The following is a 56769-nucleotide window of genomic DNA, read 5'->3' on the forward strand; positions in this document are numbered from 1 at the left end:
TAGACCAGACCTGCACGCCCAGCAATGGGTTTAGGGAACTGGCACTAACCGGCCGAAAACTTACACACACCCAAAAAGAACCAATTGTGTGTAAAACAAGAATTCAGCACATTTGCCCGCAACCACACCACAGTCGAACAGACCACACCCCACCACCAAACAACCAACACCCGTTGGTACACCAAAACCGGTAGGGGATTAAAAAAAATAGAGTTACGGCGGCAACAGCGGCAGGGAAACGCCCGGTCCCATCCCGAACCCGGAAGCTAAGCCTACCAGCGCCGATGATACTACCCAACAGGGTGGAAAAGTAGGACACCGCCGAACACAAATTAAGCCCTCGGCCCCCGATTTCGATCGGGGGCCGAGGCATTTGTATTTAATGGCCGGCGCATTTCGAATTAATCGAAAAGCGTCGGCTCATTCGTTTCTGCGCGACTCTGTTCGAGCTCGAGGAGCGCTTTTTTACGGTGGAGCCCGCCGCCATATCCGGTGAGGCTGCCGTTGGCGCCGATGACCCGGTGGCAGGGCACGATGATGCCGACGGGATTATGTCCGTTGGCCAATCCGACTGCTCGAGATGCACCAGGCGATCCGATCTGTAGCGCTATCTCGCCGTACGAGCGGGTCTCGCCATACGGAATAGTGAGCAGCGCATTCCACACGCGGCGCTGAAATTCCGTTCCGAGCAATTCGAGTTCGAGGTCGAATTCCTGAAGCTCGCCGGCGAAATATGCCGTCAGCTGCTCCACGGCTTCAGGAAACGCATCGGCGTCGGGCTCCCATCCTTCGTGGCTGGGTTCGTAAGTCTGATCGTCCATGCGTAGGTGCCGGAGTTTTCCATCACGTCCCGCCAGGGTGATGGTGCCCACCGGGCTTTGCATGGTCCGGGTTTGCATGCTTTCGGTCATGCTTTAGCTCCTATCGATTCGGTCTGGGCGGCCGGCGGCCAGTGATTTACTGCATGATCGAGCGCGGTCCATAGATGCTGGGTCGCGTAGGCGCGCCAGGGCCGCCAGCGCGTGCTGTGTTCGGACAGCTGTTTGGGGTTACTTGGCAGTCCTAGCTGCTTGGCGGCCGTTTTCACTCCGAGATCGGTTGACGGAAATGCGTCCGGGTCTCCGAGAGCACGCATAGCGATGAGCTCCGCGGTCCATGGTCCGACCCCTGGAACCTCGCTGAGTTGCGACCGCGCACGCAACCAGTCACATCCCGCATCCAACTGGATGGTGCCAGCGGCGAGTGCGGTGATCAACGCGGTCAATGTCGTGCGGCGGGCTTGCGGGAAGGCAAGTTCATCGGGGGAGATCCCGACCAGCGCCTCGACCGGTGGGAAGACGTGGGTCAGTTCGCCCGAAGGGTCGTTGATCGAGGCACCGTAAGAGGTGACGATTCGCCGGGTGTGGGTGCGCGCTGCTTGCATGGACACCTGCTGCCCGATCACTACGCGTATCGCGAGTTCGTTCTCGTCGACAGTGCGGGGAATGCGTTGACCCGGTGCTTTGGCGACGAGTGCGGCTAGGTGGTCGTCCGTGTTGAGCACGTCGATGACAGCTTCGGGGTCAGCGTCGAGATCCAGCAGGCGACGGCAGCGGGCAATGGCGGTCGACAGATCGCGGAAGTCATCAAGGATCAGTGTGCACTGCACGTGGTTGGCTGCAGGTGTGAGGCTGACGATGCCATTGCCGTTGGCCAGGCGCATCGTTCGTCGGTAAGCGCCGTCGCGGACCTCCTCCACGCCGGGAACCGCACCGGCCGCCAGATGCCCGAACACGCCGTCGAAGGCGAACGGTTCCCGTACCGGCAAACGGACGGAAATCGTTCCGGTGCCTGATGATTCGTTGGGCCCGTACTTGGCGCGCGCCCGGCGTCGTAGCTCGGTGGGCGTTAGGGCACTGACTTCCCGGATGGTGTCGTTGAACTGCCGGATGCTGGAGAATCCAGCTGCAAATGCGACGTCACCGAATGGTAGGCGAGTGGTTTCGATGAGGACTCGCGCGGTCTGGGCGCGCTGTGCCCGGGCCAGTGCCAGGGGATTGGCGCCGACCGCGGCCTGCAGAAGACGTTCAAGTTGACGCGGTGTGTAGCCGACCCGTGCTGCCAGGCCGGTGACGCCGTCGCGGTCGACGGTGCCGTCGGCGATGAGTCGCATGGCGCGGGCTACCACGTCGCCCCGGATATTCCACTCGGGCGAACCGGGGGAGGCGTCGGGTCGGCACCGCTTGCAGGCTCGGAAGCCTTCTCGCTGTGCGGCTGCGGCTGTTGGGTAGAAGCGCACGTTGCGGGAGAACGGTGGTCGCACCGGACAGCTGGGACGGCAATAGATGCCGGTGGTGAGCACGGCCGTCACGAACCATCCGTCGAACCGGGCGTCCTTGGACTGGACGGCCCGGTAGCAGCGGTCGAAATCGGTGTGCATGCTTCGACAATGGCACGCGCGACGGCGTTGAACTAGCGGAAAACCGACATCAACGTCGCGTGCCGATCACTCCGATGGCAAATCCGATCGGGTCGAGTCAATTGCGCCGCAATCCATCCCGAATTTGCTATACCTGGAACACGTTCTAGTTGTTGCCTGGAGGAGGCGCACTTCAATGTCGAATGTTCGCAAGCACACACCAGCCGGGGCCGCCAGATTCATTGGGCGGGTTGGTGCACTGGCCGTCGCACTCGGTATCGGAGCAGCCGTCGCCAACACCCCCGGGGCTGCGCTGGCGGATACCGGCGACATGGGAGGGGGCACATCGTCGGCGGCAAAATCGTCGAGTCAGGGGGCTGGGCAGAGCGGCGGGAAGGCGCACGCCGGCAAGACGCTGAGCAGCCAGACCAAAACGTCGTCAGATAGTGGTTCGCAAGGCACGTCCGGCCAGGACCAGAACCAAGTCGATAAGTACAAGCAGGCCAAGGACTTTGGACTGTCCAAACTGGTCGGTTCGGTGACCACGGCGGTGAGCCGGCATCAGCAGCCAGTCGTAGACGACGCTGCGTCGACGTCGGTGCGTAGCCACGGTGTCGGCGGAGGGCAGACCTTGGGCCAGTCGACCCCGAAGTCCAAGCTTTCGGCGATCGCTGTCGAGACCAAGAAGTCGAATAGCGTCGGCCGACTGGTTGGTGTTGCCGCGTCCTCCACGCCGGCGCCCCCCACGGTTGTGGCGGCCGTCCAGCAGCCGGCAGAGGCGTCTGTGGCACAGCCGGTCGCCACTGTGTCGACGCAGAAGGCGGCCAGCGCACCGGCCTCGGCGACGTTTGCCGGCGTCGTCAACGACGTACTGTCCGTATTGGGGTTGGCGGCAAATCCCAGAGCCAATTCGGTCGGTGACCCAGTCGCCCCGCTGCATAACGCAGCCTTGTGGACGATGTTTGGCTTCAGCCGACGTGAGGTCGGGCAGTCGGCCGCGGCGGTAACCACAGCCGCCACCAGCACGGCGTCAGTAACACAGCAGCAGCCTGCGGCGACCTCGGTGCTGATCACCGCGGACCAACTCGCTGCGGAACAGCAGGCAGACGCGATAGTCCAGACGCTGCCGATGCAGTTGATGAAGCAGATCCTGATGTGGGGTTTCCAGGCCTCGGCCAACCAGCAGTTCTCGCAGGTCGGTGGGGTGAACCAGCAGAATCTGGATCAGCTCAGCGAGGCGGTCGACGAGTATGCGCAGCAGGCTGCGATGGAATATCAACTGCTGGACCCGATGAATCCGACTGTGCTGCAGATGGTGATGCCGCCGCACAGTTGGGCAGGCCAGACCGTCACAGGTACGCGAATTCTGTACGACAACCCGGACACCATCTACCGGATGATGGCGGTCAACTCGACGTCCTCGTATGTCATCACTGGCAAGTTCACCCCGGGGGAGATCCCGGCCGAGACCACCTTCAGCGTGCTGACCGGTCTGGGCGGTACCACCACGGTGGTGCTCAACTCGAAAGACATGCAGATCAATCCCGATGGCTCGTTCAGCATCACGGTGAGTTCTGCGCCCGCGGCGGCCGGGGCGACCAATCATTTGCAGCTACCGACCAACGCCACTCTGATCGTCGCGCGAAACACGTTGTCTGACTGGGATTCCCAGCAACCTATGAGTCTGTCCATCGAGCGGGTAAGCGGCCCGTCGGACAGCTTGTTTGCGCAAATCGGCGGGTTCGACATTCCGGGGCTGGGGCCGTTGGTCTCAGGTAATACGTTCTTGACCAACCTGGTTTCGCTGATTCCGCCATTGCCGACCATGCCGACGTTCCTGCAAGGCACAGAGGCGGCCATCGTGATGGCGCTGGGGCTGCAGATGGAACCTGAATACATCGCGGTGGCCACTCAGGATGGTGCCGGAAATCAGAAGGCGCCCAATGTCTTCACCTCACCGCAAAGCAATGCCACGTTTCTGGCGACGCAGCTGCAGAGCGCGGGCTATTTCCAGCTGACCGATCAGCAGGCGCTGGTGCTGACCATCAACCCGGGCAGTGCCGGTTACTTCGTGGTTCCGGTGACCAACGACTGGACCATCACCAACAACTACTGGGATCAGCAGACCAGCCTGAACATTTCGCAGGCTATCGCGAACCCGGACGGCACCTACACCATCGTGGTGTCACCGACCGATCCTGGCGTGGCGAACTGGGTGTCCACCGGCGGACTGAATCAGGGCACCATCTCGATCCGTTTCCAGGACATCGACACCAGCCAGACTGACCTGCCGACGGTGAGCTCACAGGTGGTGTCGATCGACGACCTCGGCAGCGTGTTGCCGGTCGGGACGACCTATGTCACTGCCGCCCAACGGGAAGCGGCCATCGATCAGCGAAAAGCCGGATACGACAACCGTTTTACCCCATACCCGCAGATCTAGACGCTCACACATCCAGCGGGCGCCAGCGCCTCACCAATCATGGTTGGGGCACTGCACGTCGACGTATACCGTTGCCGCGGTGGGACCGCCAGGCTTGAAGTTTCCGGGGTTGTTTACCCCGTTGACCCAACACACGTCGAGCGGTTCGGTGTCGAAGCCGCTGGTCCAGTTGATGTGTACGAGGTAACCCTCGGACTGCAGGTTGCTGATGACGTCGGCTGCTGAACCACCGGTGTCGATACCGGGGTCGGCTGCGGCGGCTGGTGCGAGGGTCAGCAACACTACCGACGCAGCACCGGCCGCCAAGGTCAGTGTTGTGTATCGCTTCATACGTACAACGATCCTCTGTTTGCCGAGGTTTGGCCTGCGGAATAGCTGAGAATTCAGGCGAGGATGGCCAACTGCGTCGGTTCGGACAACCCTCGCAGCGTGACGGTGTCGCCCAACTTCCATTTCGCGCACTCTGATTCGGTCACCGCACGCAGCATGCCCGCGGACGCGACCAGTTGGCCGGGCGCGGTTTTGGCCAGTTCGCACAGTCGGGCCGCTTCGTTCACTGGGCCGCCGATGACCGTGTACTCGAATCGTTGCTTGGCGCCCACGTTGCCGGCTACCACTTCGCCGGCCGCGACTCCTAGACCGGCCTGAAGTTCGGGCACCTCATTGCGCAGTCGTGCGGCAATGGCTCGGGCGGCGGCCAGGGCGTCGCCCTCCGGGCAGGGCAGTGACACCGGCGCGCCGAATACTGCGAGCACAGCGTCACCTTCGAATTTGTTCACCAGACCGTGGTGTCGGTCTACCTCGTCGACGATGACCGCGAAGAACCGGTTCAGCAGCTCCACCACCTCGACTGCCGGTCGGCTGGTCACCAGTTGAGTGGATCCGATGACGTCGACGAAGATCACTGCGGCATGGCGTTCTTCACCGCCGAGTTGGGGATGTGCCTGTTCGGCGAGCGCGGCGACTTCACGTCCGACGTGACGACCGAACAGGTCCCGGACCCGTTCGCGCTCACGCAGGCCGTGAACCATCGAGTTGAATCCGCGTTGCAACTGGCCCAGTTCGGTGCCATCGAACACCACCAGATCGGTATCCAAGTCGCCCCGTCGTACTCGGCTGAGGGCATCGCTGACGATGCGTATCGGCGTGGTGGTCAGCCAGGACAGGATCCACGTCAGGATGAAACCGAAGGCCAAGGCGAACACCGCGAGAATCGCTGTGGCGAACTCGAATTGGGCCGGCGTCATGTTGTTCATGGTCAGCGCGAAGACGGCGGCGAGCAGGACGCCGAGCATCGGCACCCCGGAACCGAGCGCCCACACCATGATCGAGCGCCCCATGGTGCCCGATGTGAGCCGGCTAGGCGGCGGGCCCGCCTGCAGGGCTTGTGCGGCTATCGGCCGTAAGGCGAACTCAGTGAACAGGTAGCAGCTGGTGGACACGACGATTCCCGGAAAAGTGATGCCCAGCAAGAATTTCGGGATGAATTGTGCATCGTGGAGGCCGTACATCGTGGTCAGTACCGCGGCGTCGGCGAACCACAGGAACAGCAGCACACGGGTCAGGCGGCCCGGCGCGCGCAGAGTGGCGAGTTGGTCCTTGGCGGTGGGCTCGCGTTCCTCCAACGCCCACCGCAGACTGCCGATGACCCGGCTGGTAGCCCAGACAGTGCCCACCACGAACGTCGCGGCGACATAGGCCGGGGCGAAGATGACGCTGATCCAGAACACGTCGGGCCCGAAGACGTTCGGCGTGGGGAACAGCACCATGGTGATCAGTAGCGAGATGGTCACGCCGATGAGATTGGCGATGATGACGAACGTCGTCAGGATCAATTGGATGCGAATCCGGCGCCGGCGCTGAGTTTCTGAAACCCTGCCCAGCACCCAGGACCCGTACTCCGGCGTGGCCGCAAGGCTGGTGCGTGGGGTTATGGCTTGCCGCAACCGTTCCAGACGCTGTGCCATCAACGTGTCGGCCTTCATCGTGATGCCAGCGTAGTTGTGGTCGCGACGGGACCGGGGATTTGGCTGCCGCATCGAGGTTGACCCGTGTCCCTCGTGGCCGATCGGGAACCCGTGCCCCTAAGGTGGGGCGGGTGCGCCTTGTCATAGCTCAGTGCACCGTCGACTATGTCGGACGGCTGACCGCGCATCTGCCGTCGGCGCGTCGCCTGTTGTTGTTCAAGGCGGACGGATCGGTGAGCGTGCATGCCGACGACCGTGCGTACAAGCCGTTGAACTGGATGAGCCCGCCGTGCTGGGTTGTGGAAGAGTCGGTGGAATCCGGCGACTCGGCGTTCGTCTGGGTGGTCGAGAACAAGACCGGCGAGCAGTTGCGGATCACCGTCGAGGATGTCGAGCACGATTCGTCCCATGAACTCGGTGTGGACCCGGGACTGATCAAAGACGGTGTGGAAGCACATCTGCAGGAGCTGCTGGCCGAGCATGTCGAACTGCTCGGCGTGGGCTACTCGCTGGTGCGCCGCGAGTATCCGACACCGATCGGGCCGGTGGACCTGCTGTGCCGCGACGAGACGGGCGCGTCGGTGGCCGTCGAGATCAAGCGGCGCGGCGAGATTGACGGTGTCGAGCAGCTGAGCCGATACCTGGACCTGCTCAACCGGGACAGCGTGCTGGCGCCGGTGGCCGGGGTGTTCGCCGCTCAGCAGATCAAGCCGCAGGCCCGCACCCTTGCTACGGACCGTGGAATCCGTTGTGTCACATTGGATTACGATAAGATGCGGGGCATGGACAACGACGAGTTCCGGTTGTTCTGATGCCCCGGCGGCCACCGCGGGGCAACGGGAGGCGCGACGAACGACGTGAACCTCCGCCGCTGCCTTCGGTTTTCGGACCCCGGCGCATCGAAACCGGCGCTGATGGGTACGAATACGAAGTGCGTCAGGTTTCCGGGTCGCGGGCCGTCAAGACCTACCGCTGCCCGGGCTGCGACCATGAAATTCGCCCGGGCACAGCACATCTGGTGGCGCTAAGGGTGGGCGACGTTGAGGATCGCCGACACTGGCATACGCCGTGCTGGACCAATCGGGGTAACCGAGGCCCGACGCGACGCTGGAGCTAGACCGCGCGACGATCAAGCGGCGAGGGACGAGCCGCGTTGAGGAGCGTGGTGAATCAGGCGAAGGCTCAGTGATCCGAATCTGCGGCCGGCTCAACCAGTTCGATCAGCACGCCACCGGCATCCTTGGGGTGGACGAAGTTGATCCGCGAGTTGGCAGTGCCCTTGCGCGGGGCGTCGTAGAGCAGGCGAATGCCGTCGGCGCGCAACCGCTCGGACAGGGCGTCGATGTCGCTGGTCCGGTAGGCCAGCTGCTGCAGGCCGGGACCGCGCTTGTCGATGAACTTGGCGATGGTCGAGTTCTCGTCCAGCGGGGACATGAGTTGAATCTGAGCGCTGCCCTTGGCCGCGCCGCGCACCGAGAGCATGGCCTCGCGCACGCCCTGCTCCTCGTTGATCTCCTCGTGCAGAACGATCATGCCGAGGTGATCGTGGTACCACCGGATCGCGACGTCCAGGTCCGGCACGGCGATCCCGACGTGATCAATCGCGGTGACCAGGGCGCTGGCGAGCGCTGGACGGGCATCGACGTGTTCGGTGGTCATAACGTAAAGGTAACCTGAGACGACAGATTTCGCGCCTGTGTTATGGGCCACATCGGCCGTCGCGACGGCCGTTACAAACTTGTTGGAGGATGGAAATGACGACGTCGGTGATCGTGGCCGGAGCGCGTACCCCCGTGGGTAAGTTGATGGGCTCGCTGAAGGACTTCTCGGGCAGCGATTTGGGGGCCATCGCGATCAAGGGCGCCCTGGAGAAGGCCGGTGTTGATGCGTCCCAGGTCGACTACGTGATCATGGGCCAGGTGCTGACCGCCGGAGCCGGGCAGATGCCGGCCCGTCAGTCGGCCGTCGGTGCGGGTATTCCGTGGGACGTGCCGGCCTTGTCGATCAACAAGATGTGTTTGTCGGGCATCGACGCCATCGCCCTGGCTGACCAGCTCATCCGCGCCGGTGAGTTCGAGTGCGTGGTCGCCGGCGGCCAGGAGTCCATGAGCCAGGCCCCGCACCTGCTCCCCAAGAGCCGTGAGGGCTTCAAGTACGGCGATACGACCCTGGTGGACCACCTGGCCTACGACGGTCTGCACGACGTCTTCACCGACCAGCCGATGGGCGCGCTCACCGAGCAGCGCAACGACGCCGACAAGTTCACCCGCGCGCAGCAGGACGAATTCGCCGCGCAGTCGCACCAGAAGGCCGCCGCAGCATGGAAGGACGGCGTCTTCGCCGACGAGGTGGTGTCGGTGTCCATCCCGCAGCGCAAGGGTGACCCGATCGAGTTCTCCGAGGATGAGGGCATCCGCGGAAACACCACTGCTGAGTCGCTGTCCGGGCTGCGTCCGGCGTTCCGTAAGGACGGCACCATCACCGCCGGATCGTCGTCTCAGATCTCTGACGGCGCCGCCGCGGTCGTGGTGATGAGCAAGGCCAAGGCCGAATCGCTGGGCCTGACCTGGCTGTGCGAGATCGGCGCCCACGGCGTGGTGGCCGGCCCGGATTCGACGCTGCAGAGCCAGCCCGCCAACGCCATCAAGAAGGCCGTTGAGCGTGAGGGCATCTCGCTGGACCAGCTGGACGTGCTGGAGATCAACGAGGCGTTCTCGGCGGTGTCCCTGGCCTCGACCAAGGAGCTCGGCGTCGACCCGGCCAAGGTGAACGTCAACGGTGGCGCCATCGCCATCGGGCACCCGATCGGCATGTCCGGTGCCCGGATCACCCTGCACGCCGCCCTCGAGCTGGCCCGCAAGGGCTCGGGCTACGCCGTTGCGGCACTGTGCGGCGCCGGTGGCCAGGGCGACGCCCTGATCCTCCGTCGTCCTTGATTTGTGACGCGGGGCGTGTGAACTACGCCTCGTAGTAGTCAGCCCGCCACTCGGGCACAATGGCGCCATGAGCGCTGTTGGCTTCTCCCGGGTGGCGGGCTGGTTTCGTCTGGTGGCGATGGCCGAGGCCGTCAGTTGGGTCGGTCTGCTGACCGGCATGTACTTCAAGTACCTCGGTACGCCCCGTACCGAGATCGGCGTGCACATCTTCGGCATGGTTCACGGCGTGGTGTTCCTGGGGTTTCTGGTGCTGGGTGTGCTGGTGGGGCGGGCTGCGCGCTGGTCGCTGGCTACCTGGGTGCTGGCGTTGCTGGCCAGTGTCGTGCCGTTGGCGAGCTTGATATTTGTGCGTTGGGCCGAGAAGTCCGGCGCTTTGATGGCTACGGGTGCGCGGGCCGCGGCCGTCGCGTGACAGACTGAACACCGTGACTCGTCCGCGTCCCATCGGTCCTGCGCTGGCTGGCGCGGTAGACCTTTCCGCACTCAAGAATCGTCCCGCTCCCTCCGACGGCCAGGCGCCGGTTTCCGGTGGCCCCGGGGGGGTGGAGATCACCGAGGCCAATCTCGAAGCCGAGGTGCTGATCCGCTCGGGTGAGATTCCGGTTGTCGTGCTGCTGTGGTCGCCGCGCAGCGACTCCAGCATCCAGCTGGGGCAGGCGCTCGCCGCGTTCGCCGAGGAGGACGGAGGCAAGTGGTCGTTCGGCACCGTCAACGTCGACACCACGCCGCGCATCGCCCAGATGTTTGGCATCCAGGGCGTGCCGACCGTGGTGGCTTTGGCTGGTGGACAACCGATTTCGAGCTTTGAGGGCGCTCAACCACCTGATCAGCTGCGGCGCTGGGTGGACTCGCTGCTCAAGGCCACTGCCGGCAAGCTGAGCGGCAGCGTCGGGGAAGACGAGGAAGAGCACGTCGACCCGGCGGTGGCCCAAGCCCGTGAATACCTGGACACCGGTGATTTCGACGCGGCGCTGACCGCGTATCGGGCGATCCTGGCCGACGACCCGACCAACGCCGAGGCCAAGGGCGCGGTGACGCAGATTGCGTTCCTGCAGCGCGCGTCGGTGCAGAGCCCGGACGCCGTCGCGGCCGCCGATGCCGCGCCGTCGGACATCGATCTGGCCTTTGCGGCCGCCGATGTGCAGCTGTTCCAGCGCGACGTCGAAGGCGCCTTCAATCGGCTGATCGCGTTGGTCAAGAAGACTGCCGGCGACGACCGCACCCGGGTGCGCACCCGGCTGATCGAGCTGTTCGACCTCTTTGACCCGGCTGATCCCGAGGTCATCGCAGGCCGGCGCAACCTCGCCAACGCCCTGTACTGACGCCCCTCCCCGCCAGCGAACTCAGGGGGCGAGCCAGAGCGCGGACAGCGGCGGCAGCACCAGCACCGCGGACGCCGGGCGGCCGTGCCAAGGCTCGGCGGTGGCCTCCACTGCGCCCATGTTGCCCGCGCCGGCGCCGTTGTAGACGGTCGCATCGGTGTTCAGCACCTCGCGCCAGGTTCCGGTGTGTGGCAGGCCCAGCCGGTACTGCGCGTGCTCGTTGCCGGCGAAGTTGAACACGCAGGCCATTGCGGAGCCGTCGTCGCCGAAGCGCAGGAAGCTCAGCACATTGTTGCTCGAGTCGTTGGCGTCGATCCACGAGTAACCCTCGGGGCTGGAATCGCGTGACCACAGTGCGCGGTTGCCTCGGTAGATGCCGTTGATGTCGCGCACCAGCTGCTGAACGCCGGTGGAGAAGCTGTTCTCGTCGAGCTGGAACCAGTCCAGGCCTCGTTCCTCGGACCACTCGGCACGTTGCCCGAATTCCTGGCCCATGAACAGCAATTGCTTACCCGGGTGCGCCCACTGGTAGGCCAGCAGCTGGCGCAGACCGGCTGCCTTGCAGTGGTCATTACCCGGCATCCGGGTCCACAGTGTGCCCTTGCCGTGCACCACCTCGTCGTGGCTGATGGGCAGCACGTAGTTCTCGCTGTACGCGTACAGCATCGAGAAGGTCATCTCGTGGTGGTGGTAGCTGCGATGTACCGGGTCATGGCTGACGTAGTCCAGGGTGTCGTTCATCCAGCCCATGTTCCACTTCATCGAAAAACCAAGGCCGCCAAGATTTGTCGGCCGGCTGACCCCTGGCCACGAGGTGGACTCCTCGGCGATGGTGACGATGCCGGGTGCCTGTTTGTGGACGGTGGCGTTCATCTCCTGAAGGAACTGCACCGCCTCCAGGTTCTCCCGGCCGCCGTAGATGTTCGGCGTCCAACCACCGTCGGGTCGTGAGTAATCCAGGTACAGCATGGAGGCGACGGCGTCGACCCGCAGGCCGTCGACGTGGAACTCGTGGCACCAATACAGGGCGTTGGCCACCAGGAAATTGCGCACCTCAGGTCGACCGAAGTCGAAAATATAAGTGCCCCAGTCGAGTTGCTCGCCGCGATGGGGGTCGGCGTGCTCGTACAGTGCGGTACCGTCGAACCGCCCCAGTGCCCAGGAGTCTTTGGGGAAGTGCGCCGGTACCCAGTCCACGATCACCCCGATGCCGGCCCTGTGCAGGCTGTCGACCAGGTACCGGAAATCGTCCGGAGTGCCCAACCGTGAGGTGGGCGCGTAGTACGAGGTCACCTGATAGCCCCAGGATGCGCCGTACGGATGTTCGGCCACCGGCAACAGCTCGACGTGGGTGAAGCCTTGCGCCACAACGTATTCGGTGAGTTCGACGGCCAGCTGCCGGTAGCTCAGGCCGGGCCGCCAGGACATCAGGTGCACCTCGTAGGTGCTCATCGGCTCGAACACCGGATTGCGCTGGGCGCGGGCCGTCATCCAGTCGTCGTCTTGCCAGACATAAGAGCTGACCGCGACTTTCGACGCGGTCAGTGGCGGCACCTCGGTGGCGAATGCCAGTGGATCGGCGCGGTCGGACACCGACCCGTCGCGGCCGTGGATCCGGAACTTGTACAGCCCGCCTACCTGGAACCCGGGCCAGAACAGCTCCCACACGCCCGAAGATCCCAGCACCCGCATAGGCGCCTCGCCGCCGTCCCAATGGTTGAAATCGCCGATCAGGCTGATGCCCTTGGCGTTCGGGGCCCACACTGCAAATGACACCCCGTCGACGACGCCGTCGGGTGTGGTGAACGAACGAGGGTGTGCGCCAAGGACTTCCCACAGCCGTTCGTGGCGGCCCTCGGCCATCAGGTGCAGGTCCATCTGGCCCAGGGTGGGCAGGAAGCGGTAGGCATCGGCGACGGTATGCGGTGGGCCGCCGGGGTATTCGATCTCCAACCGGTAGTCCGCCAAGTTGGTGAACGGCACCTCGACGGCGAACAGCCCGCCTTCGATGTGCTTGAGCGGATAGCGCTTTCCACCGATCAACGCGGTCACTGCAGAGGCGTGCGGACGCAGTGCCCGGATGATCGTGGACTTGCCGCGTTCGTGGGCGCCCAAGATGGAGTGTGGGTCGTAGTGCTGGCTGGCCAGCAAGCGGGTCAGATCTGCGGTGTCGGGCCGCAACTGGCCGCTCATGGGCGCCTCCGTAGCAGGTTCAGTCGTTTGTCGTAAGGAATCTGCGGCATGTTCAGGACGTGCGCTACGGCGCGTCCCGGATCGAGTCGCACGTAATTCGAGTTGCCCCATTGGTATTCGTCACCGCTGATCTCGTCGCGCACCCAGAATCGGTCATGTTCCTCAAGGCCGAGCGCATGCATGTCCAGCCACAGGGTCGCTTCCTCGGGTGCGAACGCGTTGAGCGTCACCACCACCAGCACGGTATCTCCGGTGACCGGATCGAACTTGCTGTAGGCCAGCATCGCGTCGTTGTCGACGTGGTGAAAAGCGATGGTGCGTAACTGACTCAGCGCCGGATGCACACGGCGAATTTCGTTGAGGCGGGTCAGCAGAGGCTCCAGGGACCGCCCCCCGGCCAGTGCGCCCTCGAAATCGCGGGGCCGCAGTTGGTATTTCTCCGAGTCCAGGTATTCCTCGCTGCCCTCGTGGGCCGCGACGTGTTCGAACAGTTCGTAGCCGGAGTAGACGCCCCAGGACGGACTCAGCGTCGAGGCCAGCACCGCGCGGATGGCGAACATGCCTGGGCCGCAATGCTGCAGGCTGGCGTGCAGGATGTCCGGGGTGTTCACAAACAGGTTGAGCCTGGCGAAGTCGGCGTATTCGGCGATCTGCTGACCGAACTCGGTGATCTCCCATTTGGCGGTGCGCCAGGTGAAATACGAATACGACTGGGTGAAGCCTAGCTTGGCCAAGCCGTACAGCCGGGCCGGACGGGTGAACGCCTCCGACAGGAACAGCACGTCCGGGTCGATGTTCTTGGCCTGCGCGATCAGCCAGACCCAGAAGTTCGGCGGTTTGGTGTGGGGGTTGTCGACTCGAAAGATCTTGACGCCGTGCGACATCCAGTGCCGGACCACCCGCAGCACCTCGTTGTACAGCCCGGCGGGGTCGTTGTCGAAGTTCAGCGGGTAGATGTCCTGGTACTTCTTCGGCGGGTTCTCCGCGTAAGCGATGGTGCCGTCGGGCAGCACGGTGAACCATTCCCGGTGGTCCTTGGCCCACGGATGATCCGGCGCACACTGCAGCGCCAGGTCCAGCGCGACTTCCATTCCGTGGTCGGCTGCGGCGGCGACCAGATCGTCGAAATCGGAGATGGTGCCCAGGTCGGGATGGATCGCGTCATGGCCGCCCTCGGCACTGCCGATGGCCCAAGGGGATCCGACGTCGCCGTCTTCGGCGGTGACAGTGTTGTTGGGTCCCTTGCGGTGCACCGTGCCGATCGGGTGAATCGGCGGCAGATACAGCACGTCGAAACCCATTGCAGCAACCCGGGGTAACGCCTTGGCGGTGGTGGCAAAGGTACCGTGGACGGGGTGGCCCTTGCGGTCCCAGCCGCCGGTGGAACGTGGGAACAGTTCGTACCAACTGCTGAACCGGGCGCGTGGCCGGTCCACCCAGATACCGAATTGCTCACCGCGGGTTACTAATTCGCGCAGCGGGTACTGCCGCAGCAGATCGGTGACGGCTGCTGCCAGGGCACCGCCGGCGCGGATGAACGGGTCCCCGGGTTCACGTAGGCGCGCCGCTGCTTCCAAGAGTGGCCCACGATCGGCCCTGGGGACGGCGGCGGATGCGCGTTCCAGCAGGGCCGCACCGATCAGCAGATCGTTGGACAACTCCGCCTCGCTCTGACCGGCGTCCAGCTTGGCCGTGACGCCGCGCCGCCACGTCGAGATCGGGTCACCCCAGCCGTCCACCCGGAAGGTCCACAAACCGACGGTGTCCGGGGTGAACTGGCCGTGAAAGAGGTCAGGGGCGTCGCCCGGAACCATCGGCAGCCGGGTGGGAGTCACTTTGATGCGCGGGGGAGCAGGTACCGATATTGCGCCTGGCGGGCTTTCGGCCAGCTCCGGGTAGCCGACACCGTGATAGCGCACAACCAGGGTGGCCGCGACCGCGTCATGACCCTCGCGCCAGACGGTCGCGCTGATCGGCACGACCTCTCCGACGACGGCTTTGGCGGGATACCGGCCCGCCGACACTACCGGTGCGACGTCGTCGATCTCGATCCGACCGGCCACCAAACCACTCCTTATCCAGGCGCGGCTCACCAGCCGCGCGGCTCGTCGCGCTGCACTACCCACCGTAGTTGGCCCGGCGGATTCGTGGGCCGACTGTAGTCACTCAACTGGCACTGCACACTCGCGAAATGTCAGTAAGGTGAGCTCGTGTGAAAGCCCTTCGCCGGTTCACCGTACGTGCCCACCTACCTGAGCGTCTGGCCGCGCTGGAGCGGCTTTCGACCAACCTGAGATGGTCCTGGCACAAGCCCACGCAGGAGTTGTTCGCTGCAATCGATCCGGTGCTGTGGGAGCAGCTGGGCTCCGACCCGGTGGCGCTGCTCGGTGCGGTCAGTCCCGCGCGTCTGGACCAGTTGGCGGCTGACGACGAATTCGTCGGCCGGGTGACGCACCGGGCTACCGAACTGGACAACTACCTGAGCCGGCCCATGTGGTACCAGGAGCGGGCCGCAGTTTCCGGTGACGATGCTCCCGCCATGCCGAAGGGTATCGCTTACTTCTCCATGGAGTTCGGCGTCGCCGAGGTGCTGCCGAACTACTCGGGCGGTCTGGGCATTCTGGCCGGTGACCACCTGAAGTCGGCCTCCGATCTGGGGCTGCCGTTGATCGCCGTCGGGCTGTATTACCGCTCCGGGTACTTCAAGCAGGCGCTGACCGCTGACGGCTGGCAGCACGAGACCTACCCGTCGTTGGACCCGCAGGGATTGCCGCTGCACCTGCTCGTCGGCTCAGATGGGCAGCCGGCGCTGGTGTCGCTGGCACTACCGGACGCCCAGGTGCTCCGGGCCCGGGTGTGGGTGGCACAGGTCGGTCGAATCCCATTGCTGCTGCTGGACTCCGACATCCCGGAAAATGATCACGAGTTGCGTCCGGTGACCGACCGGCTGTACGGCGGCGACCAGGAGCACCGGATCAAGCAGGAGTTGCTGGCCGGTATCGGTGGCATCCGCGCAATCCGGGCGTTCACCGAAATCACGGGAGCGCCGGTGCCGGAGGTCTACCACATGAATGAGGGCCACGCGGGTTTCCTTGGCGTGGAACGTATTCGGGAGTACATGACGGAGTCATCGCTGGACTTCGACACGGCGTTGACGGTGGTGCGGTCCTCGACGGTATTCACCACGCACACCCCCGTGCCCGCCGGTATCGACCGGTTCCCCATCGAGATGGTGCGGCGCTACTTCGACGACACCGTGGCCGCACCGCTGCTGCCGGGCGTCGCGTTGAAGCGTGTCGTCGCGTTCGGCGCCGAGGACGACCCGGACAAATTCAATATGGCGCACATGGGTTTACGACTCGCGCAGCGGGCCAACGGCGTTTCGCTTCTGCACGGGCGGGTCAGTCGCCACATGTTCAACGAGCTGTGGCCCGGCTTCGACACGGCCGAGGTGCCGATCGGCTCGATAACCAATGGTGTGCACGCGCCGACCTGGGCCGCGCCGCAGTGGCTGGAACTCGGGCGTGAGCTGATCGGCAGCGAGGCCGCAGAGCCCGCGGTGTGGGAGCGGCTGCAGGAGCTCGATCCCGGCCACATGTGGTCAATCCGGTCCCAGTTGCGCGAGACTCTGGTTGCCGATGTGCGCGCACGGTTGCACCGGTCGTGGTTGGAGCGTGGTGCATCGGAGGCCGAACTCGGCTGGATTGCAACGGCTTTCGATCCCGATGTATTGACCATCGGGTTTGCCCGTCGGGTGCCGACGTACAAGCGGTTGACGCTGATGCTGCGCGACCCGGACCGGCTGGAGCGCCTGCTTTTGGACTCGGAGCGTCCCGTGCAGTTGATTGTCGCCGGCAAGTCGCATCCGGCCGACGACGGTGGAAAGGCGCTGATCCAGCAGGTTGTTAAGTTCGCCGACCGGCCGGAGGTGCGGCACCGCATTGCGTTCCTGCCGGATTACGACATGTCGATGGCCCGGCTGTTGTACTGGGGATGCGATGTGTGGCTGAACAATCCGCTGCGTCCGCTGGAGGCTTGCGGCACGTCGGGCATGAAGAGTGCGCTGAACGGTGGCTTGAACTTGTCCATCCGGGACGGCTGGTGGGACGAGTGGTATGACGGCGAAAACGGCTGGGAAATCCCGACCGCCGGTGGTCTGGCCGACGAGAGCCGGCGCGATGATCTGGAGGCTTCGGCGCTGTATGACCTGATCCAGAAGTCGGTCGCGCCGAAGTTCTACGAACGCGACGAATCCGGTATACCGACGCGCTGGGTCGAGATGGTGCGGCACACGCTGCAGTCACTGGGCCCGAAGGTGCTGGCGTCGCGGATGGTGCGCGACTACACCGAGAAGTACTACGCGCCTGCGGCACAGTCGTTCCGGCGCACGGTCGGTTCGGTCGATGGCGTGCCGTTCGGGGCGGCTCGGTCGTTGGCGGCCTACCGCCGGCGGGTCGCCAAGGCTTGGCCGAACATCAAGATCACTGACGTGGACAGCTTCGGGCTTCCCGATACTCCGTTGCTCGGGTCGGAGCTGTCGCTGACCGCGACTGTGCAGCTGGCCGGCCTGCGGCCGGATGAGGTTGTGGTGCAGGCGGTTCTGGGCCGCGTCGACACCAGCGATGATCTGGTGGATCCGGTAACCGTGCCGATGGCGCACACCGGCTCCGGCGACGGTGGCCTCGAGGCGTTCTCCACGACCGCGCCGCTGCCGGTGGCCGGCCCGGTGGGGTACACGGTAAGGGTGTTGCCGCACAACGCATTGCTGGCCGGCGACAACGAGCTCGGTCTGGTCACCTTGGCGTGAGTGCCCTGACGGTTGCGGTCGATGGTGGACCGTACGCGCTGGCGGCTGGGCCGGACGGTGCGATGTGGGTGACGTTGGTCGCAGCCGGCTCGGTGGCGCGGGTGAGCGGCCTGGGCGTTGCGCAGGTGGTCGACGTCGGCACGGACAGCCGACCGTCGCTGATCTGCGCTGGGCCGGACGGGGCCATGTGGTTCAGCTGTCATGGCACTGACCGGCTGGGCCGCATCGCGGTCGACGGATCACTGGATTTTGTCGAATTAGCCTCTGGTAGTGCGCCATTCGGTATTACCGCGGGTCCCGATGGCGCCGTGTGGTTCACCGCGATGAGCACCGGGATCGTTGGCCGGGCGGGTGTCGACGGCGCGGTGGAGCAGATTGCCGCGCCTGGCGGCAGTCCGTCGATGATCACTGCCGGTGGCGACGGCGCGCTGTGGTTCACGCTGAATCAGAAATCGGCGATCGGTCGGCTGACCGTTGCCGGTGAGCTGTCGGTCCGGCCGACCCCGACGCCGTCGTCGCAGCCCGTCGGTATCTGTGCCACCCATGACGATGCCGTGTGGTTCACCGCAATTGGTGCGGACAGACTAGGGCGAATCCCGTTGAACGACGCCATCCAGGAATTGGATCTGCCGGGCAAGCCGCATGCGGTGGTGGCCGACGTTGCCGACGGCGTGTGGGTGAGCCTATGGGGCGCCGACGCGATTGCCCGCGTCAACGCCGACGGTGAGGTCGCCACGTTCGAGCTGCCGCCGGGCAGCGAGCCGCACGGTCTGGCGATCGATCGCGACGGCGCAGTGTGGGTGGCGCTGGAATCCGGGTACGTGGTCCGGCTGCCGGTGTAGCGGCGCGGTCGGCGAACTTCGCGGTCTGGCGTTGATCACATCGGCCGGAGGGCATCCAGTCAGGACACGCACAGGGTCCAAACTGTGACCATTTCTTGTTGAAATAGTGACTGGTGTAAATCATCGTTACCACAGTGATTAATCACTCTGCTGAATCGCCCCCGTTTTAGGAGTTTTGACGATGACCTCATTGAGGCCACTGAGCCACCGTTGGATAGCGTCTTGGACCCACCCAAGCGGGCCCGTCCACCAGGTAGCCAAAGCATGAACCGCCCGTCCGAGCCGGATATCCACGCTCTCACAACTGAATTCGTCAACTCGGGCTATCGCGGCGCCGAGTACGCCAACTGGCCGTTGGAGCGACGTCTCGAACGCTTCCTGCGGCGGCGGGGCCTAGACCGGCACGCCGGCGACGGTGACATCTGCGCCGTCATCCTCGAGCGTCTGATGGCCCACCGGCACCACGGCCACAGCGGGAGCACCGCCGCACCGCAGTAATCGCTCCGTCACGCCTGCTTGGCCCCAGTCGCCAACCGCTCCAATGCGCTGCGAACTCGGGCCGGATCGGTGGTCGCCCAGTACGGCGGCAGCGACGACTGCAGGAACCCGCCGTAGCGTGCCGTCGCCATCCGGGAATCGAGGATGGCGATCACGCCACGGTCGTCGACGCTGCGCAACAACCGCCCGGCGCCCTGCGCCAACAGCAGCGCCGCATGTGATGCCGCCACTGCCATGAACCCGTTACCGCCGCGCGCCGCGATGGCGCGCTGCCGGGCAGTCAGCAGTGGATCGTCGGGGCGGGGGAACGGAATTCGGTCGATGATCACCAGCGACAACGACGGCCCGGGCACATCGACGCCCTGCCACAACGACAGCGTGCCGAACAGCGAAGTGGCCGCGTCGTCGGTAAACCGCCGAACCAGAGCCGACGTGGTGTCCTCGCCTTGGCACAGCACCGGGGTGTCCAGGCGGTCACGCATGACCTCGGCCGCGGCTTTGGCAGCTCGCATCGAGGAGAACAGACCCAGCGTGCGTCCGCCGGCCGCCGTTATGAGAGCAGCGATTTCGTCGAGTTGCTCTGGCGGGGCGGCATCGCGGCCGGGCGGCGGTAGGTGCTTGGCGACATACAAAATGCCGGATTTGGCGTGGGCGAAGGGCGATCCGACGTCCATACCCTTCCACTTCGGAGTCGGTGTGTCGGAGCCTTCCGGAGCTGATAGCCCCCAGGACCGTGCCATCGAATCGAACCGCCCGCCGATGGTCAGGGTCGCAGAGGTCAGGATTGCCGTCACCTCGCCAAACAGCCTGCTGCGCAACAGCCCCGACACCGACAGCGGCGCGACTCGCAGGATGTTCCGCACCGTTCCGCGCGTCTCTTCGCGGTCCAGCCACACCACGTCGTAGCGGTCCGGGATGGCCGGCACGAACGAGTCGATGATGCGCGAGGCCGTATCGCTCAGATCCGACAACGCGGTTGTCGCCTCGGTGCGCGCCGACGCCGCCGCAGGATCCGATGGCGAGGTATCGATCGCGAGACGCACCTTGTCCGCCGAATCGCGAACCACCGTCAGATAGGTGGCGAGCTCGTCGTCGAGAATGTCGATTCGACCGGCCTCGATGTCGTGGATGGCCGACGACAGCGTGGCGATCGAGGCCTCAAGCCGTTCCGCCAGTTCAGGTTCCACCAACCGGGACGCCCGCCGGTGTGCCACACCCATCGAGGTGGCCGATAGTTCGCCGGTGGCCACGCTGGTCACCCGGTCCACCAGCTCGTGCGCCTCGTCGACCACCAGCAACTCGTGCTCGGGCAACACGTTGACCTCGGAGATGGCATCGATGGCCAGCAGTGCGTGATTGGTGACGATGATGTCGACCGCTCCGGCCTTGGCGCGCGCCTTCTCGGCGAAACAGTCAGTGCCGTAAGGGCATCGGGTGGCACCCAGGCATTCCCGGGCGCCGACGCTGACCTGCGACCAGGCCCGGTCCAGCACGCCGGGAGCAAGTTCGTCGCGGTCTCCGGATTCGGTGTCCGAGGACCACTCGATCAGCCGTTTGACGTCCCGGCCCAGCGCGGTGCTGGCCACCGGGTCAAAGAGCTCCTCTTGCGGACGATCGTCCTCCGTTGCAGCGCCGCTATGAATCTTGTTCAGGCACAGGTAGTTTCCGCGCCCCTTGAGTAGGGCGAACTCGGCGCGACGGGGAAGGTGCGGGGCCAGCGCGTCGGCGAGCCGGGGCAAATCCCGGTCCACCAGCTGGCGTTGCAGTGCGATGGTCGCGGTGGAAATCACCACCGGCCGGTTGGACGCGATCGCGTGGGCGATCGATGGCACAAGATAGGCCAACGACTTTCCGGTACCGGTGCCGGCCTGCACCGCCAGGTGCTCTCCGTGGTCGAAGGCATATCCGACGGCCTCGGCCATCTCGATCTGGCCGCTGCGTTCGGTGCCGCCGAGGGCGTTCACCGCGATCGACAGCAGCGCGGAAACATCTGAGCTCACGCGCTGACCAACCTGGTCGCAACGGCAGGCTCCCCACGGGAGAGCTTGAGCCCGTCCCACGGCAGGCCCTGCAGCCCTGCAGCCACCCGAGCCCGGGCACCGTCCAGTGAAGTATCGGAAACCACTGAGCCCGAACGCACCAACGGCACAGTAATGGTGCAGGTCGGCAGGCCGTCCAGGTCGGTGGGCACCGCGCCAACCGGATGCACCACCTCTTCGACGATGGTCCCCGACGGCTTGTGCACCCGCAGCGCGGCCTTGCGTCCGCCGTGAGATTCCTTCTGGCTGCTGCGTTTTGCCACCGGCAATCCATCAACTTCGACCAGCTTGTAGACCATCGACGCGGTCGGCGCACCCGATCCGGTAACCACCGAGGTGCCGACGCCGTACACGTCGACCGGCGCTGCGGCCAGCCCGGCGATCGAGTACTCGTCCAGGTCGCCCGAAACCACGATGCTGGTGCGGGTAGCGCCGAGCGAGTCGAGTTGGGCGCGGACCTGCCGGGCCATCACGCCGAGATCGCCGGAGTCGATGCGCACCGCCCCTAACTCGGGCCCGGCGACGGCGATGGCGTTGGCCACGCCCTGGGTGATGTCGTAGGTGTCCACCAGCAGCGTGGTGTCCACGCCCAGCGCATCCACTTGGGAGCGAAACGCCGAGACCTCGTCGGGCCCGGAGTCCGAGGTGTGCAGCAGTGTGAACGCGTGCGCGCTGGTGCCCAGCGCGGGCACCCCGTACGTCCGCTGGGCCTCCAGATTCGAGGAGGCCGCGAACCCGGCCAGATACGCAGCGCGAGCCGAGGCCACGGCCGCTTGTTCATGGGTACGTCGCGAGCCCATCTCGATCAACGGCCGACCGCCTGCTGCGCTGACCATCCGGGCCGCGGCCGAGGCGATTGCGGTGTCGTGGTTGAAGATCGAGAGCGCCAGGGTCTCCAGGATCACGCACTCGGCAAAGGTGCCGTGCACGGACAGCACCGGGGATTCGGGGAAGTACAGCTCGCCCTCGGGGTAGCCGTCGATGTCGCCACGGAACTGGTAGTCCGCGAGCCACTGCAACGTCGCGGGATCCAGGAAGTCCAGCGAGGCCAGCGCGGCATCGTCGAACCGGAACGAGGCCAGGGCTGCCAGGAAGCGCGCGGTCCCGGCGACGACGCCATACCGCCGGCCGAAGGGCAACCGCCGGGCGAACACCTCGAAAGAGGCCTGCCGGTCTGCGGTGCCGTCACGCAGGGCGGCGGCGAGCATGGTGAGCTCATATTTGTCGGTCAGCAGCGCCGCGGTCACAGCCCTTACCGTAGTGGTTCGGCGAGCCGCATCCACGCGGCTATTCTGGGCTCATGGTTCTGGCCAGCCCCACTGCGCGGACCAGCCCGGCGACCCGCGAGGAACAGTCGGTCGACACGCTCGATCTCGCCGACAGCCCGTGGGTGACCATCGTCTGGGACGACCCGGTGAACCTCATGTCGTATGTCACCTACGTGTTCCAGAAGCTGTTCGGCTATAGCGAGACGCGCGCCACCGAGTTGATGATGCAGGTACACACCGAAGGCAAGGCCGTGGTGTCGGCCGGTAGCCGGGAGTCGATGGAGGTCGACGTCACCAAGCTGCATGCCGCCGGACTGTGGGCCACCCTGCAGCAGGATCGGTGAGCCGGTGCGTAAGTGGAAGCGAGTCGAGACCTCCGCGGGTGTCCGGTTTCGGTCTGGGCTGGAACAGCATGAGGTGGCCATGCTGCGCAACCTGGTCGGCTCCTTGTGCGAGATGCTCGATGAGCGCGAATCATCTTCGCCGCAGGACGAACTCGCGGAGCTGACCGGCATCACAGTGGGACACTCGGATGCCCCTGATGACGACACCATGCGCCGGCTGCTGCCGGATTTCTACCGCAACGCCGGCGAGCACCCGGCCGGTGCCAACACTGCGGAGAGCCTCAACAGCGCGCTGCGCAGCCTGCACGAGCCGACCATCATCGACGCGAAACGCGAAGCCGCGCAACATCTTCTGGATTCCCTGCCGGCCAACGGCGGCCGTTTCGAGCTGAACGAGGACCAGGCCCAGGACTGGGCGGCCGCCGTCAACGACGTGCGGCTGGCGCTGGGCGTCATGCTCGATGTGGGACCGGATGGGCCGCAACGACTTTCGCAGGATCATCCGTTGGCCGGCCATCTCGAGGTATACCAATGGCTGACTTACCTACAGGAGTATCTGGTCCTCAGCCTGATGGACGAACGGTGACCGGTTCCATCACCGACGTACCCGGCATCCTGGTCGGCAACCACCATCGCATCGAAGATGCGGAACTCGGATCGGGTTGGGCAGTCGGCACCACCGTCGTCCTGGCGCCGGAGGGAACCACCGGGGGCGTCGACGTGCGTGGGGGAGCGCCCGGCACCCGCGAGACCGATCTGCTGGACCCGGCCAACAGCGTGCGGCACGTCGACGCGGTGGTGCTGACCGGCGGCAGCGCCTACGGACTGGCCGCCGCTGACGGCGTCATGGCCTGGCTGGAGGAACACGGCCGCGGCGTGAAGATGGACGGCGGCCGGGTACCGATCGTGCCTGCCGCAGTCATCTTCGATCTTCCGGTAGGTGCCTGGGGCAATCGACCCACTGCGGAGTTCGGCTATGCCGCCGTCGCAAGCGCGTGCACTGACGTGCCGACCGGTAATCACGGTGCGGGGGCCGGAGCTCGGGCCGGTGCCCTCAAAGGTGGGCTGGGCACGGCGTCGGTGAAGCTCGATAACGGCGTGACGGTCGGTGCGTTGGTCGTGGTCAACGCGGCCGGCGACGTCGCCGACAAACAGACCGGGCTGCCGTGGTCGGCGGACCAGATCGTCCGGTTCAGCCTGAAACCGCCGCCGGACAACGAGATTGAGGATTACGCGGCCCGGGAGAAAGACCCCAAACCGCTCAACACCACCATCGCCGTCGTCGCCACCGATGCCGCGCTGAGCCCGGCCGGTTGCCGCAAGGTCGCCACCGCCGCGCACAACGGCCTGGCGCACACCATTCGGCCGGCACACACTGCGGTCGACGGCGACACCGTCTTCGCATTGGCGACCGGAACTGTGCCGATTGATCCGGACCCGGACATCCCGCCGCAGATGAGCCCGGAGACCAAACTGATAACGCAGGTCGGGGCGGCGGCAGCCGATGCGCTCGCGACCGCGGTGATGGTCGCGGTGCTCTCGGCCGAGTCGATTGCCGGAATCCCGACCTACCGTGATGTGTTGCCGGGGGCGTTCGCCTGATTCGAGGGGCGTAACCGGGCGCGATGATCCAGGAGCCGACCACGGGCAACGTCGGTAGCCTGGATGACGCTGAGGATGCATTGGAAGGACGGCTCTGAGAATGAGTGACTTGTCGAAAACGACGTCGCGGCCGAAACCGCCTGCGACGTGGAAGGTCGGCGCGGTCACCATCCTCACTTTCGTCGCGCTGCTCTATGTCATCGAGGCCTGGGACGCGGTGCACCAGCAGGAGCTCAATGCAGACGGTATCCGTCCGCTGGAGGCTGACGGGCTGTGGGGGATTTTGTGGGCGCCGTTGCTGCACGCCAACTGGGCCCATTTGATCGGTAACACCGGCCCGGCACTGGTGCTCGGATTTCTGGCGACGCTGGCCGGTATGGGCCGGTTCCTGGCGGCCACATTGATCATCTGGATCGGCGGCGGACTGGGCACCTGGCTGATCGGCAACATCGGCTCACCGGCGGGCGTCGAATCGGTGCACATCGGGGCGTCCGGGTTGATCTTCGGTTGGCTGACATTCCTCATCGTGTTCGGATTTTTCACCCGGCGCGCGTGGCAGATCGTTGTTGGCGTCGTGGTGTTGTTCATTTACGGCGGTGTCTTGTGGGGCGCACTACCCGGCACATTCGGGGTGTCCTGGCAAGGACACCTGAGCGGCGGTATCGCGGGGGTGTATGCGGCATATCTACTCAGCAAGCCCGAAAGACAAGAGCGCGAACGGCGTAAGCGATCGACACTGCCATCGGTGCGGGCGTGATTTGCTGAAACTGACGCCTTTCTGACCGAACTGCGACCACCGTCACATTGGTTATCAATTATTGAAACTGGTCGCCCAAAGGTGTCGTCTTTTCGTCACGGGCTGCCTTGACGTGGCAAGCTAGTGGCGTGCGCGTCACCATACTCGGATGCTCCGGCAGTGTGGTCGGACCGGATTCACCGGCTTCGGGCTATCTGCTGACCGCACCCGGTACCAAGCCGATGGTCATCGACTTCGGCGGTGGCGTGCTCGGCGCACTGCAGCGCCACGCCGATCCTGGCGATGTCAATGTGTTGCTGTCTCATCTGCACGCCGATCATTGTCTGGACATGCCGGGACTATTCGTCTGGCGCCGCTATCACCCCAACCCGCCGGAGGGCCGCGCAACGTTGTACGGGCCGGCCAACACGTGGCATCGGCTGGGCGCCGCATCGTCACCTGAGGGGGGCGAGATCGATGACATCAGCGACATCTTCGAAGTGCGCAACTGGGCCGACGGCGAGCCCGTGCAAATCGGCACACTGACTGTGACGCCGCGTCTGGTGTGCCACCCGACCGAGTCTTACGGTATGCGCTTCACTGATCCGTCCGGCGCGACGCTGGTCTATTCGGCGGACACCGGTTACTGCGACGCGCTGGTCGAGCTGGCCCGCGATGCCGACGTGTTCCTGTGCGAGGCATCGTGGACGCATTCGCCGGAGCGTCCGCCGCGCTTGCATCTGTCCGGGACCGAGGCCGGCCGTGCCGCCCGTGAGGCCGGGGTGCGCGAGTTGTTGCTCACCCACATTCCGCCGTGGACGTCGCGTGAAGATGTGATCAGCGAAGCCAAAGCCGAGTTCAACGGACCGGTGCATGCGGTGGTGTGCAACGAGTCGTTCGACATCACCCGCGGGTAGCCGGGGGTAATCAGACGCTCCGCGTCGTGCCGCCCGCTAGGGTTGGTGCGTGTCCCGACGAGAAGACGGTCGCCTTGACGACGAACTCCGCCCGGTAAAGCTCACCCGAGGTTTCACCTCCCACCCCGCAGGGTCGGTATTGGTCGAGTTCGGCCAGACCCGGGTCATGTGCACGGCCTCGGTATCCGAAGGCGTGCCGCGCTGGCGCAAGGGTTCCGGGCTCGGTTGGCTGACGGCCGAGTACGCGATGCTGCCGTCGTCCACGCACGAGCGCTCCGACCGTGAGTCGGTCAAGGGCCGCGTCGGCGGACGCACGCAGGAGATCAGCCGGTTGATCGGCCGGTCGTTGCGGGCGTGCATCGACCTGAGTGCGTTGGGCGAGAACACAATTGCGATTGACTGCGACGTGCTGCAGGCCGACGGCGGTACGCGCACGGCAGCCATCACCGGCGCATACGTGGCACTGTCCGATGCGGTGACCTACCTGTCCGCGGCGGGCCGGCTCAAGGATCCGCGACCGCTGTCGTGTGCGATCGCCGCGGTGTCGGTCGGCGTGGTCGACGGCCGGGTGCGGGTGGACCTGCCGTATGTCGAGGACTCGCGCGCTGAGGTCGACATGAACGTGGTGGCCACCGACACCGGCACGCTGGTCGAGGTGCAGGGAACCGGCGAGGGTGCGACGTTCCCGCGCTCGACGCTGGACAAGCTGCTCGATGCCGCCCTTGCCGGGTGCGACCAATTGTTCGCGTTGCAGCGCGCAGCGTTGGAGTTGCCGTACCCGGGTGAATTGCCCGAGCCGAACGGGCCGGCCAAGAAGGCATTTGGTGCCTGATCTTCTGGTCGCCTCGCGCAACGCGAAGAAGCTGGCTGAGCTACGTAGGGTTCTCGACGCCGCGGGGATTTTTGGTCTGACGCTGCTGTCGCTGGACGACGTTCCTGCTTTTCCGGAGGCGCCCGAGACTGGGGCCACGTTTGAAGAGAATGCCTTGGCCAAAGCTCGTGACGGGTTTGCGGCCACTGGAATCGCTTGTATCGCAGACGATTCCGGTATTTCCGTGGATGCGCTGAACGGCATGCCCGGAGTGTTGTCAGCGCGCTGGGCCGGGCGGCACGGCGATGATCAGGCGAACCTGGAGCTGCTGCTGGGCCAGCTTGCCGACGTGCCGGACTCGCGGCGCGGCGCGGCCTTCGTGTCGTGCTGTGCGCTGGTTTCGTCGGCGGGTCCGACGGTGGTGCGCGGGGAGTGGCCGGGGGTTATTGCACGGGCGCCGCGGGGCTCGGGCGGCTTCGGGTATGACCCCATCTTTGTGCCGTCGGGAGGCTCGGTGTCCGCAGCTGAGCTGACGCCCGCGGAGAAGGATGCGGCGTCACACCGCGGACGCGCACTGGCTCAGTTAGTGCCGGCGCTGCGGGAGTTGGCTCTGGCCTAAGGGCGCGGTGCGGGGCGCGAGTCACACGCGTCTCAGCTGTCGCGGCTCCTAGGCAGTGGTCGTTGTGCCCGCCTCTGTGCGACAAACGGGCTCGGCCAGGTAGCCGTCGACGAAGTCGTGCAGCGCGGGTGCCAGGTCGGCGACGCCAGAATCGTTGAGCTTGGCCAGCAGAATGATCCCCTGATACTGCGCCAGGAGTGCGTGCGCGAGTTGATCAGGATCGGTGCCCGCGCGCAGGGCGCCGGCGTCGAGCACTTCGCGGCAGATGCTCGCCAGGTGCTGCTCCATGGCGCAGAAGGTCTGTGCCAGATGTTGGCGCAGCTCGTCGTCAGTGGTGGACAACTCGGCGGCGAGATTGCCGAACGGACAGCCCACCGCGCGGCCGAATTGTGCTTCGAGGGCAGTCTGGATGGCCCCGATGGCGTCAGGAACTGCATGCAGTTTCTGTTCCGGGGTCAGGGTGGGGGAGCCGGTGAGCTGGCGTTGAAACGCCGCAGCGTGCAGGTCGATAACCGCTCTTCCCAGTTCGGATTTCGAAGAAAAGTAGTGGTAAAAGCTGCCCTTGCGGATGTCGGCCGCGCGGCAGAGTTCGTCGACGCCGACCGCCTGGTAGCTGCGCTCGAGGAAGAGTCGGGCAGCTGCCGTCACAAGGCGTTCGCGGGCGTCGGAACTTCGGGGCATGTATCGAGGATATTTAGTAGTTGACCGGTCAGTCAAATCATGGCTAGGTTTGCAGCATGACTGCCATCACTTCCGAGGTTTTCCGCACGCCCGACGAACGGTTCGCGAACCTGCCGGGCTATGACTTCGCACCGAACTACGTCGACGTCGACGGGTTACGGATGCACTACCTAGATGAGGGCCCCCGCGATGGCACGCCGATCGTGTGTTTTCACGGCGAGCCGAGTTGGGCGTACCTGTACCGCAAGATGATCGGCCCGTTGGTGGCTGCCGGGCACCGCGTGATCGTGCCTGACTATGCGGGCTTCGGGCGCTCGGACAAGCCCACCGACCGGCGCTGGTACACCTACGACCGGCACACCGAACTGGTCAGCCGGGTGCTCGGCGGATTGGGCCTGCATGACGCGACCGTCGTGGTGCAGGACTGGGGCGGGCCGATCGGTCTGCGGTGGGCGGTGCAGAACGCCGATCAGGTTGGCGCACTGGCGATCTTCAACACCGGGCTGTTCACCGGCCGGGTCTCCAAGGGCTTCATGGCATGGCGGGATTTCGCCGAACGCAACCCCGACCTGCCGGTTGGCTTCGTGATCCAGGGCGCGACGACGACCGACCTGCCGGCCGAGGTGATGGCGGCCTATGACGCGCCGTTCCCGAACGCAGAGTCCAAGGCCGGCGCAGCCCAGTTTCCGCTATTGGTGCCTATCGCCGAGGATGCGGTCGGTGCCACCGAGATGCGCGCGGTCACTGATGAGCTCTCGCGGTGGCAGAAGCCTGCGTTGGTGGCGTTCTCTGATCAAGATGCGGTGTTCCCGTATCCGCGTGCGGGCGAGGCGTTCACCAGCCTGATTCCGACGGCAGGCGAGCAGGTCCGGATCGAGGGCGCGGCGCACTTCCTGCAGGAGGACCGGGGCGAGCAGTTGGCTGCAGAGGTGCTCAAACACCTCGGGTGAGGCTCAGAGGTCGAAGCGCTTCTTCACGTCTTCGGTACGGAAGTGCTCGACGATGATGCCCAGCAGTGGGATGGTGCCGGCGACCAGCGTGCCGATGGTCTGACCCAGCGGCCAGCGCACCTTGACCGCCAGGTTGAAGGTGGCCAGCAGATACGCGAAGTAAACCCAGCCGTGCACGATGCCGATCCAGTTCAGGCTGGCGTCGTTGAACATGTAGTGCCTGACCAGCTCGTAGCACAGGGCGATCAGCCAGATACCGGTCGCCCACGCCATCACGCGGTAGGGGAGCAGCGCCTTGCGGACGGTGTCCTTGGAGACGGTGGTGGACTGCGGCTCGGTCATCTGGTGGTCCTGTCTTGTTTGTCAGTCTTGGCCAGCGCGGCGAGGTAGGCGTTGTACTCGGCCATCTCGGGGTCGTCGGTAGTTGCCGCCGCGGGGCGCTCGGGCAGCAGACCCATGGGGATTTCCGTCGGCTCGGTAGTCGGCGGTGCGACATCGCCTTCTTCGTACCGGACGAATTTGTAGTACGCGTAGAAACAGAAGGCGGCGAACATGGGCCACTGCAGCGCGTAGCCCAGGTTCTGGAAGGTGCCCGAGTTCGACTGGAATCGCGACCACTGCCACCAGGCCAGCCCTAAGCAGCCTAGGGCAGCGAGGGTCACCAGCACGATCAGTGCCGGCCTCCTACGCCGCGTAGTGGACATACCGCAACGGTACGCGTTACCTCCCGGCTGTACGTGGGCAGGCTTTTCCCAGGTGATTCTGCAGGGCTGTACACCCGGTATGTTGGCCAAACTCGCACCTTAGCTAACCGCCACTCAGCCCTCGATAGCAGCAAACAATGGGGGCCGCACGGCGCCAGCGTGTTGCTCACCGTGATCGGGGTTGTACACCCGTACGCTGGTACGCGGTGCAGCATGGCGCAGCACCTCTCGGCGTGCCGCAGCAGCGGGGCACAGACCCCGCCAGGGGCGAAGTAGCAACCGCCCCTGGGATGGCGGCAGGGCGTAGAGCCGCCCAAAGGGAGCAACCGAGAGGTGGCTCCCATGCCATTTACCACCAGCCTGCAAGCCCGTGCCGCGGTGCACGAAAGCTGGGCGAGAACCCCCGATAGAGCGGCCCGCACCGCCAAGGCGCGGGCCGCCGTGCTGGCCAACCTGGAACGCGAGGTCGACCCGGACCACCGGATGAGCCCCCAGGACCGGGCCAGGGCCGTGGAGAACCGGAGGCAGGCCCGGCAGCTGGCGGCGCTGGCCAAGGGGATGGCGACCCGCGCCCGCAAGAAGGCGGCACTGGCGGACCCGGCGATCAGGGCGGCGGCCGAGAAGGCGATGCCGCGCTGTGGCCGCCTCACCACCAAGGGCAAGCCCTGCCGCCAGCAGGTGAAGAAGATGGGCTGGGCCTGCACCACCCACGGCGGCACCAAGTGAGCCGCCCACACGAAAGCCCCCACCGGCTGCACGGCGACCTGCCGCTCGGCCACCCCGGCATGACCAGGCGTGTGCGAGAAGAATGGAGTACGCGGGCCGGACAAACTGGATCAAGTCAAGAAAAAGCCTATGCAGAGTACACAGGCTTCCCACAAACGGGTGTCGATGATCCAGCTGGCCGACGACACCGGGTTGAACCCGAGGACCGTCCGCAAGTACCTCGCCACCACTGGCAGCCAATCCTTTACGTCTGCCGCGGTTGCGGTGCCTTCGAGGACGAGGAAGGCCACCCGCGATGAACGGCAACCCGTGGGCGCGGCACTACCAGGCCGCATGGGACAACCGCGCGTCCGACCCCACGTTCCCGCTGTGGTTCCGGATGATGGCACTGGCCTACGGGCGGCATGAGGCCAACGGCCACGCCAACTTCAAGCGCGGTCAACTCTCATGGATTCTCGGCACTCCGCAGGTTCCCGGCCCCGGATTTCACCGGGTCGAGAGGTCCTACCTGCAAAGGACGCTCAAGGTCGTTATCGGGAATGGCCTGCTGGCGGAAGGCTCGTGCACCGAATGCCTTATCGTGCCCGGCCATGCCGTCGCAGGTGGCCTGGGAGACCCCGACGCTCCCTGCCCGGTGCACATCCGAAAGCGCCGGAAGAAGACACCGCCGCAACTGCGCATCGTGGTGGACGAATGAGGGCGACCGGGCCACATCAATGTAGGTACTTTTTGTACCTACATTCGGCCCCTTCGTGGGTACTTTTTGTACCTACAACGGGCCGCGATGTAGGTACTTTTTGTACCTACCGTCAACGCCCTGACCTGCGGTTTTGCGGCCGCTCTCTTATGAATCTATCTCTAGGCAACGGCACGCCCAGTAACGTCCCCGACCACGCAACCCCTACCCCGCACTCACCGCTGGCGCGGCTCGCACCGGGTGCGCCGGACCAGGCCGCGTTGCCCGCAGGCAGGCGACCGCAGGGTGGGAGAACCACCAGTGGGACAACCCCGATATCCATGAACACCATTGGTCCCCCCAGAGGGGGGTGCCGGGGCGCGAAGCGCAGCCGGTGGGGGGAGAAAAAGCCGGGGCACACGAACCAACCGCAGCGTGCAAGCCGCGAAGCGCCGGGCTCAACCGCAGGCTTCGCCACCCATACGCAACTGCTCCTCCGTCGCAGTTGCGTATGGCGCACAGACGTTGCGCTGAAAGACCTGCCGCACAACCGGTGCGGTAAGTCGGGGACCTTACGTAGCGCGCGGGGGTGCGCGATGAGCGCGGGCGTGATCGGTGCGAACGTGGCCCGCCGCAACATGTCCACCGGCCAGCGGGCGATGTGCACCGCGCTGGTGCTGGAAGCCGACGGGCGCCGGGAGAACGGACGGTGGACTCGGAAGTCGAAGGGTGGGATAACCCAAGACCTTGGGTTATCTGAAGCGCAGGCCGAAGCATTGCGCCAGTGCGGTGTCATCCTCGACTACCAGCGCGACCTCGCCGCCCTGGTCGCTGACGGGTCGATGGCACTGGAGGCCGCTGGGCGGCGCATCGACACCAAGAGCGGTGGTCGGCAGTGGAAGCCCAACAGCGTGATCGGGGCTGAGAATACGGAATCCCGTATTCGCAACACCTGGCAGGACTACATGCGTCAGTGCGGCGCGATCCTCGACTTCCAGCGCGACCTTGCCCCGCTGGTCGCTGACGGGTCGATGGACCCATGAGCCACGGTGACCGCAACGCCAACGTCGACGCCGCCCGCGCCGCGCGGCTTCTCCTGGCGATCGTCAACGACGACACCGATGCGTACCAGAGGGTGATGGCCGAGGTGGGCACCTGCTACGAGTGCCTGGCATCGCTGATCTGGATCACCACCACCGCCGTAGCCCGGTTGATGGAACGCCTGGGAGACGCGGAGGAGGTGAGCGCCGAAATCGAGCCCGAACTGGCCCGACTACTCGATGAATTAGCCCAGGAGGACCAATGACCACCCCCGACCCCGATGACCTTGCTGCCATTGCCCACGATGTCGCCACGGCCCGGGCGCTCTACGCCGCGCTCAGCGCTGCCGACCAGGAGGCCGTGGCCGCGGTGCTGAACGAGCTGGCCGCCTCCGGCCGGGGCGCGGCGGTACTGCTGGCCTCGGTGCAGCTGGGGCTCGAAGCCTTCGCCTCCTGCGCCAGTGCCGGGCTGCTGCGCGATGAGGACGGCCCGCTGAGCCTGCAAGCCTTCCTCGATCTGGCGGTGCTGAACCAGAGCGCATCCGGCCCCGACGAGGCAGGCTAGACCCGGCCAACCCTCCCGAGGAGGTTGGCCGTGCCACAACCACCGGACGATGCGCCGTGGTGCCCGCCCATTGCCCCGCTGCCGGGCGATCTCACGCCACCCTGCACCATGGGGCCAACCGGGCTGTGCGCCTGCCCTACGGGCCGTTTAGCGGACCCGTGCCGGGCTGAGCGCCGCCGCATGGTGGCGGCCCGGATCCGTGCGCTCCAGTGGTCGCCGGCGAGGCCCCGGTGAGTCGCCAGCGCGTCCCCGCGTGGCTGGTGTGCCTGCGCACACCGGGCAACAAGCTCTACCCGGCCGGACGGGGCAACGGCCGCGTCTCGCACTTCGACGTGTGGACCGGGTGGGGCTCGGCCGCCGAGCTGGCCGAAGTGGACCGCGAGTTGCTGGACGACATTTATGGCTGCGGCCGCGGGTGCCACCGCCAGCATCTCCTGATCTGGTGGGACGGCGACACCGTGCGCACCGCCCGCAGCGCTCACGATCGGCGGCCCGCGCCACTGGCCGTGGAGTTACTGGCGCTGTATCCGCGGAAGGTGGGCGGGTACCCGCCGGAGGACTGGCCAGCGCCGACCGCGTTCAACGAACCATTGGAGGCCAGGCCGCCCCCGTCCTCGATGCCGGAGCGGGTGACCAATGGCCAGCGGGTGCAGACGCAGCGCGAGGAGGCAGCGCGGCAGCGCGTGGCGGCCCAGCACGCCGCGCCGAACGATGTTCTAGGCGCAGCTGTCACATGGCCGGAGACTTCTCACGAATGTGATGAGTAGGTCAGCACCGTTCTTCGCGACGCAACTGCAAGGACCCCATCAACCGGCACGGTCTCGCGAGCATTCCGGTCAATATCCATGTCCCCAAAGGATTCCGTGCCGTGGGCGATGTCACCTCTTCGATGCTCAAGCGCATGCTCGAACGGCGAGGCCAGATTCATGCCGCCGCTGAGGCGATGGTGCTCGATGCGCGCAGCCAGGGCCGGTCGTATTTATCCGAAGGCGAGGCGCAGCGCCTCCGCCACGCTCACGCCGACCTGGAGACCCTCGATGAGCGGATCGAGGAAACGCGCAGCGAACTCGCCCGGATCGGACAGCTACCGGCCCGGTTGGCCTGCGTGGGGACTGACCCCGAAAGGCCACCTCCGATGAGGAACGAGTCCACTGTTTACCGCGCGCATAACGGCCCGTCCTGGATCAGGGACCTGTGCCGGGTGCAGACCAACCGCGACGAGTCCGGCGAGAGTCGCCAGAGACTGGCCCGGCATGCCGAGGATGTGGCCAACTTCAGCGGGTACGAGCAGCGCGACCTCTCCCGCGTGGATGGATCCGGTGGTTACGCGGTGCCGCCCGCCTGGCTGATGAACCAGTACGTGGACCTGGCCCGGCCCGGCCGCGCCTTCGCCAACCTCTGCCAGCGCCAGCCGTTGCCGGGCGGCACCGACAGCATCAACATCCCCAAGCTGCTGACCGGTACGGCGGTGGGCATCCAGACCGCCGACAACACCACGGTCACCGAGGTCGACCTCAGCGACACCTTCATCACCGCTCCCGTGCGGACGATTGCGGGCCAGCAGTCGGTGGCCATCCAGCTGATCGACCAGTCGCCCATTGCCTTCGACGATGTCGTGTTCCGGGATCTGGTGGCCGCCCATGCCGCGGTGCTGGACGCCCAGTGCCTCTACGGCACCGGCAGCAGCGGCCAGGTGCTCGGCGTCAACCAAACGCCCGGCATCCAGACGATCCCGATCTCCGCGATGACCATCCAGGGCATCTACTCCGCGATCGCGAACAGCATCCAACTGATTTTGACCACCCGGTACCAGCCGCCGGAGGTGGTGGTGATGCATCCCCGGAGATGGGCGTGGCTGCTCTCGCTGCTGGATCAGAACAACCGGCCGTTGTTCATCCCGCAGGCCGGTGGGCCGTGGAACGCGGCGGGCATTTTGACCGATGTGGACAGCCAGCAGGTCGTCGGACAGGTTGCTGGGCTGCCGATCGTGACCGACCCCAACATCTCCACCACGCAGGGCAGCACCGGCGGCACCAGCGTCGGCACCGATGACGTCATCTACGTGATGCGGGCCTCTGACCTAGTGTTATGGGAAAGCGGGATCAGGGCCAGGGTATTGCCAGAGCCCAAGGCATCGACGCTGGGGGTCATCCTCCAGGTGTATAGCTACGTGGCTTTTGCCGCCTCCCGGTATCCGCAAAGTGTTTGCTGCATCACCGGCCTGTCGGCGCCGTCGTTCTGAGCGGGCAGACCATGCCAACGACACCGGGTGGGCACCGCGCGACGGTGCAGGGTGCGGACGCGGCCAGCGCCCCTGTTCTGGATCTCGTGCGACGGGCCAGACGCACTGGCCCAGGCTTCCGGCGCAGTGACGGTCGCCGGAACGAGAGGCGTGGGCGCGTGGCCGCGTGTGACAGTCGGTCACCCCACGCCTCTCACCCCCACAGGAACGTGGCGCCGTCCTCACCGGCGTCACCCGTCCCCCGCCCGGCTCCTTGGTTGGCCGTGCACGGGCGGGGGACACCCCTGAACGGCCGCTGGCTTCTCGCTCCAGCGGCTCGCCGGCCTCCCGCGTTTTCTCACCACACATGCCGATGCGCGGGAGGCCCGTGCGAGACCTGACAGGCGGCTCCGGCTCAGCAACCGCCTGGAGAAAGGCCCCCGGATGACCACCACCCCGGCGCACTACGTGTCCGGCAGCCTGAAGCGGAACACGGTCACCCAGGCGGTGGCCGTGCGGACCAGCGTCGCCGACCCGAGCGGCGCGCACGATTGGAGCATCGTCACGCCCGCCAGCGGCCTGCGCTACACGCGATGGGACGAGGTACAGGCGTGGCCGGACATGCCCCAGCCCCATCTGGCCTCCCTGGTTCGCCCACCCTGACCGCGTACCCGCTTGTGAACCTCTCCACATTTTGTGGAGAGGTCCGTACCCACCCACCGCCTCGCGCACCGTGCCCACACCCCGCTGGCCGGTGCTCCCGCCCCTCACCCAACACTCCCGCGCCCACCTGCCGGGCGCGGGAGTGTTGGTAGGCAACCTCCCTTACAGCAGCTGCACCAGGCGCGCCGCCAGGGCCACGACGGCCAGCACGAGAAGCCCCAGCACCGCCACCCGCACCGCGCACATCAGCAGCCGCCACCACAGCAGCCAGAACCCGAGGTAGCCGACGACCAGCCCGGTGGCGATCTGGTCCACCGGCCCTGGCTCCTGCAGGCGCCGCAGCTCGTCGATCAGCTCCTCGTGCTCCCGATCGTCCTGGGTGCTCATTCGGGCACCGGCCCGGTCTGCACCGTCTCGTGCCCGGTTTTCTCCTTCTCCAGCAATGTGGCATCGGTCAGCATGCCGGTGAGGATGCACAGGGCCACGGTGGCCACGATCAGAATCCAGGTGGCGGTGGTCAGCCGCGCCGTCGCCGCGTGCTCGTCGCTGCTGTGCTGGCACCCGTGCCCGCTCATTTCTGCTGCCCCACCGTCATGGCCGCTGCCCGAACGGCGGTATACGCCTGCCCGAACCTGGGCAACGGCTCGGTGGTCACCACCGCCTCGGCCCCATCCGGCGCTACCTGGGTGATGACCCACCCGTCGTCGGTATGCCGAACGCGCCAGGTGTGCCCGAGGTACACGCCATCCATCTCAATGCCGCCCCCCACCGGCTCCCCCTGGTGGTGCCACCTCACCCGCACCGGCTTGGGCGCGGCCTTCGTGGCCGGTGCGGCTTTCGTGGCCGGTGCGGCTTTCTTGGCCGGTGCTTTCACGGCTGCCTTCTTGGCTGCTGCCTTCCGTGCCGGGGTTTTCTCGTTCATGTTTGCTCTTCCGTGGTAGCGCGCGGCCCGTTGCCGCCCTCACACCCCCATTTTATAGGCGTTGACCTGCATGTTCTGTGAGATGAGAGGGGCTGACGATGGTCAGTTTTGAGTTTGCTGACGGCGCCGTGCGCGGGCGGGCAGCCGATTCGCCACTTCACCGGGTAGCCACTCAAAACGTGCGCTTCGCGGACAACAGACGTTGCCAGAGGTGGCGCTTTACCCCCCCGCCGGTGGAGAACAAAGCGGAATTTCCCGGTAATTACGCCGATGTGCGCGAATATGCGCAGATCAGCGCGCATCCCGGCGCCAGCGGCAGGAGGGCGGCATGGCCGCCTTGTGCCCTGGGGAATGCGCGACAATGGGCGCATGGACGACCAGCCCGGCCGGTTCTACGCGCTGCCCGCGCCGCAGCGCGACGAGGTGATCGTGGCGCTGCGCCGCCGGGGCTGGACGCACGCCCGGATCGGCGGGCAGGTGGGGATGTCGGAGTCCGGCGTGCGCCGGGCGCTGCAGCGGATCGCCGCCGGGGGACTGGGCCGGGGGCAGGCGGCGCGCTAGTGGTGGTGCATCAACTGATCCCGGCCACCGCCACCCGTGGGGAGGCGTGCGCGGCCCTGCACGCGGCGGGCCTGAGTTACCGCACCATCGGTGCCCTGCTGGACTGCAGCTACCAGGCCGTGTACCGAGAATTACACCCGGAGTATCTTGCCCGGGAGCGTGCCCGCGAACGCACCCGCAAGACCGAGAACAACACCAGCAAGACCGCCCGGTGCGTGCGCTGCGGCGCGCTGTGCTGGCGCAGCTACGGGCGCACCGCCGACCATGTGTGCGTGGAGTGCCGCCGTAAGGATCCGCACGCCAAGGCCGACTACGCCCGGATGTACCGGGCGCGCAAGCGGGGCGTGCACGTGGAGTTTGTGAGCAGCCGGCGAGTGTTCGAGCGGGACGGCTGGACCTGCCGCTACTGCCACCGCCCGGTGAACCCGGCCCTGCGCTCACCGCATCCCCGCGCCGCGACCCTGGACCACACCATCCCGCTGTGCGACGGCGGCCCGCACACCTACGCCAATACCCAGCTGACGCACCGCAATTGCAATGTGCAGAAGTGGCACCACTGGACCACCACGCAGCTCGCCCTGTTCTAGGCCGCCCTACAGGTCCCCGAGACCCAGCCGCTTGGCCTCGTCGGCAGCCCGGTGCGCGGCGGCGGCCCCGGCATACCGGTCGATCATCGAGCGGCTGGACCAGCCAGCCACCGCCATCAACCCGTCGTCGCTGCCGTGTGCCGCCTTCCACCGGGTGGCAAAGGTGTGACGCAGCAGGTGCACGTGAAACCCTTCGATACCCGCTGCCTGCGCCCGCGCCTTCAGCGCCCGGTCCAGCCCGGTGTACCCAAACGTCCTGCCTTGGCGCGCCCCCAGCCACAGCGCGGGGGAGGACGCCAGGCTGTGGCCCCGGCGCAGCCGCAGGTACCGGTCGATGGCCTGCACCGTCTGCGGCCCGATCGGCACCACCCGGCCCTTGCCACCCTTGCCGCGCCGGATCACCACCTTCTCCCGGTCCAGGTCCAGGTCGCCGCACTCCACCCCCAGCACCTCCGCCGCCCGTGCCCCGGTGTCGATCATCAGCCGCACCATGGCCTCGTCCCGCCGGTCCGCAAACTCCCGCCCGGCGCACGCCTTCACCAGCGCCCGCAGCTGGTCCTCGTCCAGCGCCTGCACCACCTTGCGGTCCAGCTTGGGGGAGTGCATGCCCTCCAGCGGGTTGGTGGCCAGCATGCCTTCTTCCTCCAGCCAGGCCGAGAAGCGGCGCACGCCCTTGAGCCGGGCGTGCGCGGTGGCCCCCTCCGCCCCGCCGTCCAAGAGGTCACCCACCCACGCCTGCACGGTGGGTTTGTCCAGCTGCGCGGGCGCCCCGGTGTCCTGGCACCAATGCAGGAAGGCGCGGACGCCGGTGGCATACAGCGAGATGGTGGCCGGTGCCCGGCGCTCCGCCTTCAGCGCCCGCCCCCACTCGGGCACCAGCTCGGCCAGGTCGGGCTGGTGCAGGGCGGGGGCCTGGTTCAGGGCGGAGGGGGCGTGCCTAGCAAATTTTGGGTTCACCTTGGTATGTTGCCATACCACCTGTGTACGTGGGGCCGGATTCGCCAAATCTACTGTTTTCCCTGGTAAACTGGCTAAGCCGCTAGACAGCTAGGCAAAATACCGCAACGGTACCGCGCGTGGCCCCGTGCCGACGAACACTGCCTGGTCAGACCAACGGTCGTCGGTCTACTGACCCATGACGTATTTCACCGTCGGCCCAGCGGTCCAGCCGCCGTCGACGGCGATTTCTGCACCGGTGACGTAGGTGGCGGCGCTGGACAGCAGGTAGCTGACCGCTCCGGCGATCTCGTCAGCCTCGCCGACCCGGCCCATCGGGGTGTTGGGGTAGTTGCCTTCGCCCGGGACGATCCCGATCTGCGCCGTCATCGGGGTGTAGGTCATGCCCGGGTGCACGGAGTTGACCCGAATGCGGTCGGGACCGAGTTCCACGGCGGCGATCTTGGTCAGGCCACGCACGCCCCACTTGGAGGCGCCGTAACCGGCGGTGAGGGCCAGGCCCATCAGTCCGGCGGCCGAGGAGATGTTGACGACCGAGCCTCCGCCGGCGGCGCGCATGGGGGCGATCACCGCCTGCAAGCCGTTGAAGACGCCGACCAGGTTGACCTCGAGCACGGTGCGGAAGTGGTCGAGTGGCTCGTGCTCGATGAACTGGCCGGTGGAGATGCCGGCGTTGTTCACCAGGCCGGTGAGGCTGCCGAACTCGTGGAGAGTGAGCTTGACCGCGGAATCCCACTGCGCCGCGTCGGTCACGTCGAGGTGGGCGAAACGTGCCGCGGCGCCGAGCTCGGTCGCCAGCTCCTGGCCTTCGTCATCGAGGACATCGGCGATGACGACCTTGCCGCCACCGGCGACGATGTGTCGCGCGAAGGATGCGCCGAGTCCACGGGCGCCGCCGGTGACGATGGCGACGACGTCTGCCAGGTTGGCCGAGTTTGCTTGCATGTCAGGACCTTCCACTGTGCATCGATAGGGCGGGCCCGAAGCCCGCCTGTTCTTGACGTGAGGCAACCACACGACGCCCGGCTGCTGTGCGTCAATTCCCACCTATTGGGCGGTCGATGTGGGAGTGCGTTGCGTGCACGGCCAGGGCACAGTTCGAGACTTTGGTCCGATGAACTCGTCAAGTCGAGCAGTCGCAGTTTTGCGGTAGATGGACACGGTGCGTTGCGTCGAGCGTCGCCACGGTATTTCGAGGCGGTCGAGCGCGCCAGTGAATAGGTTCAAGATGTCCTCTGATGCATTTGTGAAGTGATAGCGGACGCTTTTGACGCCCCGATCATTGGCGACCACGCGGCAGCCGTCACTGTGGATCAGACCGAGAATGAATTCTTCGGTGGCTTGGTCGACGAAATTCTGTTGCCATGGTTCAAGCGCTATGCGCCGGTTGTGTTTTCGCCCGGGTCCCTGTTGAGGGAAGAGACACGGCCAATGTATTGAGTACAACGAAACATCGACGCAACCCTGCTTCTGCACTATTCCCGCGTGTTGGCCAGGCATCACTGTGCCAATAGCGTCGCGGCAGCGGTCGATGATCGACGGATATCTTTTGTCGAGTGTGATTCGGAGCCGCCACACTTGCCTGGCGCGCGAGATATGACCATCGCCGAGATAGAGCCCGAGTAGATAGGCGTACGGTCCGGCGGGTAGTGCGGCGAGTTCGTGACGAATTCCGCATGACGAGGACCGATCGTGCTCCACCAGGCTTGTTGGTGGACGTAATCGCCAGCCGCGAACGGTTGATCGCGGGATGCCGGTCTTGCGCGCTATAGCGCAGTCATTTAAGCCACTCGCGACGAGCTTCCGGACAATGTCGTATTCATCGCTGCCCCGCATGACCCCTCCCCGCGTTGGTTGTACTGAATCTATGACAACCATCCGACAAGTTTGGAGACTCCAGTGCCAGGTACGATCATCGCGTTGCGGGCGTGATGAAATTGGCAAACATGCCGGCTTTAGGTGCCGGTGCTCGTGAGAGTTTGTGGGTTCGAGTCCCACCGCCCGCACTCTTTTCGCCTTGGGTCGGCAGTGGGTAGCCCGATAGCCCCTGGTCGACCCGGACGCTGTTCATTCGGCACACCCTCTGCGTTCTCGATGCGACAACAAGTTCTCGCACTGCACGCCACGTTCGGGTGCTATAGCGTCTGACGGCATCGGCAGCGTCGAAACGGCCGGCGATAGTCGCCGGGTTCATGCGATGCGACTTCGTGAGGAGGTCAGGATGCGGGCCTGTATACCGGTACTGTTTGCCACGGCGGTGATCGCGCTGGCGGGTCCTGCCGTCGCACATGCCGACGCTCACGATGACGATTTCGTGAACAACCTTGCCGGACAAGGCATTACCGGAGATCCGGCCAAGCTGGTCACCACCGCACATATGGTTTGCACCACGAGTAACGAGGAGAGCTCGACGGTGTCGTCCGGACTAGGCAAAATGCTGCCGATGGGCTACGTCATCACCACGTTGCACCTGAATATGGGGCAAGTCGGTGAGTTTGTGGACGCCGCGAAGGGCGCGTACTGTCCCGGGCCGGCAGCTCCGGCTCAGCCGGCGGCTGCCCCAGGAACAGCCGCTCCAGACTCAGCTGCGCCGCCGGCTCCCGCTGCACCGGCGCCGGCCATTCCCGCTATGGCGGGGTTTCCCGGGATGCCGGGGATACCAGGGATGGATCGGCTATCTACGGTACTGGGCAGCGGGTAAGGACACCGCCGTCGCTCGCTAGTGGGCGCCTTGCAACCGCACCATTCGCGTAGTCGAGCTCTCGTCCAACTCCACCACGTCAGTGCGGGAGCGTAGGAAATCGCTGAAAGACCGGAAGCCCAGCGATTTTTCGCTGAACGACGGATCCATTCGCTTCATCTGCGCCTTGACCGCGGAATTGTGCAGCCATTCGACATCGTCCTTCTCCAGCCCGATCTGCAGCGCGCGAGTCAGTAGGGCAGTGGCTGTTGTCTGCGGATCTGGTGGTTCTGGCTCGGCTTTGTCGTTGCGCCGCTGGCGTTTCGGAGGTTCCTCGGCGGTAGGTTCGATTGCCGGGACGCCGGGCAGCGCGTCGTAGCTGACGAATTCGTCGCAGGCCGCCGCGAGCGCTCGGCTCGACGCGCCGGCAACCCCGATGCCCACTACATAACGGCCGAGGCGCTTACACCGTTGGGCCAGCGGGATGTAGTCGGAATCGCCGGCGGCGATGACCACGTGGGTGAGGTCGGGCAGCCGGAACATGTCTTCGACGGCGTCCACCGCGAGCCGGATGTCAGCGCCGTTCTTTCCGTAGGCTGCGGCTGGGAAGAGCTGCACCAGGTCGACGGCGCGGCCGACGAGTTGCTGACGGTATCCGGCGTTGACATCGGCGGACCAGTCGGCATATGCGCGGGTGAGCACCAGGGTTCCGAAAGATGAGGCGAAGTCCAGCACCGCACCGACGTCGACCGTGGCCTTGGCCAAGCGGTCGGCGTCGAGACCCTTGGCCTTGTCCTTCTGAAATGAGTTGCGGCCGTTGACCTGGTCGTAGCGCGAGATGACGATGTTGTCGAAGTCGAGGTAGACCGCGACGCGGGTGCCGGCGGTGTCCGTCATGGTCTCAGTCTGGTCCATGAACGCGCAATATGGCGCGGAACTGTCTCGGGCGCTTGACCGGCGGGTGGCTTGTATGGGGCCGCGCGTCCCGGAACGGGCACGACGTTTTGCCCGCCTCTGTGCGACAACGGTTGTGCGACAGAGTTTTGTCGCACAGAGGCGGGCAAACGCGCGCACCCTTGCGAACGCCGGGCACCGCCAGTCCGCGGTCGTGACCGAGGCGCCCCAAGGCCGCCGCGCGGCCCGCCACGGGTGCACTGATCACTGCCATCGGGCGACACGCCATGATGGAGTCATGGATGGGACCAAGATGAACGGGCTGGCTCGCGCCTTTGTGGTGATATTCGGTGTGATCGCGGCGCTGCTGATGTGCGGACCGACCGCTGGCCTGGCGTACGCGGCGTCTTCGGCACCGGCCGGAGATGCCATCTCCATAGGTGACCCGAACGCGGTCGGGCAGATCGATCTCTACGTGGACCCGATGTGCCCGTTCAGCGGGAAGCTGATTCGGGCCCAGGGCGACGACATTGGTAAGCGGATTGAGGCCGGCACGCTTCACGTCAACCTGCGATTCGTGAACTTCCTCGAAAAGCTTTCGGCCAGTGGCACATACGACGCCCGGGCCATCTACGCGGCCTACGTCGTCGCCGGCCAGTCGCAATCGAGCGACATCACCTGGCGCTTCGTCCAGCAGATCTTCTCGGCCGATAACCAGCCGAAAGAGAAGGGGCCCAACGATCTTGACAACAATCAGCTGGCCGACCTAGCGGACCGCGTCGGCGCACCGCAGAGCGCCCGGGACCTCATCAGGATCGGCCTGCCGATCGGTTACGACGCCCACACGATCGCAGCCAATAACCTCAACGTCCTGCATCAGTTTCCCGATCCAGGCGTTCCGATGGTCGTGATCAATGATCAGCCGGTCGACACGGACACAGACTGGCTCGCCAAACTGCCGGGCTGAGCGGGGTCATTCACTCCGCGCTGCAACAACTCCCGCAATTGGGTGATTTCGCCGCGTAACTCCTCAATCTGTGCCGCGGTCGCGGTGGCATTCGCTTGGTCCTCGATCGCCACGGCCTGCACGATCCAGGAGGCGATGGTCGCGGTGATCGAACCGACCAGGCTGATCCCGCCGATCATCATCATGATGGCGATCAATCGGCCGGTGGACGTGACCGGATAGGTATCGCCGTAGCCGACGGTGGTGATCGTGGTAATCGCCCACCAGATCGCATCGCCGAATGTGTTGATGTGGGAACCGACCACACCACGCTCGGTCTGCAGCTCTGCTAACGCCCCGGCGTACACCAGCAGTACCGCTCCGGAGACGGTGTAGATGACGACTTTGCCGCGCATCGCGTTGCCGACGGCTTTCTGCAACGCGCCGACAAGCACCACCAGCCGGATCAACCGCAAGGGTCGAAGTAGTGGCAGCAGGACAACGGCGAGGTCGACCAGATGCCGGAAGAACCATCGTCGGCGGTTCGGGGCCAGATACAACCTGGCGACGTAGTCGACCGCGAACACCGCCCAGGTCGCAAACGTCACCAGGTCGAGTGCCCGTGCGGCGCGCCCTTGCGGTTGAACCAGCACTTCGATGGAGTAGGCGCCTAGGAACACCAGTGCCACCGCGGCCATGATCCACTCGGCCCAGCGATCCCATTTGTCCAGCCGCTCTTGCGTCGTCACGACACAGAGTGTGCGGTATCGGCCGGTGGGTGTGGACAGGCGGTTCGACCGATATTCGGGTGTTCGACCCTAGACGTTAAACGACGCCCCTACGCCGCCATCCGAGCCGAGGTTGCCGCCGCAATCTGATTCAGGTGGCTGGTCGCCACCTGCACCGAGCTCTGCCGGGGGAGCGCCTCGACGTACTCGTAGGTGACGTGCGGGAGGGTCGGTGGGTTGGTGCCGTAGAAGGCCACCGCAAGGTCGATCGCCTCGACGAGTGCGGGACCGCCCACCAGTGGATCGGTGACCAGCTCCAGCACCTGCTCGGCCAAGCTGCCCTGGCCGGTGAGGCCGGCGATCAGCGCGATGATCGCGTTGATGCTGATGCCCAGTTGGACTGCGGCCTTGTAGACGGCGGTGATGTCGGCGCCGGCCTGGTCGTTGGGGGTTGTGGTGTACAGGTCGCCGGGGTTGGCGAAGTCCCACCAGGTATCGATTCCGTTGGCGTCCTTGGGGATCTGTGCCGCGGTCAGGTTGGTATCCGCGATGCCGCGACCGCCCGGGTCGGTACCACCGGGGAAGGTGTGGCCGGTCAGCCGCCACGGATTGCCGAAAGTGTAGCCGCCGATCAGGTTTGGCCGGACCGACTGCAGTGAGCCGGTCATGATCTCGGCCAGCACCCGAGATGCCGCCTCGGCGCCCTGGCTGTAGCCGCCGATTGCAAAGGTCTGCCGCGGGTTGGCATTGATCCACGCAGTCGCGTTGGTGACTGCGGTCTGAACCGATTCGGCGTAGCTCGGCGACAGTGGTGCGCCCGGCGGGATCGGGCCGAAGGTCCATGGCGCCTGGATGGGTACCTCGTACACAAGATCGGGATCTGCTCCGTTGACGACATCGGACGGGTAGCCGGTGCCGGGCGCGGCCCAGGTGCCGGCGAAGGTCAGCACCGCATGACGTACCAGGGACACCCCGGAGATGTTGGCAGCGATATCACCGAAAGTGGTCATCGCTCAGCTCATTTCGCGCTCGTGGGTAGGTTGTTGGCCTTACGCCACTGGATGGCGAACTCCATCAGTTCGATCAGGACATCGCCGCTGTCGCGGGTGATGCCGTCGCTGAACTTGTGCACCCAGGCGAGCTGCTCGGCGGTGGTCACCTGCTGTTCGAAGGCGTCGTAGGTGCCTTGGTAAGTCTGCCCGTTGTGGGTGGAGTTCCACGCTCCACGGTTGGGGTCGTTGACGATGTCGCCGATGTTGCGGGGGTGGCGAGCCAGCACCAGACGCCACGGTTCGGGCACACCGTTTGCGGTCACACCGGAAATGTCGGTTTGCAGTGACGATGCGTCGGTCATTGTGATACCTCCTGGTAGTGGGGTGAGGATGCTTGTGGACGCGACTTGTGGGCCTGGAGTCGGCCGTCTGGCTGAAATGCCCTGTAGTCCAAATGATTCAGCGGTTGCAGGGGCTCGCGAATGGCTGGTGGTGTACCCGGGGGCGCCATGCGAGTCACTGCGTTGATCACCATTGACCGCCTTGCCTAAGTTGTCCAATTCCAGGGTAGGCCGTATTCGGTGGGCGGTCTTCGCCTTGACGAAATGGGCGTTTGGGAAGTTGGTGCGCCCGTCCTCCTGGCGTCCACTGAGTGGCAGAACCACGGGGGCGGTCTCACAGCGGAATCTCAGCGATCGCCGTGTCCGCCGATCGGGGGACACAGCATTCATCCGGTGCATGGGCCGGTCGGCGGATACAGGTTGGCAGCTGCTCGCGGCATTGTTGTTTCAACGCCGGAACACACCGGATGGGAATCCGAAAATCCTTAGACGACAAAGGAGTTCACATGATCATCTCGCGCCGCATCGCCGCCGGACTTACCCTCGCCGTTGCCCCGGCCGTGATCTTCCTCGGCTGTGCGCCAGCCTACGCGGATGCTCCGCAGGTCCACCCCGGCCCGTCGGTCAGCCACCCGGCCTTCCCGCACCAGCACAACTTCCCGCAGCCCGGCTCCTCCTCGCATCACCACCACGAGCACAACCACGCCGAATAAGCTTTCCGGCCCCGCCGAGGCCGCCCTGTCGTATGACGGGGCGGCCTTGTGCACTTATGGCGCCAGGGTCACCGTGCTTTGGAACCGACAAGTGCCCGTGCCGGAGCCGATTGCGGGCCGAATGTCAGCCTGCCGTGCCAGGGTGGAGGGATGACTACCAAACGGGCTCAACCGCATCGTGCGGATCTGGTTTTGTCCGGCGGCGGGGTCAAGGGGATTGGGCTGGTTGGTGCGGTCGGCGCGCTTGCTGACGCCGGGTATTCAGTTCAGCGGGTGTCAGGGACCTCGGCGGGCTCGCTGGTCGGTGCGGTGGTGGCCGCGACGGGGCGGCAGGGGGACCTGAACAGCGAGCAGGTGCGGGAGATTGCACTGAGTGTGCCGTATTCGAAGTTCCGGGACAGTGGGCCGATCGAGAGCATTCCGGTGCTTGGCGCAGCGTGGGGGCTACTGCGGGAAACCGGGCTCTACCGAGGCGATTTCGCGTACGACTGGATCCGCGGCGAGCTGAAGAACCTCGGCGTCAACACCTTTGGTGATCTCGCCATCGATGACGACCACCTTCCACCCGAGCGGCGATACAGCCTGGTGGTCACCGTCACCGACCTGACCACCGGGCAGCTGGTGCGGCTGCCGTGGGACTACGAGCGGGTCTACGGGCTGGACCCCGACGAGCAGTTGGTGGCCGACGCGGTGCGGGCATCGATGGCGATTCCGTTCCTGTTCCAACCGGTCACACTGAATGATGCTGCAGGGCAGGCATCTACGCTGGTTGACGGCGGGGTCCTGTCGAACTTCCCGATCGACTCATTGGACCGGCCAGACGGTCGCGCACCGCGCTGGCCGACGTTCGGAGTGACGGTGGTGCCGTACCTGCCGGCGCCGTCGGTCGAGGATTTGATCCCGGCGTTCAGGCTCTTGCATGGGCGTGCGCCGAGTTTGTTGGAGAGTCTGCTCACCACCATGCTGGTCGGGCATGACCAGACTTACCTCAACCAGCCGTGGGTGAAAGTGCGTGCGATACAGGTGGATTCGACCGATGTGGGGGTGCTCGACTTCGACATAACGCGTGCGCAGGCCGAGGTGCTCTATGACAAGGGGTATGCGGCCACGACGGAGTTCCTGGGGGCGTGGGACTGGGCGGCGTATTTAGAGAGGTTTCGGGCGGGGTAGGGGTGGGGTGATGCGGTCCCGTTGGTCGAAGACGCGGGCATCAGTGGTGGCCCTGATCGGCAAAGCACGTTCACATCTGAGCATGGTCAGCCGCTTACACCGTCTAGCCTGAGACCGTGCAGTCCATCCCGACCCTCAAGTTCAGCTATGGCAATCTGCTGCTCGCTCGTCTTCGTGAGGTTGGATCGGCCACTGTCGAGGAACTCCTCGGCGACGATCCAGAGCAATACTTCAAATCCGACGGCCCGCACGTGAACCCGGACAGGCGAGCGAGTGATTGTCTTCGGTTCGCGCGGATGCTTGATCTGGTGATGGAGGACGACGGCAGGTGGAAGCTTACTGAATCGGGTAGCGCCTACGCCGACAACGTTGACCCGAGCAACCCATGGATAGTTAATGAGATTCAGGCCGGCGTCCTTCGTGGCCGATTGTCGGCTACCGCTGAGTTGGCTGCGGACGTCCGAATCGCTCTTGAGGTCGTTCGTGACCTGCCGGGCGGCTTCTCTAGTGACGATCTAGGGCGCGCACTAGCGGAGCGCGCGAAATCCGATCAGTGGCAAGCGAATCGGACTTTCGAATCGCAGGGTGCTCGCTACCGAGAAGTCCTCATAGAGAGTGGGCTAATGGACAGAAGGGGCGAACTAACCGAGCAGGGAGCAACCTTCCTCGGACGACAGGCTTCGGTCTGGTGGGTGAATCAAGGCGGGAGTTACACGAAGGAGCGTGATGGCGGGTTCCTTTGGGCTCCGATGCTGAACAAGGCGGGTCGTCCTCAATACCACTGGGACACCATGGATGAGGTGCGCGAAGGTGACGTTGTTGTGCATTACAGCAACGGCTCGTTGCGAGCAGCAAGCCATGTAAGCGCAGCCGCAAGGCCGGCGCCGAATCCGCTCGACAACCAATCGTGGGATGAGGCGGGCCGGCTGGTCGAGACGCAGTATCAGGAGCTGAATGAGCCGGTCGCACTTGGCTCAATCGACGAGAGTGCCCGAATCAGACAGGGTTCGCCTTTCACAAGCACTGGATCTGTCCAGCAGGTCTATCTGGTCCGTCTTCAGGAAGAGTTCGTTTATGAACTCGGCAGGCGGTCGCCCGAGCTCGCGGCGCACCTGCCTTCGGTCTCACCGCCCCCACCGCCCCCACCGCCGGAGGTGCCGATGCCCGACGAACTGTTTCGTGACTTTGCCGACGCGGTGGACGCGTCCGGACTCCGCTTCCCAGCAGGCTCGAGCCTGGTTCGTTCGTTCTTGAGCAGTCTGCTTGCCAAACCCTTCGCGATTCTGACCGGACTCGCCGGTTCGGGCAAGACTCAACTGGCGATGAGGCTCGGTGAATGGTTCGGTACCGATGAACACGGGCGTCATCGCCACGTCGTCGTACCGGTGCGGCCTGACTGGACCGGCCCGGAATCCATCTTTGGGTATGAGGATGCGCTGCGTACGTCCGCGACTGGGGCGCCGGTGTGGTTTGTTCCAGAAGCGTTCGAGTTTGTTCTTCGCGCGGCGGACGATCCCGAGCATCCATACTTGTTGATCCTGGACGAAATGAATTTGGCCCACGTCGAGCGGTATTTCTCAGACTTTCTCTCCGGGGTCGAATCGCGACGTCCGGTCTTACCCGATCTGGTCTTCAATCCACCATCCCGTCAGTGGGTTCTGCGCGACGCAGAGGCGCAGAGAATCCCGTTGCCACGGAACCTTTTCGTTGTGGGCACAGTCAACGTGGACGAGACGACTTACATGTTCTCGCCGAAGGTTCTCGACAGGGCATTCACCTTTGAGTTTCGAGTGACCTCCGATGAGCTCGATGCCGAGCTCCGACGGCCCACTGCTGCGCCAGCGGGCGATGATCAGCGGGTGCGCGCATTCGCGTCGCTGTCGGAAAGGGACGATTGGCAGCGAGAGCATCCTCATCCAGCTCGCGACGAGATTGTGGCAGAGCTTAAAAAGGCGCACACGATCTTGGCTGCCGCAAATCAAGAGTTTGGGCACCGAACGCTCTACGAGATCCTGCGGTTCTGCGCGTTTTTCGCAGCAACGGGAGACTCCGATGCTCATACTGCGCTCGATCTGGCGATGATGCAGAAGGTTCTGCCCAAGGTGCACGGGTCACGACGGCGCGTCGAGCCGGTTCTCGCTGCGCTCGGCGAGCTGGCCCTAGGGGTAGCGCCGACGCCACGGCTGCCCATCACCCACCACAAGATCGCACGCATGATCGAGTCCGTCCGCGCGAATCAGTTCGTCAGTTTCGCTGAGTAGCCATGTCTCAGAATTCAGTGCAGTTGGCGCTTCGAACTGGCGAGGGCCAGGTTGTCGGCGAGCTGTTCGTCGCCAATCTGCCGGGTCGGCAAGACACCGCGTTGTCTGCGGGTGGAGACGTCGCGCTGCGTGAAGGTGCGATCTACCGCTACCGAATACGTAGCGTTGCAACGAATGTCGATGTCGAGCCGCGCGAGTTGTTCGATCCCGACGATGAGAGCTGCAAGCAGGGGCGGCTACGTCCCGGTCAATCCGTTGGGCGCCTCCGGATCCAAGTCGTTGACCGCGCGACGAGGCTAACCGGGACGGCCGATGTCGACGTGCTGGCCGTCAAGTTGGACCACGAGACTGAGTATCGCCAGATGCTCGCTGACATCTCTACGTTCGCAGCCGAGGCGGTGTTGCAGGGATTCGCGCCAAGCATGCTAGATCTTGCGCCAAGCGAGCTGCCTGCCGAGCTGCTCTACCTCCGCTTCGCGATGATCGCGGCGTACCTGCAAGATCCAGCATTTGAGGCTGCGATTGCGCGTGTCACGGCACAGCCGCACCGCACGTGGGTGTCGGAGCAAGAGATCTGTCCGATTGGATCACCGTTTCCAGCCGGGGCCGCTTTTCGTCGCGCAGTTTGTGCGCCGGGTCCGCGGGTGCCATGGAGGGGCGGCCCGGTCACTCTCGCTTCTTTGCCTACCGCTCTAACTCGTGATCGGGCCGAAGCGAGTGTCGACAACTCGGCTAACCAGTTCGTCAAGTTTGCCTTGGAGCGTTGGCGAGCTGTGTCGCTGGAATTGCTCGACGTGCTGTCTCACGCCTCACAGAATGTCGAGTCCGGACCGCTACGTCGCGGTCTGCAGATCGCTGCTGACGTTGGTGCCCAACTGGACGAATACCTGGCGCACCCGATCTTCCGTGAGGTCAGCTCACTACGGAGAATGCCAACTTCGGACCAGGTGCTGCTCAAGCGCGTGGGCTACCGCGAAGTGTTCCGGACGTTCGCGATGACTGAATCCGGCCCTACCGTGCGAATTGATCGGGGGGACAAGGCCGACGTCTTCGCAGCATCGCAGCGCAACATCGCGACGCTCTATGAGTTCTGGTGCTTTCTCGCGGTGGTGGATTCACTCGGGCGAGTGTGCGGGGAAGACCGGACGGCGCGCGCCTTCACCGTCGCAGGAGATGGCATCTCCCTGACAATGCGGTCAGGTCGCACGTCGAAGTTGTCGTGGATGGTCGGCCGAGGAGGCCGTCTACTTTGTGTCGACGTTTACTTCAATCGAACCTTCGCCGGAAGAGACGATCGACGGGGATCATGGAGCCAAGCGATGCGCCCCGATTGCTCGGTGCGAATTCGACCAGAAGGCAGCACTCCTTCGAGTGTCCCTACACAGGATCTCGAGGTTTGGCTGCATTTCGATGCGAAGTACCGTGTGGACAACCTCCTCGCGCAGCTGACATTAGCTCCTGATTCGGACGAGTCGTTTGAGGGATCAACGACCTCTGGGAGTGCTAAGCGCGACGATCTGTTGAAGATGCACGCATATCGAGATGCGATCGCGCGAACTGCGGGAGCGTACGTGCTGTACCCGGGATCAGAAATCAAGGACATCCGACGACATCAAGGTTTCAAAGAGGCGTTGCCCGGCCTCGGCGCCTTCCCTCTCAGGCCGAGCAGTGATGGCATGCACTCGTCATCGCAAGCCCTCGATCAATTTTTGAGCGATGTGCTGACGCATGTCGCCAGTCAAGTCACGCGTGACGAGCGGCATCGCTTCTGGACCGAGACCGTAAACCGACTGGGTGGGCCCTCGCTCAAGTCGTCACTGACAACGGACTTCCTGGACGAACCTCCCGCCGATACGGATGTGCTTCTTGGTTTCGTCCGAAATATCGGGCAGCGCCGATGGATAGAACAGTTGCGGCAGTACAACATTCGTGCGGGAAGCCGAGTTGGCGCCGTCGAGATCGGCGGCCGAGAGCTGGGCGCCAAGCTACTTCTCTTGTATGAGAACCGAAATGAGGTCCTCCAAGTGGTTGGCATTGCACGATTAGTGCGCTGGCGGCCAGCAACGGCAGCTGATTTGACGGCGACTGGCTACCCCAATCCCCAAGGTGAACTTTACTTCGTGGCCGACCTCGAGTTCGTTGAACGCCTGCCGACTTGGGTCGGCTCGATCGACTTGGAACTTCTGACGACTAACGTTCGTAACGGAGCGCCGCTTGTCGTGACCTGGTGGGACGTCATTCACGCAGCTTCAACCGTCGAACACTGAGGCAACAGGCTGCTAACTCTGACTGGATCGTCGATCTGACTCAGCTGTCTAAGGACGCGCGACTTCAGCAAGTTCCAACAGCAGTGAGACACGCCCAGGGAGAGCGCATAGCGGCGTGATCGCGAAGCCGTCGGTAGGGCGATGTCTTTTCTGCGCCCGGAAACTCATATTGATTAGGTCGCCGGTCTCCAAGCGGTTCATTAAGCCGTGGTGGTTAGTAGCTTGCGGGTCGATTGCATAACATCAACTCACCAATTCCGCCCGCAACGCCAGCGGCCCATCCTGGTCGAACTTCGCCCGGTTGGAGTCGACAAACTCCGGCACCGTCATCGGCTTGTGTCCGGTGATCACCTCGACGAGGTTGTTCTCCCCAGCGAAGACCCCGTCGCTGTAGTCCTGCGCGACATTGCTGATGTGCTGCACGAAGAAGTCGGTCCGCCCCTGGGCGGTCAAAGCGGCTGCGAAGTCGGGGATTTCGATCGGCTCGTAGCGCACCGGAATACCCAACGTCTTGCCGATCTCCTCGGCGATGCCACCGTGGTCCAGTTCCACCGCGCCCACCAGCGGGTAGATCTGGCGGTCATGGGGCGCAGGGTCCTGCAGGATCGCCGCGATCACGTCGGCCTGGTCGCGTGCGGCGATCGGGGCGTGGCGCCCGTCACCGAACGGCAGCTGCAACACCCCGGTGTCGCCGTCGCGCTTCCACTGCCAGGTGAACCACTCGGCGAAGAACGTCGGGCGCAGATGCGTGGTGATGAAGGCATACCGGTCCAGCAGACGCTCAGCCAGCCAATGCTGCTGCGCTGAATTGCTTTTCGCGTCGCGGCGGGCCGAGATCTGCGACATGTTAACCACGGCCCTCACGCCGGCCTCACTGGCGGCTTGCGCGAAGATCGCGGTGGCGGTCAGCAGGCTACCGGGGGCGATGGGGTAGCAGAAGTAGGCAGCGTCCACCCCTGCCATGGCCGAACTGACGGCATGAAAGTCCAGCAGGTCACCGACCACGATTTCGGCACCGGCCGCGGCGAGCGCATCGGAACGTCTATCTGCGCGGTGGACGAAGGCCCGCACGCGATGTCCAGCGTCAAGCAGGTTCGCGACGGTTGGCGCACCGGTGGTTCCGGTTGCGCCAGTGATGAGAATCGTCGACATGTCAATGCCTTTCGCTACGACCGGGTAAAGGCTAGGTTCTCGACCGGCCCAGAGAGAGCCGCCTTGACCTGTGTCGACAGGTCGTCGACCAACACTTCAGAAGCACCGGCTTCCAGCCCGTCGACGATGCGCCGGGCGACCTCCGCCGGCGCGAGCTTGGGAGCATTGATGCCTTCGGTCATATCGGTGTCGATGTACCCGACGTGCACGCCCACCACCTGGGTGCGCTGCGGCTGCAATTCCTGGCGCAGCGAGTTGGTGATCGACCAGATCGCGGCCTTCGAGGCGCCATAGGCGCCGGCGCCGCCTAGCCAGGACAACACCGAGTGCACGTTGACCAGTGCGCCGCCACCGTTGGCGGCCAGGATCGGCGCGAAAGCGCGCGCCACCCGCAGCGGCCCATAGACATTGGTGTTGAAGGTGTCCTCGATGTTCTCGAAGCTGGTGGTCAGCAGGTCGTCCAGGTGCGAGACGCCCGCGTTGTTGATGACGATGTCGACGTCGCCAGCGGTATCAGCCAGTGCAGCAACCGAATCCGTCGAACCGACCTCAAGGCTGTACGTCACCACCTCGGGCCGCTCGTCGGTGAAGGCGGTCCGAGCGGTGGAGTAGACCTTGCGGGCCCCGCGAGCCAGCACCTCATCGACGAGGGCAGCGCCCAAACCGCGGCGACCACCCGTGACCAGAACCACCTTGCCTGCTACATCGGTCATGTCCTCTTCCTTTCGATTCTGACTAACGACCCCGTTACTGAGATAGAACCACTGAAGCTGATTGATGTAACCGTTAGTCGGGTGTGGGGTTTGTGACACGGAACTGGGGAATAGTCGCGAGACGTGCAGTGTTCGCTCGGATGGCTGCTCGACTCAACGGTGGCGAGTGCCCAGGGAGTCGAGGATCCACGCGGCGTAACCGCCGTGGACGCGACTGTCGTGCCACGGGCAGTATCGGCTCATTCAGCGCGAGGCACTGGCCGGCGACGGCGCTTACGAGGGCGGTAGTTGGCGGCATCCCAGCGGAGTGTGCAGTGTGGTCGACCAGATCGAGGAGGTAAGGGTCACCGATGACCGCACCGTATTCTTCGGCAGCTCTCGGGAACACCGTGCGTGTATGCGGAATCCGCGCCGCGTTGCCTGAATACGTTACGGCGGACATGTGGTCGGCACGCGTCTGGTCACCTCGAGGCGGGCCCGCTGACGCCCGCTTGTCTGTCGTTACCTCATGAGACGTACGCCTACGCATCGGCAAGATTGCCTGGCCGGGCACCTTCTGGCGGCGATCGTATGCGTTAACTCGTGCAGGGGTTTTCGTGCGCCCCGCGGTCGCTGCGGACTACGTCAGCCGGAGACCGGCTCACGCCCCGCAACCCTCTGCGTCCACTTATACAGCCACCCAACAACAACCACGAACGCCACCACCCCGATAACCTCAGCCAACGTCCCTTCGTTCCTCGGAAACACAGCCAACGGCTCCTCACGGCCCGTCCCGGCGACGAACCCGGCGAACACCACGCCATAGAGGCTTTCGCCGACGATCATGCCGGTGGCCACCAGCACGCCGAGGCGCTTCCTGCGTTCGGTGTCGGCCGCGGAGTCCCCGGAGCGACCGGCCCACCGGTCGTAGACGTACCCGAGCACCCCGCCGACCGGAATGATCAAGGTCAGGCTCATCGGCAGGTACATGCCCATTCCGACGGCCAGCGGCGGCAGGACAAATCGTGATGTGCGGCTCAGGGTTTCGTCGGCAACAATCACTCCGACCCCGATCACCGCGCCCAAGCCGAGCAGCGACCAGTCCAGCGACCCACCGAAAACCCCTTTGGCCAGTGAGGAAATCAGCGCGGCCTGTGGAGCGGCCAGCGCGTGGTCACTGGCACCCGGCGCCCCCAAAAACCCGAACGCGCGCTGCATCAGGTTCATCACCGGCGGGATGATCGCCGAGCCGAACAGCACCCCAATCACCAACGATGCCTGCTGCTTCCACGGGGTCGCACCGACCAGCTGGCCGGTCTTGAGGTCTTGCAGGTTGTCGTTGGAGATGGTGGCCACGCCAAACGTGATACCCGCAACGAACAGGGTGAAGGCCACCATCGCGGCTCCCTGCTTGTCGTCGGCATGGCCGAACACCACCTTGATCAGCACGGCGGCAATAAGCACCGTTAGGATGCCCACCCCGGAGATGGGGCTGTTCGATGAGCCGATCAGGCCGGCCATGTAACCGCACACGGCGGCGATCACCAGGCCGATGATGAAGATGAACACCAAGCTCGCCGCGATGATCCCGGCTGCATGGCCGTGCAGCACGGTGCTGCGACTGAATTCCCAGAGCAGCAAGGCAATTGGGATCAGCATCGCCACCACGGTGCCCGCGACGATGGGGAAGGGGATGTCGCGTTCGGTGATGTCGACCAGCTGGCCCTGCCGACGATTGCGCGCTGAGGCGAGCGCATCGGTGATGCCTTTGATGATGGGGCGCAACATCTTCAGCAGCGTCCAGACCGCGGCCACCGCGATCACTCCGGCTCCGATGAACCGCACCTCGTGCACGAACACACCGTCAATGACGTCGGTGACCGACTCGCCCTTGCCGAATCCACCGATCGTGCGGATCGGCAACAGCACCCCGAACGAGATGACCAGCCCGACGACCATCGCGATCCCCACGCCCATCCCGACCAGATGCCCCACTCCGATCAACGCCAGCGACAGGCTGGCCCCGAACATCGATCCGCCGGGTCCGATACGGAAATACGCCGCAACATAATTGGCCAGCACCTTCATATTTGCCAACAGTCCGAACCCGGCAGACACCAGTGATCCGACCGTGATCACCTTGATGCCCGTGCGGTTGTCCTCGTCGCCGCTGCTGCCGTCACCGACCTTGAGCACCTCGGCGGCGGCAACCCCTTCGGGATAGGGCAGATCTGAGCCGGTCACCAGGGCGCGGCGCAGGGGGACCGAGTACATGACGCCGAGGATGCCGCCGACCGCACACACCGCCGTCGTTGTCCAGTACGGGAATCCGGTCCACCAACCGATCATGATGAGCCCGGGCAGCACGAAGATGATTGCCGAAAGCGTGCCTGCCGCCGAAGCGACGGTTTGCACGATGTTGTTCTCCACGATGGAGTGGTTGGCGAAGTTGCGCAGCAGCGCCATCGAGATCACTGCGGCCGGAATGGCAGTGGCGAACGTCAGCCCGACTTTGAGGCCCAGGTAGACGTTGGCAGCGGTGAACACCAGGGTGATCGCCCCGCCGAGCAGAATCCCGCGGACGGTCAGTTCGCGCAGGGTCGGGGTGGCGGGGTTTGCGACGGCCAACTCGGCATCCTCTCGGTTGCAGCGCTCAAGGCTGCGGGCGACCCGGTGTCTACACGGTAGGCGCTGAACTGCAGTGGTGCGGGTGATCGGACGCGACCCGCGGGCAACCGGAACCTGTCAGTTGCCAGGGCATTCTGCGCAGCGTGCGGGCAGCGGGCGTTTAACCGAACAACGGAGACCCCGATGGGCACCTACCCGTTGCCCGGGTCAGAGCCGCCAGGCCGTCCGTATTGATCCCAGGCCAGCCGTGCAGCAGGTTGCGCCACTGGATCGGAACCGCAGACGCTCCGTATGCGGCGCCGAGTAGTCC

57 protein-coding genes, 1 tRNA gene, 1 rRNA gene and 1 pseudogene (1 of these 60 only partly in view) are annotated in these 56769 nt (G+C 65.1%); 35 read left to right on the plus strand and 25 right to left on the minus strand.

The window, feature by feature from the left end; translation table 11 throughout:
* Nucleotides 1-214 precede the first annotated feature (214 nt).
* Nucleotides 215-327 (plus strand): 5S ribosomal RNA (rrf, locus tag M2432_RS13705).
* Between the two features lie 74 nt (nt 328-401).
* Here rrf and M2432_RS13710 read toward each other — a convergent pair.
* Nucleotides 402-911 (minus strand): methylated-DNA--[protein]-cysteine S-methyltransferase, encoded by a 510-nt coding sequence (locus tag M2432_RS13710; RefSeq protein ID WP_280827360.1) that lies wholly within the window; start codon nt 909-911, stop codon nt 402-404.
* Nucleotides 908-2419, minus strand: a complete 1512-nt coding sequence (locus M2432_RS13715) for a DNA-3-methyladenine glycosylase 2 family protein (RefSeq protein WP_280827361.1) — start codon at nt 2417-2419, stop codon at nt 908-910. The genes M2432_RS13710 and M2432_RS13715 overlap by 4 nt, the downstream gene beginning before the upstream one ends.
* Before the next feature lie 175 nt (nt 2420-2594).
* Between M2432_RS13715 and M2432_RS13720 the strand changes: the two genes are divergently transcribed.
* The gene (locus tag M2432_RS13720; RefSeq protein WP_280827362.1) at nt 2595-4841 is read left to right on the plus strand and encodes a hypothetical protein; all 2247 of its coding nucleotides are present in this window, start codon (nt 2595-2597) and stop codon (nt 4839-4841) included.
* 30 nt (nt 4842-4871) lie between these two features.
* Here the strand turns inward: M2432_RS13720 and M2432_RS13725 are convergent, their stop codons facing one another.
* A complete protein-coding gene (locus M2432_RS13725; RefSeq protein WP_280827363.1) occupies nt 4872-5171 on the minus strand; it encodes a hypothetical protein in 300 nt (99 codons plus the stop codon).
* Nucleotides 5172-5224: 53 nt separating this feature from the next.
* A complete protein-coding gene (locus M2432_RS13730) occupies nt 5225-6826 on the minus strand; it encodes an adenylate/guanylate cyclase domain-containing protein (RefSeq protein ID WP_280827364.1) in 1602 nt (533 codons plus the stop codon).
* A gap of 113 nt (nt 6827-6939) precedes the next feature.
* Between M2432_RS13730 and nucS the strand changes: the two genes are divergently transcribed.
* A complete protein-coding gene (gene nucS / locus M2432_RS13735) occupies nt 6940-7620 on the plus strand; it encodes an endonuclease NucS (protein ID WP_280827365.1) in 681 nt (226 codons plus the stop codon).
* Nucleotides 7620-7925, plus strand: coding sequence for a hypothetical protein (locus M2432_RS13740; protein ID WP_280827366.1), 306 nt, complete (start codon nt 7620-7622; stop codon nt 7923-7925). Before nucS ends, M2432_RS13740 begins: the two co-directional genes overlap by 1 nt.
* A 65-nt stretch (nt 7926-7990) precedes the next feature.
* Here M2432_RS13740 and mce read toward each other — a convergent pair whose 3' ends face one another.
* Nucleotides 7991-8467: a methylmalonyl-CoA epimerase gene (gene mce / locus M2432_RS13745; RefSeq protein WP_280827367.1), complete on the minus strand. Its 477-nt coding sequence runs from the start codon at nt 8465-8467 to the stop codon at nt 7991-7993.
* A gap of 95 nt (nt 8468-8562) precedes the next feature.
* Here mce and M2432_RS13750 point away from each other — a divergent pair, with 95 nt between their 5' ends.
* The 3 genes from M2432_RS13750 to M2432_RS13760 all read left to right on the plus strand — a co-directional run bounded on the left by M2432_RS13750 (nt 8563) and on the right by M2432_RS13760 (nt 11066).
* Nucleotides 8563-9744: an acetyl-CoA C-acetyltransferase gene (locus tag M2432_RS13750; RefSeq protein ID WP_280827368.1), complete on the plus strand. Its 1182-nt coding sequence runs from the start codon at nt 8563-8565 to the stop codon at nt 9742-9744.
* A gap of 67 nt (nt 9745-9811) precedes the next feature.
* Nucleotides 9812-10156: a DUF3817 domain-containing protein gene (locus M2432_RS13755; RefSeq protein ID WP_280827369.1), complete on the plus strand. Its 345-nt coding sequence runs from the start codon at nt 9812-9814 to the stop codon at nt 10154-10156.
* Nucleotides 10157-10169: 13 nt separating this feature from the next.
* Nucleotides 10170-11066, plus strand: a complete 897-nt coding sequence (locus M2432_RS13760) for a tetratricopeptide repeat protein (protein ID WP_280827370.1) — start codon at nt 10170-10172, stop codon at nt 11064-11066.
* A gap of 21 nt (nt 11067-11087) precedes the next feature.
* Here M2432_RS13760 and glgB read toward each other — a convergent pair whose 3' ends face one another.
* The gene (gene glgB, locus M2432_RS13765; protein WP_280827371.1) at nt 11088-13259 is read right to left on the minus strand and encodes a 1,4-alpha-glucan branching protein GlgB; all 2172 of its coding nucleotides are present in this window, start codon (nt 13257-13259) and stop codon (nt 11088-11090) included.
* The gene (locus M2432_RS13770; RefSeq protein ID WP_280827372.1) at nt 13256-15322 is read right to left on the minus strand and encodes an alpha-1,4-glucan--maltose-1-phosphate maltosyltransferase; all 2067 of its coding nucleotides are present in this window, start codon (nt 15320-15322) and stop codon (nt 13256-13258) included. Before M2432_RS13770 ends, glgB begins: the two co-directional genes overlap by 4 nt.
* Before the next feature lie 149 nt (nt 15323-15471).
* On the opposite strand from M2432_RS13770, the gene glgP reads away from it, so the two are divergent.
* The 3 genes from glgP (at nt 15472) to M2432_RS13785 (ending at nt 19406) form a co-directional block, all read left to right on the plus strand.
* Nucleotides 15472-18066: an alpha-glucan family phosphorylase gene (glgP, locus tag M2432_RS13775; RefSeq protein ID WP_280827373.1), complete on the plus strand. Its 2595-nt coding sequence runs from the start codon at nt 15472-15474 to the stop codon at nt 18064-18066.
* Nucleotides 18063-18908, plus strand: coding sequence for a virginiamycin B lyase (locus M2432_RS13780; RefSeq protein ID WP_280827374.1), 846 nt, complete (start codon nt 18063-18065; stop codon nt 18906-18908). Before glgP ends, M2432_RS13780 begins: the two co-directional genes overlap by 4 nt.
* Nucleotides 18909-19172: 264 nt before the next feature.
* Complete coding sequence (locus M2432_RS13785) at nt 19173-19406, plus strand: hypothetical protein (RefSeq protein ID WP_280827375.1); 234 nt, start codon at nt 19173-19175, stop codon at nt 19404-19406.
* A gap of 8 nt (nt 19407-19414) precedes the next feature.
* On the opposite strand, the gene M2432_RS13790 is transcribed toward M2432_RS13785, so the two are convergent.
* A complete protein-coding gene (locus M2432_RS13790) occupies nt 19415-21406 on the minus strand; it encodes an ATP-dependent DNA helicase (protein WP_280827376.1) in 1992 nt (663 codons plus the stop codon).
* Entirely contained in the window at nt 21403-22692 is a 1290-nt protein-coding gene (locus M2432_RS13795; RefSeq protein WP_280827377.1) for a nicotinate phosphoribosyltransferase, read from the minus strand. The genes M2432_RS13790 and M2432_RS13795 overlap by 4 nt, the downstream gene beginning before the upstream one ends.
* A 59-nt stretch (nt 22693-22751) precedes the next feature.
* Between M2432_RS13795 and clpS the strand changes: the two genes are divergently transcribed.
* From clpS to rdgB, 7 genes are all read left to right on the plus strand, one after another.
* On the plus strand, nt 22752-23057 hold the full coding sequence (clpS, locus tag M2432_RS13800; protein ID WP_280827555.1) for an ATP-dependent Clp protease adapter ClpS: 306 nt from the start codon (nt 22752-22754) through the stop codon (nt 23055-23057).
* 4 nt (nt 23058-23061) lie between these two features.
* Nucleotides 23062-23643 (plus strand): DUF2017 domain-containing protein, encoded by a 582-nt coding sequence (locus M2432_RS13805; RefSeq protein ID WP_280827378.1) that lies wholly within the window; start codon nt 23062-23064, stop codon nt 23641-23643.
* Nucleotides 23589-24659 carry a P1 family peptidase gene (locus tag M2432_RS13810; protein ID WP_280827379.1) on the plus strand — a complete coding sequence of 357 codons (1071 nt, stop codon included), beginning with the start codon at nt 23589-23591 and terminating at the stop codon, nt 24657-24659. The genes M2432_RS13805 and M2432_RS13810 overlap by 55 nt, the downstream gene beginning before the upstream one ends.
* Before the next feature lie 100 nt (nt 24660-24759).
* Nucleotides 24760-25416: a rhomboid family intramembrane serine protease gene (locus tag M2432_RS13815; RefSeq protein WP_280827380.1), complete on the plus strand. Its 657-nt coding sequence runs from the start codon at nt 24760-24762 to the stop codon at nt 25414-25416.
* Between the two features lie 128 nt (nt 25417-25544).
* The gene (locus M2432_RS13820; protein ID WP_280827381.1) at nt 25545-26312 is read left to right on the plus strand and encodes a cyclic nucleotide-degrading phosphodiesterase; all 768 of its coding nucleotides are present in this window, start codon (nt 25545-25547) and stop codon (nt 26310-26312) included.
* A gap of 49 nt (nt 26313-26361) precedes the next feature.
* Nucleotides 26362-27144 carry a ribonuclease PH gene (gene rph, locus M2432_RS13825; protein ID WP_280827382.1) on the plus strand — a complete coding sequence of 261 codons (783 nt, stop codon included), beginning with the start codon at nt 26362-26364 and terminating at the stop codon, nt 27142-27144.
* Complete coding sequence (rdgB, locus tag M2432_RS13830; RefSeq protein WP_280827383.1) at nt 27134-27742, plus strand: RdgB/HAM1 family non-canonical purine NTP pyrophosphatase; 609 nt, start codon at nt 27134-27136, stop codon at nt 27740-27742. The genes rph and rdgB overlap by 11 nt, the downstream gene beginning before the upstream one ends.
* 48 nt (nt 27743-27790) lie before the next feature.
* Here the strand turns inward: rdgB and M2432_RS13835 are convergent, their stop codons facing one another.
* Nucleotides 27791-28423 carry a TetR/AcrR family transcriptional regulator gene (locus tag M2432_RS13835; protein ID WP_280827384.1) on the minus strand — a complete coding sequence of 211 codons (633 nt, stop codon included), beginning with the start codon at nt 28421-28423 and terminating at the stop codon, nt 27791-27793.
* Between the two features lie 56 nt (nt 28424-28479).
* Here M2432_RS13835 and M2432_RS13840 point away from each other — a divergent pair, with 56 nt between their 5' ends.
* Nucleotides 28480-29373: a haloalkane dehalogenase gene (locus M2432_RS13840; RefSeq protein WP_280827385.1), complete on the plus strand. Its 894-nt coding sequence runs from the start codon at nt 28480-28482 to the stop codon at nt 29371-29373.
* Between the two features lie 3 nt (nt 29374-29376).
* Here M2432_RS13840 and M2432_RS13845 read toward each other — a convergent pair whose 3' ends face one another.
* Nucleotides 29377-29715, minus strand: a complete 339-nt coding sequence (locus M2432_RS13845) for a DUF3817 domain-containing protein (protein ID WP_280827386.1) — start codon at nt 29713-29715, stop codon at nt 29377-29379.
* Nucleotides 29712-30077, minus strand: coding sequence for a hypothetical protein (locus M2432_RS13850; RefSeq protein WP_280827387.1), 366 nt, complete (start codon nt 30075-30077; stop codon nt 29712-29714). The genes M2432_RS13845 and M2432_RS13850 overlap by 4 nt, the downstream gene beginning before the upstream one ends.
* Before the next feature lie 342 nt (nt 30078-30419).
* On the opposite strand from M2432_RS13850, the gene M2432_RS13855 reads away from it, so the two are divergent.
* The 8 genes from M2432_RS13855 (at nt 30420) to M2432_RS13890 (ending at nt 35968) form a co-directional block, all read left to right on the plus strand.
* Nucleotides 30420-30803 carry a hypothetical protein gene (locus M2432_RS13855; protein ID WP_280827388.1) on the plus strand — a complete coding sequence of 128 codons (384 nt, stop codon included), beginning with the start codon at nt 30420-30422 and terminating at the stop codon, nt 30801-30803.
* Between the two features lie 295 nt (nt 30804-31098).
* Entirely contained in the window at nt 31099-31500 is a 402-nt protein-coding gene (locus tag M2432_RS13860) for a hypothetical protein (protein ID WP_280827389.1), read from the plus strand.
* Between the two features lie 575 nt (nt 31501-32075).
* Nucleotides 32076-32522: a hypothetical protein gene (locus tag M2432_RS13865; RefSeq protein WP_280827390.1), complete on the plus strand. Its 447-nt coding sequence runs from the start codon at nt 32076-32078 to the stop codon at nt 32520-32522.
* Complete coding sequence (locus M2432_RS13870; RefSeq protein ID WP_280827391.1) at nt 32519-32785, plus strand: hypothetical protein; 267 nt, start codon at nt 32519-32521, stop codon at nt 32783-32785. The genes M2432_RS13865 and M2432_RS13870 overlap by 4 nt, the downstream gene beginning before the upstream one ends.
* Entirely contained in the window at nt 32782-33084 is a 303-nt protein-coding gene (locus M2432_RS13875; protein WP_280827392.1) for a hypothetical protein, read from the plus strand. The genes M2432_RS13870 and M2432_RS13875 overlap by 4 nt, the downstream gene beginning before the upstream one ends.
* Before the next feature lie 230 nt (nt 33085-33314).
* The gene (locus tag M2432_RS13880; RefSeq protein ID WP_280827393.1) at nt 33315-33851 is read left to right on the plus strand and encodes a hypothetical protein; all 537 of its coding nucleotides are present in this window, start codon (nt 33315-33317) and stop codon (nt 33849-33851) included.
* A 101-nt stretch (nt 33852-33952) separates the two neighbouring features.
* Nucleotides 33953-35326 (plus strand): phage major capsid protein, encoded by a 1374-nt coding sequence (locus M2432_RS13885; protein WP_280827394.1) that lies wholly within the window; start codon nt 33953-33955, stop codon nt 35324-35326.
* Nucleotides 35327-35749: 423 nt separating this feature from the next.
* On the plus strand, nt 35750-35968 hold the full coding sequence (locus tag M2432_RS13890; RefSeq protein ID WP_280827395.1) for a hypothetical protein: 219 nt from the start codon (nt 35750-35752) through the stop codon (nt 35966-35968).
* 162 nt (nt 35969-36130) lie between these two features.
* Here M2432_RS13890 and M2432_RS13895 read toward each other — a convergent pair whose 3' ends face one another.
* The 3 genes from M2432_RS13895 to M2432_RS13905 are packed head-to-tail and all read right to left on the minus strand — an operon-like array spanning nt 36131 to nt 36890.
* Nucleotides 36131-36355 carry a hypothetical protein gene (locus tag M2432_RS13895; RefSeq protein WP_280827396.1) on the minus strand — a complete coding sequence of 75 codons (225 nt, stop codon included), beginning with the start codon at nt 36353-36355 and terminating at the stop codon, nt 36131-36133.
* Nucleotides 36352-36543 carry a hypothetical protein gene (locus tag M2432_RS13900; RefSeq protein ID WP_280827397.1) on the minus strand — a complete coding sequence of 64 codons (192 nt, stop codon included), beginning with the start codon at nt 36541-36543 and terminating at the stop codon, nt 36352-36354. Before M2432_RS13900 ends, M2432_RS13895 begins: the two co-directional genes overlap by 4 nt.
* Nucleotides 36540-36890: a hypothetical protein gene (locus M2432_RS13905; RefSeq protein ID WP_280827398.1), complete on the minus strand. Its 351-nt coding sequence runs from the start codon at nt 36888-36890 to the stop codon at nt 36540-36542. Before M2432_RS13905 ends, M2432_RS13900 begins: the two co-directional genes overlap by 4 nt.
* A 369-nt stretch (nt 36891-37259) precedes the next feature.
* On the opposite strand from M2432_RS13905, the gene M2432_RS13910 reads away from it, so the two are divergent.
* Both M2432_RS13910 and M2432_RS13915 read left to right on the plus strand, forming a co-directional pair.
* Nucleotides 37260-37451: a hypothetical protein gene (locus M2432_RS13910; RefSeq protein ID WP_280827399.1), complete on the plus strand. Its 192-nt coding sequence runs from the start codon at nt 37260-37262 to the stop codon at nt 37449-37451.
* Nucleotides 37451-38038, plus strand: a complete 588-nt coding sequence (locus tag M2432_RS13915; RefSeq protein WP_280827400.1) for an HNH endonuclease — start codon at nt 37451-37453, stop codon at nt 38036-38038. The genes M2432_RS13910 and M2432_RS13915 overlap by 1 nt, the downstream gene beginning before the upstream one ends.
* A 6-nt stretch (nt 38039-38044) precedes the next feature.
* Here M2432_RS13915 and M2432_RS13920 read toward each other — a convergent pair whose 3' ends face one another.
* Together M2432_RS13920 and M2432_RS13925 are read right to left on the minus strand one after the other, a co-directional pair.
* A complete protein-coding gene (locus tag M2432_RS13920) occupies nt 38045-38995 on the minus strand; it encodes a tyrosine-type recombinase/integrase (RefSeq protein WP_280827401.1) in 951 nt (316 codons plus the stop codon).
* A gap of 168 nt (nt 38996-39163) precedes the next feature.
* On the minus strand, nt 39164-39940 hold the full coding sequence (locus tag M2432_RS13925; RefSeq protein WP_280827402.1) for an SDR family oxidoreductase: 777 nt from the start codon (nt 39938-39940) through the stop codon (nt 39164-39166).
* Nucleotides 39941-40917: 977 nt separating this feature from the next.
* Between M2432_RS13925 and M2432_RS13935 the strand changes: the two genes are divergently transcribed.
* Nucleotides 40918-41001: transfer RNA gene (locus tag M2432_RS13935), tRNA-Leu, on the plus strand.
* Between the two features lie 191 nt (nt 41002-41192).
* Nucleotides 41193-41696 carry a DUF732 domain-containing protein gene (locus tag M2432_RS13940; RefSeq protein WP_280827403.1) on the plus strand — a complete coding sequence of 168 codons (504 nt, stop codon included), beginning with the start codon at nt 41193-41195 and terminating at the stop codon, nt 41694-41696.
* Between the two features lie 18 nt (nt 41697-41714).
* On the opposite strand, the gene M2432_RS13945 is transcribed toward M2432_RS13940, so the two are convergent.
* A complete protein-coding gene (locus M2432_RS13945; protein ID WP_280827404.1) occupies nt 41715-42572 on the minus strand; it encodes an NYN domain-containing protein in 858 nt (285 codons plus the stop codon).
* Between the two features lie 295 nt (nt 42573-42867).
* Between M2432_RS13945 and M2432_RS13950 the strand changes: the two genes are divergently transcribed.
* Nucleotides 42868-43536, plus strand: a complete 669-nt coding sequence (locus M2432_RS13950) for a serine/threonine protein kinase (RefSeq protein WP_280827405.1) — start codon at nt 42868-42870, stop codon at nt 43534-43536.
* Here the strand turns inward: M2432_RS13950 and M2432_RS13955 are convergent.
* The 3 genes from M2432_RS13955 to M2432_RS13965 form a co-directional block, all read right to left on the minus strand.
* Nucleotides 43488-44264, minus strand: coding sequence for an ion channel (locus tag M2432_RS13955; RefSeq protein ID WP_348536309.1), 777 nt, complete (start codon nt 44262-44264; stop codon nt 43488-43490). The two genes, M2432_RS13950 and M2432_RS13955, sit on opposite strands and share 49 nt — an antisense overlap.
* An 89-nt stretch (nt 44265-44353) precedes the next feature.
* A complete protein-coding gene (locus M2432_RS13960; protein ID WP_280827406.1) occupies nt 44354-45253 on the minus strand; it encodes a hypothetical protein in 900 nt (299 codons plus the stop codon).
* 8 nt (nt 45254-45261) lie between these two features.
* Nucleotides 45262-45597, minus strand: coding sequence for a hypothetical protein (locus M2432_RS13965; RefSeq protein WP_280827407.1), 336 nt, complete (start codon nt 45595-45597; stop codon nt 45262-45264).
* A gap of 485 nt (nt 45598-46082) precedes the next feature.
* On the opposite strand from M2432_RS13965, the gene M2432_RS13970 reads away from it, so the two are divergent.
* The 4 genes from M2432_RS13970 (at nt 46083) to M2432_RS13985 (ending at nt 51987) form a co-directional block, all read left to right on the plus strand.
* Entirely contained in the window at nt 46083-46289 is a 207-nt protein-coding gene (locus M2432_RS13970; RefSeq protein ID WP_280827408.1) for a hypothetical protein, read from the plus strand.
* A gap of 150 nt (nt 46290-46439) precedes the next feature.
* Nucleotides 46440-47459 (plus strand): patatin-like phospholipase family protein, encoded by a 1020-nt coding sequence (locus tag M2432_RS13975; RefSeq protein ID WP_280827409.1) that lies wholly within the window; start codon nt 46440-46442, stop codon nt 47457-47459.
* A gap of 116 nt (nt 47460-47575) precedes the next feature.
* Nucleotides 47576-49720, plus strand: a complete 2145-nt coding sequence (locus M2432_RS13980) for a hypothetical protein (protein ID WP_280827410.1) — start codon at nt 47576-47578, stop codon at nt 49718-49720.
* Nucleotides 49721-49722: 2 nt separating this feature from the next.
* Nucleotides 49723-51987 (plus strand): DUF2357 domain-containing protein, encoded by a 2265-nt coding sequence (locus M2432_RS13985; RefSeq protein WP_280827411.1) that lies wholly within the window; start codon nt 49723-49725, stop codon nt 51985-51987.
* 243 nt (nt 51988-52230) lie between these two features.
* On the opposite strand, the gene M2432_RS13990 is transcribed toward M2432_RS13985, so the two are convergent.
* The 4 genes and pseudogenes from M2432_RS13990 to M2432_RS14005 all read right to left on the minus strand — a co-directional run.
* Nucleotides 52231-53139: an NmrA family NAD(P)-binding protein gene (locus M2432_RS13990; RefSeq protein WP_280827412.1), complete on the minus strand. Its 909-nt coding sequence runs from the start codon at nt 53137-53139 to the stop codon at nt 52231-52233.
* 14 nt (nt 53140-53153) lie between these two features.
* Nucleotides 53154-53852, minus strand: coding sequence for an SDR family oxidoreductase (locus M2432_RS13995; protein WP_280827413.1), 699 nt, complete (start codon nt 53850-53852; stop codon nt 53154-53156).
* 624 nt (nt 53853-54476) lie between these two features.
* A complete protein-coding gene (locus M2432_RS14000; protein WP_280827414.1) occupies nt 54477-56459 on the minus strand; it encodes an oligopeptide transporter, OPT family in 1983 nt (660 codons plus the stop codon).
* A 232-nt stretch (nt 56460-56691) separates the two neighbouring features.
* A pseudogene (locus M2432_RS14005) lies at nt 56692-56769 on the minus strand (ADP-ribosylglycohydrolase family protein) (its annotated part continues 840 nt past the right edge of the window); the annotation flags it as partial.

The sequence above is a fragment of the Mycobacterium sp. OTB74 genome (assembly GCF_029892685.1).
In the GTDB taxonomy this organism is placed as follows: Bacteria; Actinomycetota; Actinomycetes; order Mycobacteriales; family Mycobacteriaceae; genus Mycobacterium.

Excerpts from the sequence above, each read along its gene's own strand:
- M2432_RS13710 (WP_280827360.1), bottom strand. The coding sequence starts at position 911 with ATGACCGAAAGCATGCAAACCCGGACCATGCAAAGCCCGGTGGGCACC.
- M2432_RS13715 (WP_280827361.1), bottom strand. The coding sequence starts at position 2,419 with ATGCACACCGATTTCGACCGCTGCTACCGGGCCGTCCAGTCCAAGGAC.
- M2432_RS13720 (WP_280827362.1), top strand. The coding sequence starts at position 2,595 with ATGTCGAATGTTCGCAAGCACACACCAGCCGGGGCCGCCAGATTCATT.
- M2432_RS13725 (WP_280827363.1), bottom strand. The coding sequence starts at position 5,171 with ATGAAGCGATACACAACACTGACCTTGGCGGCCGGTGCTGCGTCGGTA.
- M2432_RS13730 (WP_280827364.1), bottom strand. The coding sequence starts at position 6,826 with ATGAAGGCCGACACGTTGATGGCACAGCGTCTGGAACGGTTGCGGCAA.
- M2432_RS13740 (WP_280827366.1), top strand. The coding sequence starts at position 7,620 with ATGCCCCGGCGGCCACCGCGGGGCAACGGGAGGCGCGACGAACGACGT.
- mce (WP_280827367.1), bottom strand. The coding sequence starts at position 8,467 with ATGACCACCGAACACGTCGATGCCCGTCCAGCGCTCGCCAGCGCCCTG.
- M2432_RS13750 (WP_280827368.1), top strand. The coding sequence starts at position 8,563 with ATGACGACGTCGGTGATCGTGGCCGGAGCGCGTACCCCCGTGGGTAAG.
- M2432_RS13755 (WP_280827369.1), top strand. The coding sequence starts at position 9,812 with ATGAGCGCTGTTGGCTTCTCCCGGGTGGCGGGCTGGTTTCGTCTGGTG.
- glgB (WP_280827371.1), bottom strand. The coding sequence starts at position 13,259 with ATGAGCGGCCAGTTGCGGCCCGACACCGCAGATCTGACCCGCTTGCTG.
- M2432_RS13785 (WP_280827375.1), top strand. The coding sequence starts at position 19,173 with ATGAACCGCCCGTCCGAGCCGGATATCCACGCTCTCACAACTGAATTC.
- M2432_RS13810 (WP_280827379.1), top strand. The coding sequence starts at position 23,589 with ATGGCTGACTTACCTACAGGAGTATCTGGTCCTCAGCCTGATGGACGA.
- M2432_RS13815 (WP_280827380.1), top strand. The coding sequence starts at position 24,760 with ATGAGTGACTTGTCGAAAACGACGTCGCGGCCGAAACCGCCTGCGACG.
- M2432_RS13835 (WP_280827384.1), bottom strand. The coding sequence starts at position 28,423 with ATGCCCCGAAGTTCCGACGCCCGCGAACGCCTTGTGACGGCAGCTGCC.
- M2432_RS13840 (WP_280827385.1), top strand. The coding sequence starts at position 28,480 with ATGACTGCCATCACTTCCGAGGTTTTCCGCACGCCCGACGAACGGTTC.
- M2432_RS13845 (WP_280827386.1), bottom strand. The coding sequence starts at position 29,715 with ATGACCGAGCCGCAGTCCACCACCGTCTCCAAGGACACCGTCCGCAAG.
- M2432_RS13850 (WP_280827387.1), bottom strand. The coding sequence starts at position 30,077 with ATGTCCACTACGCGGCGTAGGAGGCCGGCACTGATCGTGCTGGTGACC.
- M2432_RS13855 (WP_280827388.1), top strand. The coding sequence starts at position 30,420 with ATGCCATTTACCACCAGCCTGCAAGCCCGTGCCGCGGTGCACGAAAGC.
- M2432_RS13860 (WP_280827389.1), top strand. The coding sequence starts at position 31,099 with ATGAACGGCAACCCGTGGGCGCGGCACTACCAGGCCGCATGGGACAAC.
- M2432_RS13865 (WP_280827390.1), top strand. The coding sequence starts at position 32,076 with ATGAGCGCGGGCGTGATCGGTGCGAACGTGGCCCGCCGCAACATGTCC.
- M2432_RS13870 (WP_280827391.1), top strand. The coding sequence starts at position 32,519 with ATGAGCCACGGTGACCGCAACGCCAACGTCGACGCCGCCCGCGCCGCG.
- M2432_RS13875 (WP_280827392.1), top strand. The coding sequence starts at position 32,782 with ATGACCACCCCCGACCCCGATGACCTTGCTGCCATTGCCCACGATGTC.
- M2432_RS13890 (WP_280827395.1), top strand. The coding sequence starts at position 35,750 with ATGACCACCACCCCGGCGCACTACGTGTCCGGCAGCCTGAAGCGGAAC.
- M2432_RS13895 (WP_280827396.1), bottom strand. The coding sequence starts at position 36,355 with ATGAGCACCCAGGACGATCGGGAGCACGAGGAGCTGATCGACGAGCTG.
- M2432_RS13900 (WP_280827397.1), bottom strand. The coding sequence starts at position 36,543 with ATGAGCGGGCACGGGTGCCAGCACAGCAGCGACGAGCACGCGGCGACG.
- M2432_RS13905 (WP_280827398.1), bottom strand. The coding sequence starts at position 36,890 with ATGAACGAGAAAACCCCGGCACGGAAGGCAGCAGCCAAGAAGGCAGCC.
- M2432_RS13910 (WP_280827399.1), top strand. The coding sequence starts at position 37,260 with ATGGACGACCAGCCCGGCCGGTTCTACGCGCTGCCCGCGCCGCAGCGC.
- M2432_RS13925 (WP_280827402.1), bottom strand. The coding sequence starts at position 39,940 with ATGCAAGCAAACTCGGCCAACCTGGCAGACGTCGTCGCCATCGTCACC.
- M2432_RS13940 (WP_280827403.1), top strand. The coding sequence starts at position 41,193 with ATGCGACTTCGTGAGGAGGTCAGGATGCGGGCCTGTATACCGGTACTG.
- M2432_RS13945 (WP_280827404.1), bottom strand. The coding sequence starts at position 42,572 with ATGACGGACACCGCCGGCACCCGCGTCGCGGTCTACCTCGACTTCGAC.
- M2432_RS13950 (WP_280827405.1), top strand. The coding sequence starts at position 42,868 with ATGGATGGGACCAAGATGAACGGGCTGGCTCGCGCCTTTGTGGTGATA.
- M2432_RS13960 (WP_280827406.1), bottom strand. The coding sequence starts at position 45,253 with ATGACCACTTTCGGTGATATCGCTGCCAACATCTCCGGGGTGTCCCTG.
- M2432_RS13965 (WP_280827407.1), bottom strand. The coding sequence starts at position 45,597 with ATGACCGACGCATCGTCACTGCAAACCGACATTTCCGGTGTGACCGCA.
- M2432_RS13970 (WP_280827408.1), top strand. The coding sequence starts at position 46,083 with ATGATCATCTCGCGCCGCATCGCCGCCGGACTTACCCTCGCCGTTGCC.
- M2432_RS13975 (WP_280827409.1), top strand. The coding sequence starts at position 46,440 with ATGACTACCAAACGGGCTCAACCGCATCGTGCGGATCTGGTTTTGTCC.
- M2432_RS13985 (WP_280827411.1), top strand. The coding sequence starts at position 49,723 with ATGTCTCAGAATTCAGTGCAGTTGGCGCTTCGAACTGGCGAGGGCCAG.
- M2432_RS13990 (WP_280827412.1), bottom strand. The coding sequence starts at position 53,139 with ATGTCGACGATTCTCATCACTGGCGCAACCGGAACCACCGGTGCGCCA.
- M2432_RS13995 (WP_280827413.1), bottom strand. The coding sequence starts at position 53,852 with ATGACCGATGTAGCAGGCAAGGTGGTTCTGGTCACGGGTGGTCGCCGC.